Here is a 54,709-nt window from a genome sequence, read left to right on the forward strand (position 1 = left end):
ACACCTCGCCGCCGTCGCCGCCCAACTCAACCGCCGCCCACGCAAAACGCTCGACTGGGACACCCCAGCCGAGCGCCTCACTACACTCCTCACCACAACCAGATGACCACCCGTGTTGCAACGACCCCTCGAATCCGCCCCCTCGGCTGAGCCGAGGGAAGGGGGCCTTCACGCGCTCCACGATCCCTGGTCGACGGAGCTGCGGCGTTCGAGGAAAACGGTGTCGCACCAGACGCCGTCACGTTCGACGATGCGTTCGCGGATGCCGACCGTGCGATAGCCGGCGCTGCGATGCAACGCGATCCCGGCCCGGTCGTCGGTGAGGACCGACGTCTGCAAGGTCCGGATCCCGGCGGCGTCGGCCTCCGTGACCTGTTTGCGGATCAGGGCCTTGCCCACTCCTCGACCGCGGTGACCTTCGAAGACGTGGACGGAGGTTTCGGCGACGCCTCGCTGACCACCGCGGGCCGGGACCGGAGTCGCCGCGATCCAGCCGACGACCTCGCCGTCGACCTCGGCGACCCAGCAGTGACCCGGCAGCCAGTCCGGATCGAGCCTTTCGCCGCCGACCGCCCGGCGGACGACGACGTCGTCGGGCACGTCGTCCGGGCAGCAGGGCCGCGGGGCGAGCAGGCCCATGACAGCGTCGGCGGCGTGCGGCAGCCCGCTGCAGCAGGCCTGGTTGATCGTGACGACGGTGGCGGTGCCTTCTTTCCGCAGATGAAGGAACCCGACTTCGGCGAGTTTCCGGACGTGGTGCGAGCACGTGGATTGACTGGTGCCGAGGATTTCGGTCAGCGCGCCGACGGTCAGGCCGCCGGGCGACGTCGCGACCGCGTGCAGCAGTTTCACCCGCATCGGCTCGGCAAGGCAGGCGAACCAGCCGGCGTACGTCGCGGCTTCGCTTTCGGGCAGGACGCCAGAGGTCATGTCATCCAGTATCGACCAACATCGATGGTTGCGTCAATCGACGTCTGTCGATACAGTCCTCGACGTCGGTTCAATCGAGCCACATCGATGAAAGGTGCGGAGATGAACGAGCTGCCTGTGGTGGTCGTCGGAGCGGGTCCGGTCGGATTGGCGGCGGCCGCCGAACTCGCCGAACGGGGCCTCGAGCCGCTGGTGCTGGAACGCGGCACCCACGCGGGTGCCGCGGTGGCGGAGTGGAACCATGTCCGGCTTTTCTCGCCTTGGTCCGAACTCGTCGCTCCGGCGGCCGGGCGGCTCCTGGCGGCGGAGGGCTGGTCCGGCCCTGATGCCGGGACGTACCCGACGGGTTCGGACTGGGCGGATTCCTACCTGCGCCCGCTGGCGTCCGCGCTCGGCGACCGGGTCCGGTTCGGTGCCGAGGTGATCGGCGTGGCTCGCCGCGGCCGGGACCGCGTCGTGGACAGCGGCCGCGACGACGAACCGTTCACCGTGCACGTCCGTGCCTCCGACGGCACGGAGGAACGGATCACGGCACGGGCGGTGATCGACGCCTCCGGAACCTGGCCGACCCCGAATCCTCTTGGCGGGGAAGGACTTCCCGCCATCGGCGAACGAGCTGCGGACGACCGGATCGGCTACCGCGTCCCGGATCTGGGCGATCCGGCGGTGCGGGCACGGTACGCGGGCAAGCATGTGGTGGTCGCGGGAAGCGGGCATTCCGCGCTGACCGCGCTGGTCGCCTTGTCCGGTCTGGCGAAGGATTCCGCGGACACGCGGATCACCTGGGTGCTGCGCCGCGGCTCGGTCGGGAACACCTTCGGCGGCGGCGACGCGGACCAGCTCCCGGCACGGGGCGCTCTCGGCCTGCGTGCCCGGGCGGCGGTGGAATCCGGGCTGATCACCGTCCTGACCGGATTCCGCACCGAAGCGGTCGAACGCGACGGAGACGGGCGGCTGAGCCTGGTTTCCTCCGCCGGGCAACGCCTCGACCACGTCGACGAAGTGGTGACGCTGTCGGGATTTCGTCCGGACCTTGGCCTGCTCTCGGAGATCCGCCTCGACCTGGACCCGACCCTGCAGGCGCCGGTCGCGCTCGCTCCGCTGATCGATCCGAACGTGCATTCGTGCGGGACCGTGTATCCGCACGGCGCGAAGGAACTGGCCCACCCGGAGAAGAACTTCTTCCTGGCGGGCATGAAGAGCTACGGCCGGGCGCCGACGTTCCTCGCCATGACCGGATACGAGCAGGTGCGCAGCATCGCCGCGGAGCTCGCCGGGGACCGGGAGGCGGCTGCTCGCGTCGAACTCCGGATGGCCGAAACGGGTGTGTGCGGTGGCGCCGGCCTGTTCGACGAGCCCGGAGACACGGCATCGGCCGGCTGCTGCGCGACGCCGGAACCGGAACTCCTGACGCTGGCACCTCGTCGTGGAAGGAACTCATGACCGCGCACGACGCGATCATCGTGGGCGGCGGCCAGGCCGGTCTCGCCGCCGCCCACGCCCTGCGCACCCGCGGCTCGAAGCCGGTGACCCTCGAGGCCGGCACCGAACCGGTCGGCTCCTGGCCCCGCTACTACGACTCCCTGACCCTCTTCTCCCCCGCCCGCTACAGCGGCCTCCCCGGCTTGCCCTTCCCCGGCGATCCCGCGCACTACCCGCATCGCGACGAGGTCGTCGGCTATCTCCGCCGTTACGCCGAGCACCTCGGCACCGATATCCGCACCGGGCACCGCGTCTCCACCGTCACCCACGAGGGCGGCGAGTTCACCGTGCACACGGCCGGGGAAACCGTCCTGTCCGCACCGGTGGTGATCGCCGCGTCCGGCGGCTTCTCGCGGCCCCATCGCCCCGCTCTGCCGGGGCTGGACGGCTTCACCGGCCGAATCCTGCACAGCAGCGACTACCGCGATCCCGCCCCGTTCGCCGGGCAACGCGTCATCGTGGTCGGCGCGGGCAACTCCGCCGTCCAGATCGCCACCGAACTCGCCGGCCACGCCCGGGTCACCCTCGCGACCCGGGCACCGATCAAATTCGCGCCGCAGCGCCCCTTCGGAAAGGACGTGCACTTCTGGTCCGCCGCCGTCGGGTTCGACCATCTGCCGATCGGTCATCTGCTGAAGAAACCACCCACCTCGCCGGTCAACGACCCCGGCAGCTACAAAACCGCCATTCTCGGCGGAGAACCGGATCAGCGGCGCATGTTCACCGCCATCGACGGCGACAGTGTGCGCTGGCCGGACGGAACCCGCGAAGACGTCGACACCATCCTGCTCGCCACCGGATTCCGGCCCGGACTGTCCTATCTGGACGGTCTAGGCGCGCTGGCCTCCGATGGACGGCCGCTGCACGATCGCGGCCTGTCCACCACCCACCGCGGGTTGGCCTACGTCGGCCTGGAATGGCAGCGCAGCTTCGCCTCCGCCACCCTGCGCGGTGTCGGACGCGACGCGCGGTACGTGACCGGACGCCTTCTGGTCAGCCCGACGGGTCGCCGCCGTCGGGCTCCAGCAAGGCCTTGAGGTCGGCGACCGCGGCCCGGGCGGTCATCCCGACGCCGATCAGCGTGGCCGAGGCGGGGCCGGTCCAGTCCCCGTAGCCGAGAAGGTGCAGCCGGGGCTCAGCCAGCGCGCGGGTGCCTTCGGTGGGAATGCGGCCGCGGGTGGTACGCAGCCGCAGCGACGCGAGATGGCTCAGCGCGGGGCGGAAGCCGGTGCACCAGATGATCGCGTCGGCGTGCCGGCGGGTTCCGTCTGTCCACACAGGACCTTCGGGGTCGAGCCGCGCGAACATCGGGCTCGGTCGTAGAAGCCCCGCGTCACGGGCCTCGCGGACGGGTGGGACGGCGACGATGTCGCCCAGCCCGCCGACTCCGCCGGTGTCGGCCTGCCCGGTTTCGAGGGCTCGGCGGCGGCGGGTGGCGACGTCGAAGAGGGCCTTGCCGTCGATGTGGTCCGGCAGGTAGCGGGGCGGGCGGCGCGCGACCCAGGTCAGGTTCGCCACACCCGCGAGGTCGGCGGCGATCTGGGCGCCGGAGTTGCCGCCGCCGACCACCACGACGTCCTGGCCCGCGAACTCCTCCGGATTCCGGTAATCCACGGTGTGCAGCTGACGGCCGGTGAAACCGCCGGGCATCAGCGGCAGGAAGGGACGCCACCAGGTGCCGGTGGCGCTGACGACAGCCTCGGCGCTCCACTCCCCCGTATCGGTGCTCACCGTGAATCGACCGCCGTCACGGGACACGTCGGTCACCGGCTCGGAGCGGCGGACCGGGAGTTCGTAGCGCTTCTCGTATGCCGCGAGGTACTCGACGACATGCTCGGCGGTCGGATACCCGGGGCCAGGAAACGGTGGCATCGGCCACCCCGGTAGGGAACTGTGCCGCGCCGGGGAGAACAGCCGCAGGGAGTCCCAGCCGTGGATCCAGGCGCCGCCCGGCTGGGCCTGGGCGTCGAGGATGACAAAGTCCAAACCGGCGCGGCGCAGGTAGTAGCCCGCGGCGAGACCGGCCTGGCCGCCACCGATCACGACCACACTCGCGGCTCCGGTCACTCCGCGGTCCACCTTTTCCGCAGCCAGAGGCTCACGTAGACCAGGGCGACCAGTACCGGTACTTCGATCAGCGGCCCGACGACCCCGGCGAGCGCCTGCCCCGACGTCACGCCGAAGACTCCGATGGCGACGGCGATCGCGAGTTCGAAGTTGTTGCCCGCCGCGGTGAACGCCAGCGTCGTGGTGCGCTCGTAGGAGAGACCGGACGCCTTGCCCAGCAGATAGCCGCCGATCCACATGATCGCGAAGTACACCAGCAGCGGCAGCGCGATCCGGGCGACGTCGAGCGGGCGGGAGGTGATGTTGTCACCCTGCAAGGCGAACAGGATCACGATGGTGAACAGCAGACCGTAGAGCGCGATCGGGCCGATCTTGGGCAGGAACGTGCCCTCGTACCAGTCGCGGCCCTTGCTCCGCTCGCCGACGCGGCGCGAAAGGTAACCGGCGGCGAGCGGGATTCCGAGGAAGATGATCACACTGAGCGCGATCTCCCACGGCGAGAAGTCGATGCTCGTGGTGTCCAAGCCCAGCCAGCCGGGCAGGAGGTCGAGGTAGAACCAGCCGAGCACGCCGAACATGATCACCTGGAACACCGAGTTCAGCGCGACCAGCACCGCCGCGGCTTCGCGGTCACCGCAGGCGAGGTCGTTCCAGATGATCACCATCGCGATACAGCGGGCGAGACCGACGATGATCAGCCCGGTCCGGTACTCGGGAAGATCCGGCAGCATCAGCCAGGCGAGCGCGAACATCAGCGCCGGACCGAGAATCCAGTTGAGCACCAGGGAAAGCACCATCGTGCGCTTGTCCTTGGTCACGGTGTCGAGCTTGTCGTAGCGGACCTTCGCCAGCACCGGGTACATCATCAGCAGCAGACCCAGCGCGATCGGCAGCGACACCTGCCCGATCTTCACCGCGTCCAGCACCCCCTGCAGACCGGGGATCACACTGCCCAGCAGCAGACCGGCCCCCATCGCGACGATGATCCAGACGGGGAGGAACCGGTCCAGAAAGGACAGTTTGTGCAGGACGTCGGTGCCTGCCTCTTCGGCGGTTCGAGTCACGGGGCTGGTCTCCAGAAGTCGGAAGCGAGGTCAGGCGTCGAGGATTTCGGCGATCAGGCCACGGATGCGGCGGTCGATCTCGTCACGGATCGGGCGCACGGCGTCGACCCCCTGGCCCGCGGGATCCTCCAGTGGCCAATCGAGGTAACGCTTGCCGGGAAACACCGGACAGGTGTCACCACACCCCATCGTGATCACCACATCGGACGCCTCGACGTCCTCAGTGGACAGCTTGCTCGGCACCTCGGCGGTGATGTCCAAGCCCCACTCGGCCAACGCGGCGGCGGCAGCGGGATTCACCTTGTCCGCGGGTTCGGAACCCGCGGACCGGACGGCGATCCGGCCGAGCGAGTAGTGCTGCAGCAACGCGGCGGCCATCTGGGACCGGCCGGCGTTGTGCACGCAGACGAACAACACCTCGGGCTTGCGGGTCATGCCTGGTTACCTTTCTGCGGTGATCAGTCGATGAGTTCGTCGAGCAGGTGCCGGACGCGCCGGCCGATGTCGTCCCGGATCTGACGGACGACGGCCAGCGGACGGCCCATCGGATCCGGCACGTCCCAGTCCAGGTACCGCTTGCCCGGATAGACCGGGCAGGCATCCCCGCAGCCCATCGTGACCACGACGTCGGCCGCACGGACGACCTCGTCGGTCAACGGCTTGGGGTAGGCACCCGTGAGCTGGATGTCCAGCTCCGCCAGCGCCTCGGTGATCACCGGAGGAATCTCTCCGGTGGGCCGCGATCCGGCGGAGCGGACCATCACGTGCCCGAAGGCGTGATGGTCGAGCAGTGCCGCGGCCAGCTGGGAGCGGCCGACGTTGTGCACGCACACGAACAGCACCTGGGGCGCGGTCACCAAGGTGAGCCCGTCGACCTTGGCGAGGTCGACCAGCCGCTGCCGGGCGAAACGGGCGGTCAGCGCCGGCAGGTGGACCTTGACGGTCGCCGAACGATCCAGCAGCCGGTACGTCTCCTCGACGAAGCGTTCGACCGTCTCGCGGCCGAACGTTCCGTGGAACCGGTCGGCCAGCTCGTCGGTGATCCGGTCGAGCTGGTCCAGCGCCGCACGGCCGGGCAAGCCCTCGGTCGCAGGGGTCATGACGTCTCCTCGGGGCACGGGCCGGGCGAGCTGGATTGAAGTATCTCGATCCAAATTGAAAAGCCTGGATCGAGTTTTGTCAATTCAAGGGGTAGGCTGGGCCCGTGACGAGCGAGAACGGACGCACCCGGAAGCCGGTCGCGGTGACCCTGCTGATGGCCGAACCCGCGGCGGTCGTCGATCCCGGAGACGCCGAGACTGCCGCGAAGCTGTTCAAGGCGCTGTCGGATCCCGTCCGGATCCGCCTGCTCTCACTGGTGCGGCACTCCCCCGGCGGCGAGGCGTGTTTCTGCGACCTGGCCGAGGAGTTCGACATGCCCCAGCCCTCGCTCAGCCATCACCTGCGAGTCCTGGTCTCCGCCGGCATCCTCGAACGGGAACGGCGTGGCACCTGGAGCTGGTACACCGTCGTCCCCGAGAAGCTCGAAACGCTGGGGACCCTGTTCCGCCCGGGCGGGCCGCTCGCCGACCGTCCCGCCCGGCTCACCAAGACTAGGTGCTGAACAACCGGTCCAACGCCGAGCGGCTTTCCTCGGCCATGGCGCGATAGATCACCAGCCGCTGGTCCTGATCCTGAAGCGGCGTGAGCACCTCGTACTGCAGGTCGAGCACGCCGGCCTCGGGATGCCGCATCGCCTTGTGCCCACGGCCGTTGACCTTGACGACACGTTCGGCCCACAACCGCGCGAATTCCCCGTCGGCGGTGAATTCGGCGATGAGGTCGGCCAAGGCCTGATCGTCCGGATGCGCGGCCCAGGCGGCCCGCAGATGGGCGATCCCCTCCCGCACCACACGTTCACGGTCGGCGTAGAACTCGCGTACCTCGGGATGCTTGAGGCACAACCACATCGCATTGCGCTGCGACGGCGGCAACGTGGCGAAGTCCACCAGCAGCCTCGCCATTTCGTCGTTCCAGGCCAGGATGTCGTAGCGGTGGTTCAGCACCATGGCCGGCAACGGCGACAGATCGGCGACCAGCCCGGCCAGCGGCGGCGCCGCGGTGGTGGCGAGTTCGTCGGCGCTGCGGGGGCGCTGCCGGGCCAGGTCGAAGAGGTAGACACGTTCGTCGGGGGCCAGGCGCAATGCGCGCGCCAGCGCTTCCACCACGTCCGCCGAGGGACGCAGCCCGCGCGCCTGCTCCAGCCGCACGATGTAGTCGATGCTGATCCCGGCCAGTTCGGCGACCTCTTCGCGGCGCAGCCCCGGGGTCCGCCGGGACCGGCGGCGTGACGGCAGGCCGAATTCGTCCGGATCCAGGCGTTCACGCCGGGTCCGCAGGAACGCGGCCAGCTCCTGGGTCGTGTCCACGGTGGGGGTCGTCATGCCCGGTCCAACAGCCAGGGTGGGATCGGTGTTCCCAGGATGTCTTCTCCCTTATCCCCTGCTCGCCGCGGTCGCAGACTCGGCTTCGACAACGGATCACGAGCACGGGAGGACACGATGTCGCTCACCCTCGACACCTATCGGCTGCTGGGCCGGTCCGGGCTGCGGGTGTCCCCGCTGGCGCTGGGCGCGGCGACGTTCGGCACCGAATGGGGCTGGGGCGCGGGGAAGGACGACGCCCGCAAACTGTTCGACACCTACGTCGAACGCGGCGGCAACTTCATCGACACCGCCAACACCTACACCGACGGCAGCTCCGAACGGCTGCTGGGCGAATTCGCCCGCGACAACCGCGAAAGCCTCGTCCTGGCGACGAAATACACGACCCTGCGGCGTCCGGGCGACCCGAATTCCGGGGGCGGCCAGCGCAAAAGCCTGTTCGCGTCGGTGGAAGCCAGTCTGCGGCGGCTGAACACGGACTACATCGATCTGCTTTACCTGCACCTGTGGGATTTCACGACCCCGGTCGAGGAGATCCTGCGCGGGATGGACGATCTGGTCCGGCAGGGCAAACTCCTGTACGTGGCGATCTCGAACACGCCGGCCTGGGAGATTTCGCGGATGCAGGCGATCGCCGACCTGCGCGGCTGGTCGCCGTTGGTCGCGCTGCAGATCGAGTACAACCTGATCGAGCGCACCGGGGAACGCGACCTGATCCCCATGGCACGCGAGATGGGGCTGGGAGTGGTCCCCTGGTCACCGCTGGCGGGCGGGGTGCTCACCGGGAAGTACAGCCGGGACGACCTGACCGCGGTGCCGTCCGAGGACGGCACTCGCAAGAACTTCAACTTCGCCCTGGGCACGCTCACCGAACGCAACCTCGCCATCGTGGACGTGGTGAAGGAGGTCGCCGCGGAACTCGGCCGCACACCCGCCCAGATCGGGCTGGCCTGGACCCTGCGGAACCCGGGCGTGACGGCACCCATCATCGGCGCCCGCACACCCGCCCAGCTGGAGGACAACCTCGGCGCGCTGAAGGTCGAGTTCACCGGCTCGCAACTGACCCGCCTCGACGAGGCGAGCGCGATCGATCTCGGTTTCCCGCACGAAATGCTCTCCCGTGCCACGATGCTCGCGCTGACCCGCGGCGACATGACGATCGAACCGCGCCGCTGACTCGCCGGTTCCCGCGTCGATGGGTGTGATGTCGCGAAAGCCACTTTCCCAACATCGAACGTTGCGAAAGTGGCTTTCGCAACGCCAGCAGGAGCAGACCCAGCCCGGCCCTTCACATACACTCCGACGCCACCGGGACACGTCGCGAAAGCCACCTTCCCAACATCAAAGTTGCGAAAGTGGCTTTCGCAACGCCGGCCAGCCAGCGGCGCCTCGAAGGGCTTTACCCGGACGCCGTCATCGCCTCGGTCCGAACGCGGTTTCCGCGCGACTCCGGGAGCGAGCCCTTCGGAGCTACTCATGGCCGGCGGGCGCCAATGCTCCCTGGAACTCCCGTCCCGCGGCATGATGGGGTTTCGCCGTACGCACACCCGCCTGCTCGGAATCGAGGGCGGCTGAGAACCACATCGCCAGGACGCGCACCAGCGCACCGCTCTCAGTTGCGGATGATCCTCCGTTCCGTGGCGACGGCCACCGCACCGGCACGGCTGTCGACGCCGAGTTTGTCGTAGATGTGGACCAGGTGTGTCTTCACCGTGGCTTCGGAGATGAACAGCCGCGCGGCGATCTGCCGGTTGATCAACCCTTCCGCCACCAACTGCACGATCTCGGTCTCACGGGGGCTCAACGCGGGTGCGGGAGCCCGCATATGCCCGAAGAGCCGGGCCGCGACCTGAGGTGCCAGGACGGTTTCCCCACGCGCGGCCGCATGAATGCCCTTGAAGAGGTCCTCTGGCGGTCCCGCCTTGAGCAGGTAGCCGGTGGCGCCGGCGGCCACCGCCCTGGTGATGTCCAGCTCAGCGTCGTAGGTGGTGAGCACCAGCACCTTCGGCGGCTCCGGCAGAGCGGTCAGGCGTTCGGTGGCGTTCACGCCGTCCGGACCGTCGCCGAGTTGCAGGTCCATCAGTACGACGTCCGGCTTCTTCGCGGTGGCGAAGAGCACGGCCTCATCGGCGCCCGCGCATTCGCCGATCACCTCGAAGCCGGGCTCGCCTGCCAGCAGGGCGGCGATTCCCGCCCGCACCACCGGATGATCGTCGACGATCAGCACCCGGACGGTCATCGAACCTCCCTGGTGGGCACGGCGACGGCGAGCGCGGTGCCCTCTCCCGGCGCGCTCTCGACGACCATCTCACCACCGAGTTCGGCGAGTCGCTCGCTGATCATCCGCAAGCCGTTCCCCCGGTCGCCGCTCGTGCGAGCCGAAGCCGGATCGAAGCCGACCCCGTCGTCGCGGATGTCCAGGACGACCTTGTCCGCCAGGTAGGTCAGCGTGACCGCGGCCTTCGTCGCTCTGGCGTGCTCGCTGACGTTCGCCAGCGCGCCCTGTGCGACCCGGAGCAGGCCCGCCTCCACCTCGGGCGACAGCGGATAAGGGTCTCCGCTGGTTTCGAAGCGCACCGCGTGCATGGCGGCGAACATGACCTGCTCGGAGAGTTCCTTCAAGGTCTCCGCGAGATCCCCGGCGTCCAGCCGCGGTGACCCGAGGCCTTTGACGAACCGGCGCGCTTCGGCGAGGTTGTCCCCCGCCGCCTCGACGGCGCGGGACACGTGGTCTTTCGCCAGTTCCGGGTCCGTGTCCCACGACCGCTGTGCCGCCTGCAGCAGCATCCGCGTACTCGAGATCCCCTGGGCGAGGGCATCGTGGATCTCTCGCGCCAGCCGCTCCCGTTCCTGCATCATCCCGGCCAGCCGCTGGCTCTGCGCGAGATCGACCCTGGCGCCCAGGAGCTCCTTGACGGCTTCCCCCAGTTTCTTCCGGTCCCCGTCGAGTTGCAGGAAGGTCATCGTGGCCATCAGCGCGACCGCGACGGGCGCGAGCACGAGGCTCGGATCGAACCCGCTCGCGATCCTCAGCTGGGCGAGGATGGTCGCGGCGGTCAGCAGGACCACCACCGCGGCCATCACCCGCGGGCGCAGCATCTGGAGGCAGACGAAGAACAACGGCACGGCGCACCAGGCGAAACTGGGGGCGGCCACCACCAGCGCGAGCCAGACCGCGATCACCGCCGTCAACCACACCGGACGCCACCGGCCGAGCACGTCCCAGCTCAGCACACCCGCCACGTAGACCAGTGCGAGCGCGCCGGTGAGCACGAGGATCAACGGTGTGGCACCACTCAACCCGTGCCCCGCGACGAACCGGGCCACCGACGCGGCGAGCAGCAGGAAGAACCCGGCATGCATCGCGGCGTTCAGCTGGGTGGCCGCGCCGAGGTGCGATCTCATTCGGTCCTCCCTTCGTCGCCGATGATCGTAAGCAGGGAGGCGGGGTGTCCCGCATCAATCGTTCGGTTGATGCCCCCACCGATCACTCGACGTCCGATCGATGTCCACTCTCCCGATTCGCCGGGCCCCGCCAAGCGGGAAAGTCGTAGGGGAAAGCAACACCCCCTCACCGCAAAGGAAATCCGATGAACGCCAAGCTTCCCCGCACTCGTCTCATCCTCGGCATGACGGCCGGCCTCGCGACCGTCGCGCTGGCCACCGGTGTGGGCGCGGCGCAGGCACAGGACCGCAAGCCGCAGCCGCCCGCCCAGCAGACCGTGGTGCAGACGAGCGTGCTCGGCGTGGACGCCGCCACCCGCGCCGCGCAGGCCGCGCTGGACGCCGCCGAGAAGGAGGGCCAGCGGGTCACCGTGGCCGTGGTGGACCGCTCGGGTGACGTGCGTGTGCTGCTCAAGGGCGATGGCGCAGGGCCGCAGACGGAAGAGTCCGCCAAGCGCAAGGCCTTCACCGCGGTCTCCTTCGGACAGCCCACGTCCGCGCTGGCCAAGAACGCCCAGGGCGACGGCCCGACCATCCGCGACATCCCGGGCACGCTCTTCCTCGGCGGCGGTGTGCCGGTCGCCGTGAACGGCGGCCCGATCGCCGGGATCGGCGTCGGCGGGGCGCCCAGCGGCGACCTCGACGAGCGCTTCGCCACGGCCGGGCTGCGCGCCATCGGGGAACTTCGCTGATGATCGGTGAGCGGGCGATCGTGGCGCTGCTCGCCGCCCTTGTGCTCGGTGCCTGCTCCCCTCAGGCACCGAGCGCACCACCCCGGACGGCACCGAGCACGGCCCCACCGCCCGCCTCGTCCCAGCCACCACGTCAAGGAGTCCCCGTGAGCCAACTCTTCGAAGCCGACGTGAGCCGCGTCCGGCAGGCCGTCGACGCGGGCGCCGACCTGGAGACCCGTGACGATCACGGCCGGACCCCGTTGCTCGTCGCCGTCACCGAGGACCGCGTCGACGTCGCCGAGGTCCTGGTCCGGGCGGGCGCCGACCCGAACGCGCTCGACGGGCGGCACGACACACCGTGGCTGGTCACCGGAGTCACCGGCAGCGTCCCGATGGCGAAGCTGCTGCTCGAGGCCAAACCGGATCTGACCATCACCAACCGGTACGGCGGCGTCTCGCTGATCCCCGCCTCCGAACGCGGGCACGCCGAGTACGTGCGGTTGGTGGCCGGTAGCGGGATCGACGTCGACCACGTGAACGATCTCGGCTGGACCGCGTTGCTGGAAGCGGTCATCCTCGGCGACGGCGGGCCGCGTCACCAGGAAGTGGTCCGGGCGCTCGCCGCCGCCGGGGCCGACGTGAATCGCGCCGACAAACAGGGCGTCACTCCCCTCGCCCACGCCCGGTCCAAAGGCCAGGCGGCCGTCGTCCGGATCCTCACCGAAGCCGGGGCGCACTGACCTCGGACCGGCTTTCGTGAATGGTGGGAGCGGACAGGGTTCCTCCTTGAAGGATCGGGGATTCTCAACCTCCCCGATCCTTCAAGGACACGTGACAGTCCTGCTCCCCGCCTCGACTGCGAGACGTGGCAGGCGAGTGAGCAGATACCGGTCCACCAGAATCGTCCCCATCACTCCCGCTACCGCGCTTTCGCTTTCGCCGCTCATGCGCTTGCGTTGATCAAGTCGCCTGTGCGGCCTCCGGCGCTATGGCCGGTCCGCCGGCTGGTGGTGTGGATTCGGTCACCTCTCGATCCCCACCGGGAAGCCGGCGGCGGAGCCAGGTGGCGCGGGGAACGTCGTCCCGTGCTCGCCGGTCGCCGAACGAGTCGGATCATGCGGCTCACCTGCGCATTATTTTCTGTTATGCCAATTGACACAAGCACGCGCCGAAAGCTACGGTTCGACCGTGGAACAGGCACGAGGACGGGGCAGGCCACGCAAAGACCCTGCGGCGCCGGCCCGATGGACGCCTCCCGAAGGGTGGTCACGGTTGGTCGCCTGGATTTCCCCGGAGGAGAAGAAGGCGCTGAAGCACGTGGCCGTCGAAGCCGACGTTTCCGTGGCGGAGCTGATCCGGGCGCTCGCCGGCGGTCTGGCCCTCGGCGCAATCACTCCTGAGGAACTCATCGGGCACGTCGTGAAAGGGAAGACCGTCATGGAGAAGATCCCCACGCTTTTCGAGCGCGATGAGCGCTTCCACGTCGTCGACAAGCCCCGCGCCGAGTGCGCGTGGGTCTTCGACGGTGCCGGGGTGGGGACCGAGAAACTCGACGGCACCAACGTCCGGCTGACCGTGCGTGCGGGACAGCTGGTCCGGGTCGAGAAGCGCCGCAACCCGAGCAAGGCGCAGAAACAGCAGGGCATCGTCGACGGCTGGTACGTGGACACCGACAGCGGATCCACCGAGGACAAATGGATCCTCGCGGCGGCCGGGAACACCGACGTGTCCGGTTGGCCGGACGGGGAGCATCCGAGCGAAGCGCTCGGCCCTCGTATCCAGGGCAATCCCCTGGGACTGGAGGACCACCGATGCGTCCCGTTCGACTTCCAGGCGCCGCCCGTTCCCGAAGTACCGCGCAGCTACCACGAACTCCGGGATTTCCTCGCCACACTGGACAGCCGGTTCTCTCCCGGGCACGTGGCCGAGGGCATCGTCTTCCACCATCCGGACGGCCGCCGGGCCAAGATCAAGCGCAAGGACTTCCCCCGCGCCGCAACGGCATAGCCCGCTGCCGGCAGTGACCTCACAACCGGCGGGCGTGTCTCGTCGTACCCGGGACAACGCACGAGACCCAGGGGGCGACTTCCCATGAACGAACACACGCACGACCCGCTCGACCCGACGTTGAAGGCGATCGTGAGTGAGCGGCGCCAGCTGATCGGGCTCGCGTATCGCCTGGTCGGTTCGCTTTCCGAGGCCGAGGACGTGGTGCAGGAGACCTACACCCGCTGGTACGCCTTGTCTCCGGCACAGCGGGAAGCGATCGACTCCCCCGGTGCCTGGCTGACGACCGTGGCCGGCCGCATCTGCCTGGACCTTCTCGGTTCGGCCCGCGCGCGGCGGGAACGCTATGTCGGCGAATGGCTCCCCGAACCCTTGCCGGGCCACGTCGAGTGGACGACCCTGCGTCCACCCACCGACGATCCGGCCGACCGGGTCACCCTCGACGAGTCGATCAACATGGCGTTTCTCGTCGTACTCGAGTCGCTGACACCGGCCGAGCGGGTCGCGTTCGTCCTGCACGACGTTTTCCGCTATCCCTTCGCCGAGGTCGCGGAGATCGTCGGCCGCACCCCGGCCGCCTGCCGTCAGCTGGCCACCTCCGCCCGGCGCCGCATCCGCGCGACGCGGCTCGTGCCCGCCCCGATCGCCCGGCAGGCGGACCTCGTCAAGGAATTCAAGAAAGCTTGGGAAGCCAAGGACATCGAAGCCCTCATCGGTCTCCTCGATCAGGACGTCAAGGCGGCCAGTGACGGCGGAGGTGTCGTCAGGGCCGCGCTGCACCCGCTCGAAGGGCGCGAGGAGGTCGCGTCCTATCTCCTCGAGGTGGCGCATCTGACGTCCGGGCTCGATCTGGTGGAGCGGGAGGTCAACGGCCGGCCCGGCCTCGTGCTCCACCAGGCCGGGCAGACCGTCGCCGTCTTCGCGTTCCACGTCGCCGACGACCGCATCCAGCGCATCTGGGGGATGCGGAACCCGGAGAAACTCCGGCCGTGGACCGACGCCTGACCGCTACGCCGCGAGGGCGCCGAGTTGCCGCAGCTGGGTGAGGACGTCGACCACACCCCAGATCTCGGCGACCCGCCCTCCGGCGAAGCGGACGATGAAGATCTCGCTGTAGGAAACCGGCTTCCCGGTGGCAGGCATCCCCCTGTACTCGCCCCCATGGGTGCCGGTGACGGTGTTCCGGCAGACGATCTTGTCGCCGTCGGTGAGCACGTCCTCGGCCGTGACCCGCAGATCGGGGAACGCACGAAGCAGCACCGTCCACACCTGTTTCAGTGCCTGTGCCCCTGTCACCTCCATCGGCACCGGCGTGTGGAACACCACGTCCGGCGCGACGACCTCGTCGATCATCTTCTCGATGACGTCGTAGCTGCCGCTGTTCGTCGCGTCGTGAAAACGGTCGAACGTAGCCCGATTGCGTGCGGTCTCGGTGCTCGTCATGCGAACTGTCCGACCCGGTAGTCGCCGCCGGGGTTCTGGACGATGGCGTTCATCCGGTTGAAGGCGTTGATCAGCGAGATCACGCCCACCAGGGCGGCGAGCTGGTCCTCGTCGAAATGCTTGGCGACGTTCGCCCACGCCTCATCGGTGACGACGCCGCCGTCGGCCATCCGGCAGGCCTGCTCGGTCACCTCCAGCGCGGCACGCTCGGCCTCGGTGAAGACGTTCGCCTCCCGCCATACCGCGACCAGGTTGATCCGCACGTCCGTTTCGCCCGCGGCGGCGGCTTCCTTGGTGTGGATGTCCAGGCACACCGCGCAGCCGTTGATCTGACTCGCGCGCATCCGTACCAGCTCTTGGACCGCGAGCGGCAGAGGCGAGCCTGCCAGCGTCGTGTTCGCCGAGACGAGGGCCTTCAGGAACTTTCCGCCGACCGGGTTGCCGAAGTAGTCGAGCCGGGCGTTCATCGCGATCTCCTTTGCGTTGGTGGGTGTTCTGCCCAACCGACGACACGGCCCCGCGAAATGTGAGCCCGGCCCCGAAAACGCCGTGTGGAGGGCGGTCCTGGAACGGTCTCGCCCTCCACACGGGGATACAGCCGGTCATCGCAGCACCGCCGGTTCACCTCCGCCGACCGCGCTCGGCTCGGGTTTCGGGGTGCGCAGGGTGGCCATGGCCAGGAAGCCACCGGCGACCGCGATTCCCGCGGCCCCGAGGAACGCGGCCGAGTATCCGCCGGTCAGTGCGACCGGGTCCCCGATCCGGCCCGCGCCGAACGACACGCCGACCGCGGTCATCGCGGCGAGACCGAGCGCCGAGCCGATCTGGTACGAGGTGTTCACGATTCCCGACGCCAGTCCGCCTTCCTCCGGTTTCGCGCTGGAGATGGCGGTGCCGAGCGACGGGATGAAGGCGAGCGCCTGTCCGAGTGCGGCAACCAGCGACGCGGGCAGCACGTCGACGACGAAGTTGCCCGTCGGGCTGACGAACGACAGCCACACCAGTCCCGCGGCGAGCGCCCACAGCCCACCGATGATCATCTTCTTCGGTCCGAACCGGCCGATCAGCCGGGGCGCGACCGCGACCATCAGCACGACGATCAGCACGGTCATCGGCAGCAGCGCCGCGCCACTGGCGAAGGCACCGTAACCGAGGACCTGCTGCAGGTACAGGTTGAGGAAGTACCACATCGGGATCCACGCCGCGCCGAGCAGGAACTGGGCGAGATTCGCCCCGCCGAGGTTCGGCGTCCGGAAGATCCCCAGCCGCACCAACGGAACCGCACGCCTGCGCTGGATCAGCACGAACACCGCGAGCAGGGCGACGCCACCCACCAGCGCGCCCAACGTGCCCGCCGAGTCCCAGCCCGCTTCCGGTGCCCGGACGACGCCGAACACGGTCAGCCCGAGGCCCGCGGTCGCCGCGATGGCGCCGGCGATGTCGACCGAGCCACGCCGGGCGGGCGCGAACGGCATCAGCTTGCCGGTCGCCAGCACCGCGATGAGCGAAATCGGGACGTAGAGCCAGAAGATCCACGGCCACGACAGCCATTCGGTGATCACGCCGCCGAGGAACACCCCGGCGGTGCCACCGGCGGGCGCGGCCGCGCCGTAGAGCGCGAGTGCCTTGGTCAGCTCACGGGGACGCGCGCCGAACAGCATCATCAGCAGGGTCAGCGCGGACGGCGCGATCAGCGCCGCTCCCGCGCCTTGCAGCACCCGGCCGAGCAGTTCGACCCACGCGGTGCCCGCGACCGCGGCGACCACGGAACCGCCGAGGGTGACGACCCAGCCGGCGGTGAACATCTTCCGCGCGCCGAACAGGTCCGAGAGGCGTCCGCCGAGCAGGAGGAGCCCGGCGAGCGCGATGACGTAGGCGTTGAACACCCACGACAGGTCCCCTGGGGAGAACCCGAGGTCCTGCTGCATGGCGGGTAGTGCGACGCCGATGATCGAGGTGTCCATGATGACCATGAACTGGGCCAGCGCGATGAGTCCCAGCGCCCACCACCGTCGTGGGTCCGGGGTTGTCTCCGTCATGACGACCGTCCTTTCGAGAACTTGATACCCCTAGGGGGTATCTGACGGAGACGAAGTTATGCCCGGGGCCACGCTGGGCGCAAGTACCCCTAGGGGGTATCTATGTAGCGCTGGTCACAGCCGCTCCGCGACGCGCTCGACCTTGCCGACCAGGAGGACGTAGGACAGGATCCCGGCGATCGTGATCACGGTCATGTAGGCGAAACCGGGCGCGAAGCTGTCGTCGGTGACGATCAGGCCGATGACGATCGGGGTCGCGATCGACGACAGGTTCCCGATGAAGTTGAACATCCCGCCGGTCAGCCCGAGCAGCCGTCGCGGGGCCAGCGCCGAGACCAGCGACCAGGTGATCGACGCGAGCCCGTTGCCGAAGAAGGCGATCGACAGGATGACGATGACCAGTGTCGTCGAGTCGGTGAAGCCCGCGGTGACCATCACGGTGCTCAGCAGCAGACCCGCGATGATCGGCCCCTTCCTCGCCACCCCGAGCGAAGCACCACGGCGTACCAGGAAGTCCGACAGGACACCGGAAGCCAGCACACCGACCAGCGCCGCGATGAACGGCAGCGATGCCAGGAAGCCGGACTTGATGTAGTCCATTTCCCGGTATTCGACGAGATACGTGGGGAACCAGGTGAGGAAGAACCAGAGCGTCGAGGTCAGGCAGAACTGTCCGAAGTAGATTCCCCACAGCTTCCGGCTGCCCAGCACCGTCGCCAGGTCCGCTCGCGTGATCCGCGCCCGCTCCGGCCGTTCACGCGGTAGATCCACCAGACCACCGCCGGAGCGGATCAGCTCGACCTCGGCCTCGTTGGCCCGGGAGTCGCGCGGCTCCCGGTACTTCGCGTACCAGAGCACCGCCCAGAGGATGCCGACCAGGCCCGTGGCGATGAACACCCAGTGCCATGAAAGCACGGTTTGCAGCCAGGACAGCACGGGAGTCAGCAGCGCGAGGCCGATGAACTGGCCCGAGGTGTAGAAACCGATGGCCGTGGCGCGTTCGCGTTCCGGGAACCAGACGGTCGCGATCTTGCTGTTGATCGGATAGGCGGGCGCCTCGAAGACACCGACCATCAGCCGTAACGCGATCAGCGCCACGAATCCGCCGATGATCCCCATGAAGAACGTCGCCAGCGACCACAGGATCAGGCAGGCCGGATAGAGCAGCCGCGGCGGGATCTTGTCGACCAGCCAGCCGCCGGGCAGCTGCAACGCGGCGTAGGTCCAGCCGAAGGCCGAAAGGAGGATGCCTTGTTCCGCTTTGGAAAGGTCGAGTTCGCCGGCGATCGCGGGCATCGCGATCGACAGGTTCGAACGGTCGAGGTAGTTGATGACGACGGTGACGAACAGCATCACCGCGATGAGCACCCGGAACCGGGTCGGGCGCACCGTGGCTTGGACGGAAGTGGTCATCGCGCTCACCATTCCGCGAACGAGCCGTCGGTGTGCCGCCACACCGGATTCCGCCAGCGATGTCCCTCGGCCGCGCGTTCGGCGACGTACTCCTCGTTGATCTCGATGCCCAGCCCCGGCCCGCGGGGGATGACGACCCGTCCGTCGTCGTAGGCGAACACCGACGGATCCGCCAGATAGTCCAGAAGATCGTTGCTCGTGTTGTAGTGGATGCCGAGGCTCTGTTCCTGGATCGTCGCGTTGTAGCAGCCCGCGTCGATCTGGAGGCAGGCCGCCAGCGCGATCGGGCCGAGCGGGCAGTGCAGCGCCAGACCGACGTCGTAGGCCTCCGCCATGTGCGCGATCTTGCGCGCTTCGGTGATACCGCCGCAGTGCGAGGGGTCCGGCTGGATGATGTCGACGGCGCCCGAAGCCAGTACCGCCTTGAAATCCCACCGCGAGTACAGCCGCTCGCCGAGCGCGATCGGGATCGGCGAGTTGCGGAGGACGTCCGCGAACCCGTCGACGTGCTCGGACAGCACCGGCTCCTCGACGAACATCAGCCGGTACGGCTCCAGTTCACGCAGCAGGACCTTGGCCATCGGCTTGTGCACGCGGCCGTGGAAGTCCACCCCGATGCCGATGTCCGGGCCCACCGCCTGGCGCACCGCGTCCACATTGGCCACACAACGGTCGATCTTGTCCCAAGTGTCCAGATAGGACAGTTCCTCGGTGCCGTTCATCTTCACCGCGCTGAACCCGCGATCCACCACCTCACGCGCAGCGCGGGCAGTCTCGGCGGGCCGGTCTCCGCCGATCCACGAGTACACCTTGATCTCCTCGCGCACCCGGCCGCCGAGCAGCTCGTGCACCGGGACGCCGAGCGCCTTGCCCTTGATGTCCCACAGGGCCTGGTCGATCCCGGCCAGCGCGCTCATGTGGATACCGCCGCCCCGATAGAACCCGCCGCGGTAGAGCACCGTCCACAGATCCTCGATCTGTGAAGGATCCTTGCCGATCAGGTAGTCGGAAAGCTCCTCCACGGTCGCGGCCACCGACGCGGCCCGGCCCTCCAGGACCGGTTCGCCCCAGCCGGTGACGCCCTCGTCGGTCTCGATCTTCAGGAACGACCAGCGCGGCGGCACCTGATATGTCGTCATTGACACGATCTTCATGGGTTTCTTCCTTAGTCCTGGTGCCAGATCCTGGAAAATTCGCGAGCTCGGGCGCCGACCGCGCCCGCGCCGTCACCCGGCCGGTAGAGGCAGGAACCCAGCCCCGCCCCGGCCGCCCCGGCGGCGGCCCAGTCCGCCAGGTTCGTTTCGTCGACGCCGCCGACCGGCAGCAGCCCGACTTCGCGCGGCAGCACGGCGCGCCACGCCTTCATGCCCCCGATCCCGACCGCGTCGGCGGGGAACAGCTTGAGATGCCGGGCGCCCGCCGCCACCGCGGCGAAGGCTTCGGTGGGCGTGGCCACACCGGGATACGGCGTCATCCCCGCGGCCACGGCGGCGGAGATCACCGCGGGATCGGTATTGGGCGCCACGATCATCCGCGCCCCGGCCTCCCGCGCCCGGCCGACGTCTTCGGTGGTGAGCACCGTGCCCGCGCCGATCTCGCACTCGTCGCCGAACGCTTCCGCGAGCAGGCGCACGCTTTCGAACGGCTCCGGCGAGTTCAGTGGCACTTCGATGGCGGGGAATCCCGCGTCGACGAGCGCCCGGCCGATGCCGACAACCTCGGCAGGGGTCACTCCGCGCAGGATCGCGATCAAACCGGTCACGGCTTCAGTGTCCTTTCGAGACGGTTCTCGAGCAGTCCGGCGGCCGCGGCGATACGCCACAGCCCCCGGACGGTGATCTCCTCCGAGAGCGCGGTGGTCTCCACTCCCCTTTCGGCGAGGGCGGCGGCATACCGGCGGCAGAGCGCGCTCGCTCCACAAAGGACGACGTGGGTGTCCGACTCACGCAGCAGATGCGAGACCTCGTCGGCGATCAGGACGCCGGAAAGGTAGTCGGGCAACGACTCCGGTTCCAGTACGCCGTCGAGCACGAGCGGACGGGCGCCGAAGGCCTCGGTGGCGAGCCCTCGCGAACGCCGTCCGGCCGCCAGACCTCGTGAGAAGGCCGCGTCGTCGGCGACCGGATCGGCGGCCGTGCGGGCGAGGATGCCTTGTGCGATCAGCAATCCGTACAGTTCACCGGTCATCGCGGTGGTGAAGCCGGTGACGATCCCGTTCTCGACGCGGACCCATTTGCTGTGCGTCCCGGGGAGTACCACGGTGAGCGGTCCGTCAGGATGCCCGAGCGTCTCGAGCGCGCCGACGAGCTGCGTTTCTTCGCCGCGGATCACGTCACCCGGATTGTCGCCGGACGGGATCCGCAGCCCCGGCACGAGGTGGAGCACGCCGTCGCGATGGGAAACCGGGACGAGCGAAGGGAAGTCGAGCGCCGTCGGCACGGTGCGATAGCCGGAGTCCGTCCAGCCCTGCGCGCTGCCCACCATCCCGGAGGCGAGCGCGGGAAGCCCGGGGTACGCGGTCAGCCAGTCGCCGCAGGCCTGCCGGAAGGCCGACTCGTACGCGCCCGCCCTCGCTCGCGGGTCCCGGAGGTCCACGTCCTCGGTCGTGGTGAGCAGCCCGCGCCCGGCGTCGCGGGCGCCGAGGATCTCGCCGTCCCTGCCGAGCAGCCAGGCGCGCTGGCCGGAGGTCCCCCAGTCGAGCGCGATCAAGGCCGGTTCAGTATCCGTCACGAGCGACATCGTGCGGTCGCGTTCCCGATAATGCGATCGGCGTCCCTATATGTAGGATTCAGCCATGTCCGACACGCCACCGCCCGGCACCCAGACCCTCGCCCGCGGCCTCGCGGTGATCCGCGCGGTCGCGAACGGCGCGACCGATCTCCGCGCACTGGTCGACCACACGGGCCTTGGTCGCAGCACCGCGCACCGGCTGGTCCAGTTGCTGGTCAGCGAGGGTTACCTGCGCAGCGGACGAGACGGCTACACGCTCGGGCCGACCCTGATCGAGCTGGGTTTCCAGGCCCTGCACGGAAGTCCGCTGCCGGTGGTCGCCCGGCCGGTACTGGAGGAACTGGCCGAACAGTTGCGGGACACGGTGCATCTGGCGGTCCGCGACGGGGATTCCGTGCTGTACCTGGACAAGCTGCCGGGTTCACGAGGCGCGGAGATGCGCTCCCGCATCGGGCACCGGATGCCGTTGACCCGCACCGGTGTCGGCATGGCGCTGCTGCTGGACTCGGCGCCGGAGTGGCGGGAGCTGTACCTGGCCGAGACCCCGGTGGAACCCGGGCGGGTGCACCCGGAGGACGTCGACGCGTTCTTGGCGCGGATGCGCGAGTACGCGGAGTCCGGGGTGGCGATGGATCTGGAGGACAACGAACCGGGAATCCGTTGTGTCGCGGCGCCGATCCGGGACGCCACCGGCGCGATCGCCGGCGCCATCAGTGTTTCGGCGACCCGGCCGTACATGCCCGCCGCCCGGATGCGCGGCCTGAATCGCGTCGTCGGCCGCGCGGCGCGACAGGTCTCCGCGGGCCTCGGCCACCGCGAACCCTGAGGAACGGTTCGTCAAACGCCCAAGGCGCCCACGAGCAGAGCGCTCACCGCGTCGCGGTTGGCGGGGACGTCTTCCCAGCGCAACCTCCGGCCCGCTTCGACCACCACCCCGAAGCCCGCGTGCACGAGCACCCTCGCCTGACGCTGGTCGAGTTCCGGCCGCGCCGACCGCAATTCCCTTTCCCAGACCGCGATGTGCTCGCGCTGCGCGCTGACCAAGGGCCGCTGCAGCCCGGCGGGCAGGCCCGCCAGTTCGGCGTTGGCGACGCTCGTGAGCGCGGTGTGCTCGAAGCTGTACGCCACATACGTCCGCGCCAAGGCGAGCAGGGCTTGGCCCGGGTCGTCGACATCTTGAAGGTTCTGTTCCACCGCCTGGGCCAGAATCGCCGCGGCCTGGAGACAGGCGGCGGCGAGAATGTCGGCCTTACCGGGGAAGTACCGGTAGAGCGCGGACGGCACCAGTCCCACGGCTTCGGCGATCCGGCCGTTCGTGACGTTGGCGAACCCGTCCTGTTCGAACAACGGGATGGCGGCCGCGATGATCTCCGCACGCCTGGTGCGCGACACCGGGCCGGACGGCAGCTCGACGAGGTGCGTACTCCCGCCGCCCGTCACCGGGCCGGTCGCGGCCACCCGCAGTGCCGACTCCAGCAGCACCTCTTCGACCCGGCGCTGGGCGATCGACGTGCGGTGCATCGTGATGGACCCGATCACGCCGAGTGCCGCCACGGCCCGCAGGCCCGCGTCGGGGAGCGGATACTCCCGCCGCACCGCTTCGGTCACCCGGTCCACGACCTGCTCGAACTTCAGCGCGAGCGAGTGCCGGTCTTCGCGGTCGAGGTACCGGGATTCCCAGCGGTACAGGCCGCTCGACGCCCGATGGGTGACCGTGCCCCGGGTGACGGCGCCGAGCAGGTCCGCCAGCGGGGCGCCGGGCGCGACCTCGTCGAGGGTGGCGACGAGCCGGTCGGCCATGACGTTCGCGCAGGCGGCGAACAGCGCGTACTTGTTCGGGAAGTGCCGGTACAGGGCCGCCGCGGTGATGCCCACGTCGGCGGCGATCTCCTCCATCGACGCCGCGTGGTAGCCGTGTTCGCTGAAGATCCGCCCGGCCGCGTCGACGATCGTCTGCTTGCGGTTGCGGGGCCGGACGGCCGCGGTCGAATCGGCGCTCATCGCGGGTGCCGAGCGGCTGCGCACGGGAACAGGGCCATGCGGGGAAGTCAACCACGAACCGGATCACCGGCACGGGAACCGCCGGGCGAAGACCGGCGCCCGATGTGATTCTCGATTAACTTATGGCTTCTCAACCGGCGGCTTGGCATGCATACTGGCCTCGCGACCAGTCCCGTTCCGACACCTGAGGATGGCCATGTCGACCGCTTCGGCTCCCGCCTCGTCCTTCCGGCACCACTGGATGGCACACGCGGCGACGCACGCGATGATGCGTCCGGACAAGCCCGCCCTGCGGTACCTCGGGGAGACGACCACCTGGGCGGAGCTCTCCCGGCGGTCCTTGCGGTTGGCCGCCGGGCTCGCCGCACGAGGTGTCGCCGAAGGCGATCGAGTGGCCACGCTGACCCTGAACCACCCGTGGTTCGTGGAAACCGTGTTCGCGGCGAACAGCCTGGGCGCCATGGCCGTCCCGCTCAGCTTCCGGCTCGCGCCGGCGGAGCTCGACTACATCCTCGCCGACTGCACACCGTCCGCCATCGTCGTCGACGAGCGATTGCTGCCCCTGCTCGACGCGGCGCCGAACGCCGCCTCGATCGGCACGGTGCTCGTCCTCGGTGAGTCGTACGAGGAGTTCCTGACCGCGCACGAACCGCTGGAACTGCCCGACGTCAGCGAGGAGTCGACGGCGCTGATCATGTACACCTCGGGCACCACCGGCAGGCCGAAAGGGGTGATGCTGTCCCATCGCAACCTGCAGATGCAGGCGATCACCTGCGTCCAGGCGATGAAGATCTTCGACGACAGCGACGTCGCCTTCCTGACCGCGCCCTTCTTCCACATCGCGGGCCTGGGTTCGATCGTGGCGAACTTCCTGGTCGGCGGCGTGGTCGTGATCCATCCGCTGGGCGCCTTCGATCCGCGAGCGGTGCTCGACGCCTACGAACGCGAAGGCGCCACCGTGGTGTTCAACGTTCCCCAGCAATGGGACCTGATCTGCGCCCAGCCGGATATCGCCGAGCGTGACCTGAAACTGCGGATCATCAGCTGGGGTGCGGCTCCCGCGTCCAGGGCGACGCTCCTCGCCATGGCCGAAAAGTTCCCCGGTGCCCTCAACGTCGCCGTGTTCGGCCAGACCGAGACCTCCCCGATCACGTGCGTCCTCAGTGGCGAGGACTCGACGCGCAAGCTCGGCTCCGTCGGCAAACCGATCCCGACCCTCCAATACCGCGTCGTGGACGACGACATGAACGACGTCGCACCGGGCGAGGTGGGAGAGATCGTCTATCGCGGACCCACGGTGACCAAGGGGTACTGGCAGAAACCTCGGGAGACCGCGGAAGCCTTTTCCGGAGGCTGGTTCCACTCCGGCGATCTGGTCTCCCAGGACGAAGACGGTTTCATCCGGGTGGTCGACCGCAAGAAGGACATGATCATCAGCGGCGGCGAGAACATCTACTGCGCCGAACTGGAGAACGCGATCTCCGCGCATCCGTCGGTACTGGAGGTCGCCGTGATCGGCCGGCCCGACGAGCGCTGGGGCCAGGTGCCGGTCGCGTTCGTCACCACCCCGCCGGACGCCGCACCGTCCTTGGTGGAACTGAACGAATTCCTGGACGGCAGGCTCGCGTCCTTCAAGATGCCCAAGGATCTCGTCGTGGTCCCCGAACTCCCGCGCAACGCGGGCGGAAAGGTGGTCAAGGGTTCGCTCCGTGACCTGGACGGGAAACGCGCACATCACTCATCGGATACCTACCAAGGAAGTTAGGTCAGTAAATGAGCGATCTCAGCAGGAGGAATGTCCTGTCCCTCGGTGTCGCCCTGGGGCTGGTCGGCGCGGCGAGTGTGGCGCCTGCCTGGGGTGCGACACAGACCGGTTCGGCGGCCGACCCGTGGTGGGTCTGGGACGACGAAATCGACCGCATCATGGCGGGGATCCTCGAGTCGGGCCAGGTCCCGGCGGTCAACACCGCGATGAAATCCTGGGTGGACAACAACGATCCGCTGCCCGGCGGCCTGCCCGCCGATCTCGCCGGCTACCTCCAGCGCGTCCACAAGCTGCCGTCCTGGGCCGACCCCGCGAAGCTGCGCCGCGCGGCCGATTTCAACCGGCGCAAGGACACCTACCTGTTCATGCTGTACGGGCTCGGCAGCGGCATCATGAGCACCGTCATCCCGCGTGAGGCCAAATCGGTCTACTGGTCCGCGGGCGGGGCCGACATGCAGGACCGCGCGGCCAAGACGTTCACCTTCGGCTACGACCTGAGCGACCTGAACGCTTTCGAGCCCGACGGCCAGTTCGTGGTCACCGCCAACAAGACCCGGCTCGTGCACGCCGCGGTGCGGCATCTGCTGCCGCAGTCGGCGCACTGGAAGGCCGTCGCGGACGAGCGGATCCCGATCAGCAACGGCGACATCCTGGTCACCTTCCACAGCCTCGGCACCTACGTGCACCGGAAGCTGCGCGAGTGGAAGGTCCCGATGTCGGCCGCCGACGAGGAGGCCTTCCTCCACATGTGGCAGGTCGCCATCCACCTGCTCGGCGTGCGGGAAGAGTTCATCCCGAAGACGTGGGCCGCCGCGCACGCGCAATCGGCACAGGTGCTCACCCCGATCCTTTCCCCTTCGCACGAAGGAAAAGAGCTCGCCGAGGACCTGCTCGGGCTGACCGCGCAGATCGATCTGGGCGTCACTCGCGGATTCCTCAACGAATTCGTGCGCTATGTGCTGAGCGACGCGATCGGCGACTGGCTCGGCCTGCGCCGCGACTACGCGTCCGCCGCCCTTATCCGCACCGCGTGGCCCGCCTACATCGCCTTCCGCGAGGGACTGATCCCCGTCATGCCCGCCGGCTTCTACATGTTCGACCAGCTGGTGCGCGCGCTGGCGATGTTGTTCCTCAACAAGGGGACCTCGCCGACGACCACCGCCATCACGATCCCGACGGGGAACCGGCCGGGAGCCTGACCACTTCCCGCCTCGTGACCGACCGGACGACACGCGTGATCCGGCGGACGACACGCGTGACTGGATGGACGACACGACCGCGCGAATGGAGCTCCGCCGCGTGTCGTCCGTCTGATCACACGTGTCGTCCGTCCAATCACGTGTGTCGTCCGGTCAGTCACACGAAACCGCCGCCCGCACACCGACGGTAGGTATCTAAGCCACCTTCGGCTCTAACCGTTCTCACCATTCACGAGACCCGAATCCACCTCGACGTGACAACTTTCCGCGACTCAGTAGTTTCCACGACGCGCGTCTCCCCGGGATCCCGCTATATCTGGGAAACCGTTCCGGCCTCGGAACGGTTATTCCGAGAGGACATGCGCAATGAAGCGTGGATCTAAGTGGGGCGCCGCGGTTCTCAGTGCGGTGACCGCACTTCTCGTGGCGGCGGTACCGGCCGCAGCCGAGGAGAGTCCTTATGCCCGCGGCCCGGCGCCGACGAAAGCCAGTATCGAGGCGGATCGGGGCACGTTCCAGACCGCCACCGAGAAAGTCCCCGCCGGACAAGGGTTCGGAGGCGGGACGATCCACTACCCCACCGCCACCGGCCAGGGCACGTTCGGCGCGATCGCGATCGCACCCGGTTTCCTGGAGTCGGAGGCGGCGATCTCCTGGTACGGCCCACGGCTGGCGTCCCAGGGCTTCGTCGTCATCACGTTCTCGACCAACAGCGTCTGGGACACCCCGGACAGGCGCTCCGACCAACTGCTCGCGGCGCTGCGTTACGTCACCGATTCGAGTCAGGCCAAAAGCCGCGTCGACCGGAACCGGCTGGCCGTCATGGGGCATTCGATGGGCGGCGGCGGAGCGTTGATCGCGTCGCAGAAGGCGCCCACGTTGAAAGCGGCCATCCCGCTGACGGGCTGGAATCCGAACACGACGTTCTCCGACCTGAAGGTCCCCACCTTCGTCGTCAGCGCCCAGAACGACTTCATCGCCCCGGACGGCTCCCATTCCCGGCCGTTCTACCAAAGCCTTCCCCCGTCGCTGGACAAGGCGTACATGCTGCTGGCCGGGGCCGGCCACATGGCGCCCACGAACCCGAACGTGACCATCGCGAAGTACAGCCTTTCGTGGCTGAAACGCTTCGTGGACCAGGACACCAGGTACGACCAGTTCCTGTGCCCGCTTCCGGCGAACGACCCGAAGATCGCCGTGTACCAAGGAACCTGCCCGATCGACTGACGCCGGGCGTCCGCGGCCGCTGTGCTCCCCGAAGGTCACAGCGGCCGCTGCTCGACCCAGACGGCCAGCTGGGTCCGGTTGACGAAGTCGAGCTTGTGCGAGATGTGCTGCAGATGCGTCTCCACCGTGCGCCGGGCGATGACCAGCCTCGCCGCGATCTCCCGGTTGCTCAGCCCGGCCGCGACCAGCCGCGCGATCTCCGATTCGCGGGGCGTCAGCGGCGCGAGCACGGCCGGTTCGCCGGCGGGTTCGGACGGCGGACCGCTCAGGGCGTCGTGCGGGTTCCGCTTTCGTCCCTCGGCGAACGCGGCGTCGAACCGTTCCTCCCCCAAGGCGTCCCGTGTGGCAGCGTGGAACGTCCGGTGGGTCATGGTGACGGCCACGTCGGGCTCGGCGCTGCAGCGCTCCCAAAGCGTCGCGGCGGTGCCGAACAATTCCGCCGCCCGGCCCCAGTCCTCGCGGCGCGCGGCCACCCACGCCAGGCCGTCCACCCGGTAGGCCGCGGACAGCACGTCCGAGGCGCGGAGGTCGATCTCCAGCGCGGCACGGATGCACCGTTCCCCGTCGTCGAGATCTCCTCCGTAACAGACTTCGGCGACCCCCAGCCCGAACAGGGCCATGGAGCGATACCGGTACTCCCCCGCTTCTTCGCACAGCCGCCGCATCGAGCCCAGCAGCGCCCGCGCTCCCGGAAGATCGCCTCGGTAGGCCAGTGCGACCCCCTGGATGAACATCGGGTGCATCTGACGCCGCACGTCGCCTCGCTCGCCGAACATCCGCACGGCCTCCGCCGCACGGGTCATCGTGTTCGGCTCGATCGACAGCATCCGCAGGAAGGCACTCGCGTGCGCGACGTAGGGAGCCGCGTCTTCGTCCTCGATCGCCTCGGCGTCGGCCAGCCGCCGCCGGGCACGCGGCAGATCCGCGTGCAGCGCGGCGCACAAAGCCGCGATCGCCAGCCCCCTGGCCCGTCCCGGGGTCTCCGGCGGCGCGGCGTCGAGCGCGCGATCGATCCAGTCCCGCAGTTCCCAGGCCGCACCGCGGGCCACCCAGTATTCGATCGTGCCGGTGGCCATCTCCAATGCCACCGGGCTTTCTCCAGGGCTGCGAAGCGACCACGACAACGCTTCACGGATGTCGGCATGGGCGGCCGTCAGGCGCTCGTAGGCCTCGTCCTGCTCCGGGCCGAACCAGGTGTCGGCGGCCTGTGCGATGAGCCGGGCGTAGTGGTCACGGTGTTTCCTCGCCACGGTGAGCTCATCGCCGGAGGCGGCGAGCCGCCGTCCGCCGTATTCACGGAGGAGCCGGAGCATCCGGTAGTGGACCTTGTCCGTGCCGTCGATCCGGGCCAGCACCGATTTGTCGACCAGACCGTCCACCGCGTCCAGTACGGCCAAGGAGTCCAGTCCGTCCTCGGCACACACGGCTTCCACACCCGCCAGGTCGAACTGCCCGGCGAACACCGAACAGCGTGCCCAGAGGATCCGCTCGGTCTCGGTGCAGAGCGAGTGACTCCACTCGATGGTGGCGCGCAGCGTCCGATGCCGCTCGACGGGCATCCGGAGGCCGCTGGCCAGCATCCCGGAGTTCAGCTCGACCCGATCCGCGATCTGCGACGGCGAAAGGACACGGATCCTGGCCGCCGCCAGCTCGATCGCCAGCGGCAGGCCGTCGAGGCCACGACAGAGGCGGACGACATCCGCGACATTGGCTTCGGTGATCTCGAAGGCGGGCAGGACGTTCGCGGCACGCTCCGCGAACAGCCGTACGGCGCCGAACGTGAGCGCCGCCTCAGGTGTGCTGCTCTCGCCGTCGGGCACGGCCAAGGGCGGGATCGTCAGGACCTGCTCACCGGCGAGCCCCAGTGAGCGGCGGCTGGTGGCGAGCACCACGAGATCCCGGCATTCGCGCAGCAACGCCGTCACCAGATCCACGCTGCCGTCGAGGAGATGCTCGCAGTTGTCCAGCAACAGCAACGACCGGCGGGGGCGCAGATACGCGACGACGGCGTCGAGGTCGGTGTGCCCCGCCGTGTCGTGCAGGCCAAGGCTGTCGGCGACCGCACGCGGGACGAGCCGTTCGTCCCGCAGCTCCCCCAGCCCGGCGATCGCGACGCCGCCGGGGAACTCACGGGTGAGCGAACTGGCCACCTGGGCCGCCAGCCGGGTCTTGCCCACCCCGCCGGCGCCCGTCAAGGTCACCAAGCGCCCCACACCGAGCAGCCGCCGGACCTCGTTCTCGTCTTCCGCACGGCTGACGTAACTCGTCAGGGGCCGCCGCCGGACCTCGCTGTCACTCGTCATGTCTCATCACCCGCCGAACCGTCGATCTCCCATCGAAGCATGCCCTGCCGGGAGGCGTGGGCTGTTCACACCACATCCCGGACCCCGCCGCATAATGTCCCGGACCGGCTGACCGCGCGCGGAGCGACGGCCTGACAGACAGGTGGGGACAGGCCATGAACGACCGGCTGGCCATCGCCAGGGAGCAGGCCGAACGCACGCTCGGCCCGAAGGCCGCGAAACGACTCGGCGCGTTCGACGACGGGACCCTTTACGTCTCGGCGGGCGGGTGGGCCGAAGTGCTCGCCTGGTTCGTGGACTTCACCCTCTACCTGCTGGGCACGGGAGCCGGTTTCGTCGTGTTCGCGGTCGCCACCCAAAACAGTGCGATCCCCGACAACGCGGCACTGCTGACCCTGCTCGGCCTGGTGATCGGTGTCCCGGTGCTCTACGGCCTGTTCTTCGGTGACGGCCGCCTTCTCGGCGCCGCGCTCACCGGGACCCGGCTCGTCCGGGTCAAGGACGGCGGGCGGATCGGCGCGGCGGCCTGCTGGGTCATGGTCGTGCGCACCCTGCTGTTCCCCTGCCTGCTCGTCGCGATGGTGCTCACCGGATCGGGCGGCGTCGGTTCGGTCAGGAGGGTCAGCATCGACGTCGAGGCCACCCGGCGGCTCCGTACCGGTTAGCGGTCGCGCTCGTCCCACTCCGGCGCGTCGACGAAGTGGACGTCGTACCGCTCGTGCAGGCGCTCGACCTCCTCCGGCGCGACGTTCCCGCGCAGGATCTCGGGCAGGACGCGGAAATAGCCGAACCGGTCGACGCCCGGCGCCAGCGTGATGAGGACGTCCGCGGCCCGGTCCGGCGGCGCGGCGAACGCGTGCCGAAGCCCCGGCGGGATCACCACGTATCCACCGCGCTCGACCGTGACCGTCTCCTCGCCGATCAGCATGCGCAGCGCTCCGTCCAGCACGTAGAACGCCTCCGCGGATTTCTCGTGGTAGTGCGGTTTCGTGCCGGGTTCCCCGGCTCGGAGCGACAACCGGTTGGCGCCGAGAAACCCGCCCGTGTGCTCGCCGTCGGCCAGCAACCGCAACGCGGGCTTCTCGATGACCTCCGCGTCCTTCTCCTGCATCACCCAGGCTTCGTTCGTCATCGCGTTCCCCATCTAGTTGAAGTCTTCAATCAAATTTAGACCGAAGTGGTTGAAGCCGTCAACTGTTACGGTAGGTGCCGTGACCGACTGGCTCGACTCGGAACAGCAGCGCGACTGGCGGGCGTTCATCGAAGGCTCCGTGCGCTTCATCGACCTGCTCGACCGGCGACTGCGCGAGGAGCACGGCCTTTCCCTGGCCGAGTACGAACTCCTGGTGCGACTGTCCGAAGCCCCCGGCCGGTCGATGCGCATGGCGGACCTCGCGAAGTCGGCGTACTACTCGCGCAGCCGGCTGTCGCACCGCGTCGGCGGACTGGAGACCCGCGGGCTGGTCCGGCGGGAATCGACCGCCGACGACGGCCGTGGCGTGCGGGCCCGGCTCACCGACGAGGGACACGAGACCCTGCTGCGCGCGGCGCCGGACAATCTCCGCACCGTCCGCGAACACTTCGTGGACGTGATCGCGCCGGAGGACCTCCAGGCCGTCGGCCGCGCCATGCGCGCCGTCGCCACGCGACTCGATCAGTGACGCGTCCGGCGGAACTGGTCGGTCGCCGTACGAGACCCCGCCGGGCAGCGGGCCGACCCGCACCGTGAGGGCGAAGTCGCGGAGCGGGGCTCGACAACGCCGATCACTCCTTGTCGACGAGTCGATCATGTCACCGATCGCCACCGGAAGCGGACAGGACGGCTTGGAGGGACCATGGACGGCAAGGACGGCGGGTGGCGCGACCGGTGTGATGCCCGCCCTGGTGGCAACCGGTAATGTCCGGATCATGAGCGACGCGCCGCCGACCCCTTCCGAGGCCTTCGACCTTCTGCTCGCCGGTAACCGACGCTTCGTCGCCGGCACCCCGGAACACCCGAACCAGGACGCGGTACGCCGCGCCGAAACCGCCCCCGAACAGAGCCCGTTCGCCGTCCTCTTCGGCTGTTCCGACTCGCGGCTGGCCGCCGAGATCATCTTCGACCGCGGCCTGGGCGACCTGTTCGTCGTGCGGACCGCGGGCCACGTCGCCGGTTCGGAGGTGCTGGGCAGCATCGAGTACGCCGTCAGCATCCTCAATGCTCCCCTGGTCGTCGTCCTCGGCCACGACTCCTGTGGCGCCGTCGCGGCGACCCGCGCGGCGCTGACCGACGGGCTCGGCACCAACAGCTTCGTCCGCGACGTCATCGAGCGGGTCACCCCGAGCGTCCTCGCCGCCCAGGCCGCCGGGCTCACCGAGAACGACGACGTCATCGACGAGCACATCCGCCACACCGTCGACCTCCTCGTCGACCGCTCCAGGCTGCTCGCCGACAAGATCGAGACCGGCGAGACCGCGGTCGCCGGGCTGTCGTACCACCTGGCCGACGGCAACGCACGGGTCGTCACCACCCGGGGATTGCGCTAGGCGGGCAGGAGCGCTCCCGCCAGCGCGAGGACAGTTCCGGCACCGGCCGCGACGAGGATCGTGGTCACCACTCCACGCCTGAACACGAACAGCAGGACTCCGGCACCGGCGAGTACGGCGTACTGCCATGCCTGGGTCAGGCTGAGCGCGAGCGGGATCGCCGAGCCGAGGATGGCGCCGACGGCGGCCGGGCCGGCGCCGTCGAGGAACGCCCGCACGTCCGGGTTGCCGCGCAGCCGGTCGAAGTGCTTGGCACCGAAGAGAATGAACAGGAACGACGGGGTGAAGGCGACCAGCGAGGCGAGGATGCCGCCGGCGAGCCCTGCCGCCGCGTAGCCGACGACGGCGACGGTCTGCACCACCGGGCCCGGGGTGACCTGGCCGAGCGCGACCGCGTTCAGGAACTCGCCCGCGGTCATCCAGTGGTAGGTGTTCACCGCGTCGTCCTGCATGAGCGGGATGATCACGAAACCGCCGCCGTAGGACAGCATCCCGACCTTGAGCGACACCCACGCCACCGACGCGAACACGCCGGCGCCCGCGGCCGCGGCGGCCAAGGATTGGACGGGGACGGCGAACAGGGCGGCGGACTCGCCGCGGCGTGAGCGGTTCACGGTCAGCTCGATCAGGCCGCAGCCCAGCAGCACGAGCACCAGCCACGGACCGACCAAGGCGGCCGACGCGACACCCGCGACGACGTACAGTGCCCAGCGCACGCGCCCCGTGGTGGCCGCGCGCCGCCACCCCGCCGGGATCAGGCCGACGCCGGCGTGCACCGCGACGGCGGCGACGGCCGCTCCCGCCCCCGCACCGGCGCCACGGACCCACGCGGGCGGCGCCCCGGTGAGGAACAGCGCGGCCAGCGCCAGGATCACGATGAGACCGGGCACGATGAACGCCGCGCCGCCGACGAGCGCTCCCACGCGGCCGCGCACCCGCCACGCGGTGAAGATCGCCAGCTGGGTCGACGCCGGGCCGGGTAACAGGTTGCAGGCGGCGATGGCGTCCTCGAACTCCTGATCCGACAACCAGCCCCGGCGCTGCACGCACAACTTGCGGAGCAGGGCGATATGGGTGGGCGGGCCGCCGAAACCGATGCAGCCGATCCGGCCCCATTCCCGCAGGACGGTTCCCAGCCCCGGCGCGGCGATGGAGTCCTGAGTGGACTCTTCCGGCATCGCGGGCTCCTGCTCGTCGCGCGGGGTCACCGGGACGCGGGCTGGAACAGTTCGACCGGGTTGCCTGCCGGGTCGTCGAACACGATCTGACGGCCGCCCGGCCCGGTCACGACGTCACTGCGGAACCCGACGCCCGCCGCACGCAGCCTGGCGACTTCGGCGTCGATGTCGCCGACGACGAGGTGGATGCGGTTCCACCCGCCCGGCGCCGGTTTCGTGCCGTCCGGCATCGGACGGCCAGCCGAACTCGCCGGACCGCTGAGCAGCAACCGGAGATTCCCGCGCACCACGTCCGCGAACGCGGGCAGCACACTCGAGCGCACCGTGAAATCCAGGTGCCCGGTGTAGAACTCGACGGCCGCCTCGACGTCGTCGACCAGGTAACGCACACTCACCAGGTCCGAAGTCATGTCCTCTTCACCTCGTCGTTCGGGTTCTTCACACCGAGCCGGGCGGTCAGGAACCCGATCCGGCGGTCCAGTTCGGCGGCGAGACGACGGAACGCCGCATAGGTCTCGCCCGCGTCGTCGATTTCCTTCGCCGGGTCCGGCAGGCTCCAGTGGACGACGCGCGGATGTCCGGGGAACTCCGGGCAGACCTCGCGGACCCGGTCGCAAAGGCTGATCACCCAATGGAAACGCCTGTTCCGGAGACCGTCCACAGGGGACGGATCGTGGTCGAGCACGATGCCCAGCTCGGCCATGACGCGCACGGCGTCCGGATGCAGCGGTTTCGGCCTGCTGCCCGCGCTTGCCACCTCGACCAGCGGACCGGCCCGGTGCCGCAGCAGCGCCTCGGCCATCGGGGACCGTCCGCTGTTGCCGGTGCACACGAACAACACCTTGATCCGGGAACCGGTGGCTTTCGCGCCCGCCGGGTTCGGCACGAGAGCGGGATGCAGTGAACTCCCCGCCTCGGCGAGCGCGTCCGCGCACCGCCCCAGGTCCAGGTGGTAGTAGGTGTCCCGACCGTCGAAACTGCTTCTCCGCGCCCTGACCAGCTCCGCCGCTCGCAGCTTGCGCAGGTGGTAGGACACCAGGTTCTGCGGCTGCCCGACCAGTTCCACCAGCTCGCGCACCCGGCGGTCGCCGTGGGACAACTCGCGCAGCAGCCGCCAGCGCAGCGGATCGCTCGCCAGCCGCACGAACGGCGGCGGCATCTCGACGGTCTCCACCCGCCGAAGGTACATCAATGCAGGTTGATATATCTAGACCTCGGCGCCCGGGACCGTTATCGTCGTGCGGTGACCGCAGACCCGCCACACCTGCCGCCCAGCGACGAAAACCTCGGGAAACTGATCGACGCGCTGACCGAGCGCTTTCCCGCCGGTCGCGAGGAGGTCGAAGCGATCGCCCACCGGAACTTCACCGAACTCAGCTCCCACGCCCCGGTGGACGCGTACCTCCTCCAACTGACCGAAGGCAAGACCGCGGACGAACTTCGCGCCCGCTACCCGGCGCATCACTGAGCTTCCCGCTTGCCCAGTCCGTAGCCGGAAAGCAGTGTCCCTTGTGGACGGTCGACTCAGACGGCGCGGCGGGCGCGTGACAGGGCGAGCCAGCCGAGGATCGCGGCGAGCGACCCGATCACCAGTGCGATGAACCCGCCCACGATTCCGTAGCCGGTGCCGGGACCACCCTGGGCGGCGGCCACGACGTAACCACCGCCCGCCATGCCCAGCAGCCCCGCCGTCAACGCCACGACGGCACCGCGCCGGGCGGTGCGCGCGAGGGCAAGGCCTCCGGCGATCACCCCGATCACCCCCGCCAGCGCGGCCACCAGGGACCAGAGACGCCCTGAGGTCAGGTAGGCGGCGGCGAGCGGTTCGGACAGCAGATGGACCGACATGGGGCATTCCTTCGTTCGATGGCCGAATATCCCTTGATGGTGTCCGCCGGGACCGCCGAGGACGTCCGGTGAACGCAGGCAATCCGGGCTGCCGCCGACGCGGTAGGAACGCGGGGACTACTGCGTGCGCGGTAGTCCCGGGATCGTCCACGCGAAGGAGTCGCCGGCGCGGGCGGCTGGCTAGGGTGCACGCATGAGCAGAGTCTGGGACTGGGCGATCGCCGTGGGGGTGACGACGATCCTGCTGGTCACGGAGCTGTCCAGGGCGGACTCCACCACCGGCTTCGGCCCGCTGGGCCACGTGCTGCTGGTCGCCGGTGGCCTGGTGCTCGTCGTCCACCGCCGGGCGCCGATCACGGTGCTGGCCGTGACCGGGGTCTGCGCCTTGGGATACCAGGCCCTCGGCTTCGATGTCCCTGTCGTCGCCTACCTGGTCGCGGTCTACGCGGCCGTCCGGGCCGGTCACCGGATCGTCGCCGTCGTGGGATCGCTGCTCATGATCGCCGCGCTCCCGCTCGTGCTCCTGGCCACCGCCAACGCCGTCACCGTGAGCGATGCGCTCGCACAGAGCCGGGACGCGCTTCAGCTGGCCTGGCTGATCGCCGCCGGCGCGGCGGGCGAAGCGCTGCGACAGGCCGAACGCCGGGCCGACGAGGCCGAGCGCACCCGCGAGGAGACCGCGCGGCGGCGGGCCGACGAGGAGCGCCTGCACATCGCGCGGGAGCTCCACGATTCGCTCACCCACCAGATCTCCGTCATCAAGGTGCAGGCGGAAGTCGCCGTCCACCTGGCGACCAAACGGGGTGAACCGGTGCCGGAATCCTTGCTGGCGATCCGCGAAGCCGGTCGTGAGGCGACCCGGGAACTGCGGGCGACCCTGGAGGCCTTGCGTGACGACGGAACGAACCCGCCGCACGGGCTCGACCGGATACCCGATCTGGTGGAACGCGCGAAGGCGACCGGCCTGGACGCGACGCTCGTCGTCGAAGGGCGGCGGCAGGACCTGCCCGTGGCGGTGGACCGCACCGCGTACCGGATCGTCCAGGAATCGCTGACCAACATCGCCCGGCACGCCGCGGCCACGACCGCGTCCGTCCGGATCGACCACCGCCCCGGTGCGCTCACCATCCGGGTCGACGACGACGGCGGGGCCACGCCGGACACCGAACCGGTTCCCGGCGTCGGCCTGCTGGGGATGCGTGAACGGGTCACCGCCCTGGGCGGCAGTCTCCACGCCGGACCCCGAAACCCGGGCGGATTCTCCGTCCAGGCCGAACTGCCCGTGGAGCGAACGTCATGATCCGTGTCCTGCTCGTCGACGATCAGCCGCTTCTCCGCAGCGGCTTCCGCGCGCTGCTCGACGTCGAGGACGACATCGAGGTCGTCGCCGAAGCCTCCGACGGGAGCGACGGCGTGGCGCTCGCCAGAAAGCATCTGCCCGACATCGCGCTGATCGACATCCAGATGCCCGTGGTCGACGGTATCGAGGCGACCCGGCGCATCGCCGCCGATCCGGCCCTGGCCGGCGTGCACGTCGTCATCCTGACCAACTACGGCTTGGACGAGTACGTCTTCGACGCGCTGCGCGCGGGCGCGGCGGGATTCCTGGTCAAGGACATCGAACCCGAAGACTTCCTGCACGCCGTCCGCGTCGCCGCGCGGGGTGACGCCCTGCTCGCGCCGTCGATCACCCGCAAGCTGATCGACCGGTACGTCACCCTGCCGCCCGGCACCGGCACGAGCGGCGGACTGAAGGAACTGACCAACCGCGAACGCGAAGCCGTCGCCCTGGTCGCCCGGGGCCTGTCCAACGACGAGATCGCCGACCGCATGGTGATCAGCCCGCTGACCGCGAAGACCCACGTCAACCGCGCCATGACCAAACTCCACGCCCGCGACCGCGCGCAGCTCGTCGTGCTCGCCTACGAATCGGGCCTGGTCGTCCCGGGTGACCCGGCTCAGGGCTAGGGCCCTCAGGGCCAGCTGCCCGCGCCTCCCCGGGCGGACCGCACCGCTTTGCCGGTGCCGCGAGGGAAACCGTGTTTGCCGAGCCGGACCTCGGCCAGTTCGTCGGCGCTGGTCATCGTGAAGAACAGAGCGAGGAACAGGCTCAGCATGAGCGCGCCCAGCACCGGCGCCACCGGCAAGGGCGTCAGCGTCACCAGGAGCACGAACGCGGCCACGAGCCACGGCAGCGCCTCGAAACAGATACGGAGAGCGAAGCGCAGCAGCCACGTGCGCGACGTCGCGTCGTGCAGCACCCACTCCCGGTATCGCTCGGGCAACCGCCGCCCATAGACGTACTGCACCCAGCGGATCGGGCCTGGTCGCTCCATGCGAATCACCACCCGTTGATTACCCCTTTTCACCCCGTTTCATGTATGCGGCCGGGATTGCCAGGGCACCGGGCCGGGTAGCCCACCGATACGGCTGACCCGAATCCGAGGAGGATGCCCGATGACCGCCTGTGAAGTCTGCGGAAACGAGTACGAGAAGACGTTCGAGATCCACACCGTCGACGGTGCGAGGCACACCTTCGACTCCTTCGAATGCGCGATCCACCAGCTCGCGCCGATCTGCGACCACTGCGGATGCCGCGTGGTCGGGCACGGGATCCAGGTGGAGGACCGGTTCTTCTGCTGCGCCCACTGCGCACGGGAAAGCGCGGTCGCCGGCGGCGAGAAGGCGCGCGACGCCGTCGCCACGTCCTGAGCAGCGCACCATATGGGCTCGTCAGGGGGCGACGGCACCGCCGCGCGCTGAATCAGATCGGGAACCTCAGGACGGCGCCGACGCCCTCGGCCAGGCCCTCACCGCTGACGGGGACGAGTTCCGCGCCTTCGGCCAGCACGGCGGCCGGAAGCGCTTCGTCCGCGCGACACCGGGTGAGAGCTTCAGCGGCGGTCCCCGAAACGTCGAGGTCCTCCTTCGTGGTCGCGACCTGTGTCGGGTCGCTCGCGACCCAGACGAGCCGATCGGCCAGTGACTCACCGTCGATCACCAGCGTCTCGACGGCGGCCGACCGCAGGGCCGCCGTAGTTCGCTCGAGCCCGTCCACCGCCAGGCCACCGTCGCGACCCTGTTCGGCGCGGAAGCGGTCGATGACGTCCTGGCGACGGCGTTCCGCGTGCTCTGCCAGCACGCGCCGGACCTCGGCTTCGAGCGCCTCCGGCGCGCTCCCAGCCGCCCGGCCGCCTTCTTCGAGTTCGACCACCTTCTCCGTTCCTCGCGGCGGGAGTTCGGCCCGCACCAGCGCCCGCGCCTGCACCTCGCCCGCGAGCACGAGCACCTCGGCGCCGATGGAGCCGGCGAGCCTGACCGCCTCCCGCGCGACCTCCGCGGCGTTGCGTTCGGCGACGGCCTCCACGCGATGCTGGATGTTCCAGTAGGCCGAGCCGCCGCCGCGCACCTTGTGCACGGGGTGGTCCTCGCCCTCGACGGTCCGCTCTTCCGCACCGTCCTGGCCGACCGCGTAGAGATCGGCGCCCGTCTTGTCGACGACCACCACCACATGCGGCACGACAGCCGGTGCGAGCCGCAGAAGCGGAAGCAGATACGGCTGCGGCGCGACCCGGGCGACCTCACGCAGCGGCGGCTCCACGAGCTCCTCGTCGAGCACGACCTCACCTCCCGCCGCGACCAGGGCACGCCCGGCCCTGCCCGCCGAGGGCGGCGCGGCGGCCACCGCCGCGTCGAGCGCGGTGAGCGTCCGCTCTTCGGCACCCTCGCCGGCCAGCAGTTCGCGGATCGAACGCCAGCGCAGGTCCAGTCGGGCGGCGGCGTCCTCGGTGTCGTGCGAGTTGTCGAAGTAGACCGACGCGAACGGCCCTTCGCGCACGGTGACCTGGCGAAGCGTTGAAGTGTGCACGGTATCTCCTGTCTCGTCGGTTCCGCTTTCGATCTTCGGGTACCCGAGAGAAGGCCGGTGAATCATGGCCGCGGAGTCCGGCGGGAAGTCCACAAGGCTGACCGGTCAGGTTCCCGGCACAGTCGCTGGAGGGCAGAACTGCGGTTCGGCTTACTCAACGGGTGAAGGTCGTGAGTGAGAAAGAGGGTTCTAACCCTCCTGAACACTCACGACCCCTCCGCAAAACGCCCAAATCGGGCACTGTCGCCAAAGAACTGTCCCCAGTGGACAGTCGGCCGCGGAGTGCTGTCGGAGTTCCGTGAAGGCCTCCTTGAGGGACCCTGGGTCCCTCAAGGAGGCCTTCACGGACAGCTGAAGCTAGGCCGTCTTCGGCGTCGCGCGCACGCCGTAGTGCATGTACTGCTCACCGGTCGGCAGCGTGTAGAAGGTGACCGGCATCCACGTCCGCGTCCCTGGCTCACGGCAGACGAACAGCGAATCGGTCACCGGGACCAGATCGAACTCCTGCGTCTTCTCCGCCAGGAGTTCGGCTAGCGGCCCGGTGGCGGTCTGCCGCAACCGCAATCCTTCCCCGTCGGCCAGTACGTCCATCCGCGCACCCGCCCGTTCGTAGATGCCCACGTGCCGCGATCCGTCGACGGTGACCGGGGTCGACGGCGGTTCGAGCGGCCGGGGCATCGCCACGTCGGCGAGTTCGGCGACGATCTCCCGGTACAGCTCCACATAAAGGTCCCGGGTGTTGCCACCGTTGGTGAGCAGGGTGATCGCGAGCCCCTGATCGGGCAGGAGCCGGAGGAACGCCGACTGGCCGATCGTGTTGCCGTCGTGGCCGATGACGCGCTGCCCGCCCCAGTTGTCGCGGATCCAGCCGAGCCCCCAGGAGTCGCCGAGCGAGTGCTTGTCGGGGATCTCGGTCTGCTTCGCGGCCATCGCGGTGGCGGAGTCTGTCGTCAGGATCCGTTCCCCCGCCGGGGTCAGCCCGCCGGTGAGGTGCAGCCGTGCGAAGCCGAGCACGTCCTTCGCCGTGGCGGTGATCAGCCCGGCGGGCCCCATGCTCCGGGGCAGTCCCCAGACCGGTGCGGGCGCCGGGTCCTCGTCTCCATTGGCGACATGACCGACGGCCGCCCGGAAGAGCAAGGCCTCCTCGGGCAGGGTCACGGTGTGGGTGAGACCGAGCGGGGCGAACAGTTTCTCCCGCATCGCCGCGTCCCACGTCTGCCCGGTGAGCTTCTCGATCACCCGGCCCATGACCACGAAACCCGAGTTGCAGTAGGAGAACGTCTCGCCGAGAGGATGGTTCTGCGCGGCCTGGTCGAGGACTTCGACGTAGCGTTCGAGACAGTCGTCGCCGCGGCCGGTGTCGGTGAAGACGTCGCCGTCGATACCGCTGGTGTGCGTCAGCAGGTGCCGCATGGTGACCTTCCCGGCCACGCCCGGATCGGCCAGCCGCAGTTCCGGCAGGACGTCCGCGATCGGCGCGTCCAGTTCGAGGAGCCCTTCGTCGACCAGCCGCATCACGACGGTCGCGGTCCACACCTTGGAGATCGAACCGATCTGGAACACCGAGTCCTCGGTGACCTCGACCCCGGTCTTCGTGTTCAGCACGCCGTAGGAAGCGAGTACCTCGGCGTCTTCCCCGACCCGGGCGATGCCGAGAGCCGCGCCGGGAACGCGGTGCTTGCGGGCCAGTTCGGCCAGCCGTCGCCGCCAGTGCGCGGCCTCGATCGGCACCCGTGACGGTCCGTCGGCAGGCGCCGTGTACTGCTCGACCCACTCGAGAACGCGCCGGTTGAAGTCGAGCCGGTGCGACGGCGGACCGTCGAGGATGAACAGATGCGAGGCGTCCGGGTACAGCACCAGCCGGGACGGGACGCCCCGTGCGCGCAGGGCGCCGAACCACTGTTCGGCCTGCCCGACCGGGCACCGGTCGTCCTTCGCGCCCTGGATGACGAGCGTGGGCGTTTGCACCCGCTCGACCTGGGCGAACGGCGAGAACCGCTCGTTGGCCCTGTCCCACGCCGGACCGCCGAGTTCGCCGACGGCGAGGTAGTGCCCGGCGTCGGACGTGCCGCCCATGCTGGTCAGGTCGCTGACCACGCCACCGGCGACAGCGGCGGCGAACCGGCTGTCGCGGCTGGTGAGGTAGCAGGTCATGAAACCGCCGTAGCTGTAGCCCGCCACCGCGAGCCGGTCCGCGTCGGCGATCCCTTCGGCGACAAGGTGATCCAACGGCTCCAGGAAGTCCGCCGCGTCCGCGACGCCCCATCCGCCGACGGCGGCGATGTAGAAGTCCTCGCCGTAGCCGTCGCTGCCCCGCGGGTTGATCAGCAGCACCGCCCAGCCCCGCGCGACGAGCGCCTGGTGATAGAGATGGATCGAGTCGGCCGCGCCGTTCCAGGCGTTGTGCGGTCCGCCGTGGATGTCGAGCAGCAGCGGCGCGGCACCGGATCGCGCCGGGTCCCGCAGCAGCCAGCCGTGGACGACGGTGCCGTCGCCGATGGTGAATTCTCGTTCCTCATGGCGGAAGAGCTCGACCTCGGCCACGGAGGCGCCGTGCTTGGTGCGCACGTCGACGGCGCCGGTGGCCCGGTCGACGACGGTGACCTCGCCGAACGAATCGCCGGTGGCCAGGACGACCACGACCCGCCCGGCCGCGATGTCCATTCCGGACACCACGCGATCCGCGCCCGCCAGTACCGCGCGCGGGCTCCCACCGTCCACTTCGTACAGATGAGTGCAGCCGCGATCCCGGACGCCGAACAACACGGCGCCGTCCTCCGTCGGCTGCGGAAGGGCCCCCGGGTAGCCGGGGCCACCGGCCATCACGTTGCGGTCCAGGGACGCGGTCAGCTCGACCGGGTCCCCGCCGTCGAGCAGGACACGCCACAACCCGAGATGACCGACCTCGGTGTCGGCCCGGCCGACCACCAGCAACGCGGCGCCATCGGCGGTCCAGCCGACCGTGCCCGCCATGCCTTCGCCCGAGCCGACCAGCCGCGGCTCGGCGGTCTTCGCGGTCACGTCGAGGACGTAGGCACCGGAACGGAAGGTCAGGTCGGCGTCGCCGTCCTGACCGGACGAGAAGGCGAGGTGCGTCCCGTCGGGCGACCAGGCCGGGTCACTGGCGTGCCAATCGCCGAAGGTGACCTGCCGGACTTCGCGCGTGGCGACGTCGAGGACGTGCAGATGCTTGCGGACGGTCTTGATCAGCCCGGCGCCGTCGGCCTTGAAGTCCAGCCGGTCGGCCACCACCGGCGCGTTCGGCGCGGCTTCCCCGCCTGCCAGGTCGACCGCGGCCGAGAAGGCGATCTTGCCGCCGTCCGGGCTCCAGACCGGCGCGCCCGCCCCGAGCGGGAGTTCGGTGACCTGCTCGGCCTCCCCGCCCGACGACGGCAGGAACCACACCTGCGGCGGCCCGTCCTGGGCGCGGAGGAACGCGACCCGCGTGCCGTCCGGCGCCCATTTCGGGGCCATGTCGGCGGTTCCGCGGGTGAGCCGCCGGGCTTCGCCGGTGGTCGCGCCGACCTCCCAGAGCGTGTGCACGTTCCGGTCTTCGTCACGGTCCGCGGTGCGCAGGACGTAGACGATCCGCTCACCGTCCGGGGACAGCGAGGGCTGGCTGGGGACGGCGATGTCGTACAGGTCGTCGAGACCGAGACGTCGGGTCATGATGCGCTTGCTCCTCTGGAGGTCGTGAGCTCGTTTTCGCTGAAGTGGCAGGCCGCCGAGTGCCGCCGGGGCGCCGCGTCGGATACGGGATCCACCTGAAGGCAGAGTTCGCGATCGGCGCGCACGAGCGGGCCGATCGGGCAGCGTGGGTGGTAGCGGCACCCACTGGGCGGATGGTGCGGGTCGGCGGGTTCGGCGTCGGCGAGCACGTCGTCCGGCCCGGTGCCGAGCAGCGGGGTGGTCGCCGACGGCGCCGCGGCGAGCAGGTCACGCGTGTACGGATGCCGTGGATCGGTGAGGACCTGTTCGGCCGGGCCGATCTCGACGATCCGGCCGAGGTACATCACGGCGACGATGTCGCTGAGGTAGCGGATCACCGCGAGGTTGTGCGAGATGAACAGCATCGACAGGCCGAGCCGCCGTTGCACGGAGCGGACGAGGTTGAGCACCGCGCCCTGCACCGAGACGTCGAGCGCGGAGGTGATCTCGTCCGCGATCAGCACTTCGGGCCGTCCGGCCAGCGCGCGGGCGAGCGCCACCCGTTGCCGTTGGCCACCGGAGAGCCGCCCAGGCAGGTGGCCGGCGCGTTCGGGATCGAGATTGACCAGTTCCAGCAGGCGGGCGACCTCGTCGCGGCGTGCCGCGCGTCCGGGGAGGACGCCGCGCGGGATCGCCTCGGTGATCGATTCGCCGATGCTCATCCGGGGGTCCAAAGAGGAATACGGGTCCTGGAACACCATCTGCAGCGGCGGACGGCGGGGCAGCTCGCGGACGTCCACGCCACCCAGCAGGACCCGTCCGGAGCTGATCGGCGAGAGCCCGACGGCGGCGCGGGCCAGCGTCGACTTCCCCGATCCTGATTCACCGACCAGCCCGACGACCTGTCCGGAAGGGACGGTCAGCTCCGCTCCGTCGACGGCGGTGAGCCCGCGCCTGCCGCCGTAGCGCACGCTCACCGCGTCGAAGACGAGATCGCTCACTCCGCACCTCCGGCGGTCACGGTTTCCTTGACAGGCGGGGAAAGCGGCGCCGGATACCAGCAAGCGACGCGATGCCCGGGTTCCACGCGCTCCAGCGCGGGGTCTTCGAGACGGCACCGATCGGTCACCGCCGGGCACCGGTCGGCGAAAGCGCAGCCGGTGGGCACCCGATCGGGTTCCGGCGGACGGCCGGGGATCACCGCGAGCGGCGCGTCGCGATCGGTCTCCAGATCGAGTGTCGCGGCCAGCAAGGCCCGCGTGTACGGATGCCGCGGTGTCCCGGCGGTCGGCAGATCCTCCACCACCCGGCCCGCGTACATGACCAGCATCCGTTCGCACGTCTGAGAAACGACCGCGATGTCGTGACTGATCAGGATGATCGCGGTGTCCCGTTCGGCCCTGGTCCGCGCCAGCAGGCGCAGCAGCTGCCGCTGCACGGTGACGTCCAGCGCGGTGGTCGGCTCGTCGGCGATGATGAGCTTCGGGTCGCCCATCAGGCCCATGCCGATCATCGCACGCTGCCGCATCCCGCCGGAGAACTCGTGTGGATACTGCCGTGCCCGCCGTTCGGCGGCGGGGATCCGCACCGCGCGAAACCGGTCCACGGCCCGCGCGAAGGCATTGGCCCGCGGGAGTCCCTGATGTTGCTCGGCGACTTCGGCCAGTTGGCGGCCGATCCGCCTGGTGGGGTTGAACGAGGTCATCGGGTCCTGGAACACCATCGCCAGCGAAGTGCCGAGCAGACCGCGCGACTCCCGTTCCGGGGTCGTCAGCAACGGTTTCCCGGCGAATTCGAGCTTGTCCGCGGTGACCACGGCCGGCGCTTCGACCAGCCGCGACACCGCCAGCCCGGTCAGGCTCTTGCCCGAGCCCGACTCGCCGACGACACCGATCGCCTCACCGGCACGGACGGTGAAACCCACTCCGCGCACCGGAACGGTCCAGCCCGCCGGGTTCGGGAACGCGACCTGGAGGTTCTCCACGACCAGGACGGCGTCGTCCGGGGTCTCCGCGGCGTCGTCCCTGGCCGGAGCGACCGGCCGCGGCGCGAGTTTCCGCAGCCCCGTGCGCACACCGATCACCCCGGCGACGGTCTCCCCCACCAGGTTGAAGGCGAGCCCCGCGAGGACTACCGCGACACCGGGCGCCAGCGCGGCCGCCGGGTTGACGTAGATGCCGTTGAGTCCTTCGCCGAGAATCCGCCCCCAGTCGTATTCCGGGGCCTGCACGCCGATGCCGAGGAAGGACAACCCGGCGAAGGCGAGCAGTGCCCCGCCGGCGCCGATGGTCGCGTTGACCACCAGCGGTTCGCCGATGTTGGGCAGGATGTGCCGGAACAACAGCCGGATCCGGCCGACGCCGGAGATCCTGGCCGCCGCGACGAAATCCCGTCCGGCCACCGAAGCGGCCATCGTCTGTGCCAGCCGCGCGAACGCCGGGGCCAGCGCGAACCCGACCGCCAGCACCGCGCCCTGCGTTCCGACGCCGAAGATGACGGAGAAGAACAACACCAGCAGCAATCCTGGGAAGGCGACCGCGATGTTGACCGCCGCGATCACCAGCCGGGCGAGCGGACGAGGCAGCACGGAGGGCAGCGTGCCGAGCACGAGCCCGGTCACCACCCCGAGCGCGGTGGCGAGCAGCGCCAGCACGATCGACAGCCTGGTCGCCACCAGCACGCGGTAGAGGATGTCGCGGCCGAGGTCGTCGGTGCCGAGCCAGTGCGCGGCCGACGGTCCTTGGGCGATCGCGTTCGTGTCGATCTCGAAAGCCTTGTCCTGCCACAGGATCGGCGCCAGCACCGCGAGCACGATCACCAATGCCAGGAGGGCGGCCGAGGACGCGCCCAGCGGGGTGCGCAGCGCCCCGAGCCATTTCGCCCCGCGCGGATTCGCCATCTCAGTTCTCCCGGATCGTCGAACGCGGATCGAGGACGGCCAGCAGCACGTCCACCGTCAGGTTCACCAGCAGGACACCGATGCCGTAGACGAGCACGATTCCCTGGACCTGCGGATAGTCCTTCTGCAGGATCGACTGCGTGATGGTGGACCCGAGCCCCGGCCAGGCGAACACGTTCTCCACCAGCACCGTCCCGGCGACCATCCCGGTCAGCATCAGCCCGCCCATGGTCAGGGTCGCGGTCAGCGCGTTCGGCAGCGCGTGCCGAAGGTAGACCAGCCTCGCGGGCAGGCGTTTCGCCCGTGCCGTGCGGATGAAATCGTTGCCCAGTACGGAAAGCGTCTCCACGCGGACGATGCGGGAGAGGACCGACGCCGGACCGAGCGCCAGCGCGATCACCGGGAGCACGAGCGCGCCCGGCGCTTCGCTGCCCGCCACCGGGAACCAGCCGAGGCGGACCGCGAAGAACGCCACCAGGGCCACCGCGACCAGGAACTCCGGGATCGCGGCCAGGAGGACCGTCGTCGAGGTGAACGCCAGCTCCCCGCCGCGACGGCGGCCGCCCCTGGTCAGCACGGCGAACAGCAGGCCGAGCGGGATCGCGATCGCGATGACCACCGCGAAGGCGGGCAACGCCAGCTCCAGGGTCGCGGGGAGCCGGTCGCCGATGACGTCCGCGACCGGCACCCCGGTGGTCATCGACGTTCCCCAGTCGCCGGAGAAGAGACCGGCGAGATAGTCGGCATACTGCTTCCACAGCGGGTCGTCGAGGCCGAGCGCGGCCCGCCGGGCGTTCACCAGCTCGGCGGGCGCGGTCAGCCCGAGCGCCGCGCGGACGGGGTCGCCGGGGATCAGCTGGATCATCAGGAACGCCGTGGTGACCAGCACCCACAGCGAGACCGCGAACCGGCCGAGCCGGCGGATCCCGAACGACAGCCAAGGACTGCTTCCCGGACCCGCCGTCGCGACGGCGCTCGTCATCAGGAGTACATCCGGATCGACGACGGCAGGATCTGACCCTGGTTCATCTCGAACCGCGCACCGTTCGCGAAGGTCGGGACGGTCGAGTTCACGAACGGCACCACGTCGAGCCGTTCGAACAGCGCGGATTCGGCGGCCAGCCAGTCACCGCAACCGGATTCGCCCGCCTGCGCCGACGCCTTGCCCGTGAGCTCGGTGTACCGGGGGTTGTCGATATGCCCGAAATTCGTGCCCTCCAGCGGTTTCGCGCCGGAGACGAACGGGACGGCCTGGCTGGGCAGGACCAAGCTCAGCGGCGCCAGCGACACCTCCCACTCACCGGTGCCGAACAGCACCTGGCTGGTACCGGGACCGTCGACGGCCTTGATCGTGGCGTCCACCCCGATGTTCTTCCACGACTGCAGGATCAGCTCCGCGGCCGAGACCATCGTCGGCCCGACCTGGGTGCCGTAGACGACGGTGAGCGCGAGCCGTTTCCCGTTCTTGGCCCGCACTCCGTCCGCGCCGGGCGTCCACCCCGCGGCGTCGAGCCCGGCCTTCGCGGCGGCGACGTCGAAGGCGGGCAGCTTGCCGTTGACCGAATCGCCCGGGCACGCCAGGGGTTCTCCGGTGACGAGTCCCTTGGCGGGCTGCCCGGTGCCGGTGGTGAGCACCTTGCCGATCTGGCCGAGATCGAGCGCCTGGGTCAGCGCCCGGCGCACCGCCTCGTCCTGACCGGGCCTGCCGGGCGCCTGGTTGAAGAAGATCTCGCCCATCGGCACGACGATGTCGGCGTGGAACAACTTCTGCGACCGCAGCCGCTGCTGGTCCTGTCCGGTCACCTGCGCCGCGCTGAGTTCCCCGGACAGCAGCAGGTTCGCCGTCGTCGTCATGTTCGGCACGACCCGGAAGACCACTTTTTCGGGCAGTCCCGGCTGTTCGCTCTTCCAGTCCCCGGGGCCCCAGGTGTAGTCCTTGCGCCGGGTGAGGGTGTAGTGGTCGTTCGGCACGATCTCGGTCATGGTGAACATGCCGGTGCCGTGCTCGCCCTTCGCGACGGACGCCCGGTCCGCCAGTCCCTTGGCGCAGACGATCGGCACCCCCGCCACGTTGCGCAGCAGGAACGAATCCGGTGCTCCGCTGGTGACCGTGACGGTCCTGGCGGCGTCGTCGGCGACCGCTTTCGTACCCACCTTGACACTGACGCCGGTCAGCGGGGACTTGGTCGCCGGATCACCGACGTGGTTGATGTTCGCGGCCACGTCCCGCACGGTCAGCGGCGACCCGTCCGCACATTTCACCCCGTCGCGCAGGGTGAAGTTCGCCGTGGTCGTCGTGGCGTCCCACTTCTCCGCCAGCCCCGCGACCGGTTTGCCCGCCGAGTCGAGGTGGATCAGGCCGTCGTAGAGGAACCGCCCGATCTGCCTGGCGATCGACAGCACGGTGACGGCCGGGTCGAGCGTCCCCGGATCGGTCGCCAGGCCCATCGTGAAGGTCTTGCCGTCGGTCAGTTTCTGATTCGCGGTCCGGTCCTGTCCGGATTGCGACGTCCCCCCGCACGCGCTCACGGTCAAGGCCACCACGCCCGCCATGGCGGCGGTGAGCCGAGCTGTCTTCATGCGGTTCTCCTACGATTCGACGGAAAGTGCGCGAAGGTGGTCCACGGCAAGGCGCGCCGCCGTGCCGATCGAGGCGTCGACCGCGGGCAAACGGTCGGCGAGGGATTCGGCGCGGGTGAACACCGCGACGGCGTACCGGCGACCGTCCACATCGGACACGACACCCGCTTCGTTGCGAACGGCGGGAAGCGTCCCGGTCTTGGCCGCGATCGCCACCCCCGCGGGGAAACCGGACGACATCCGGTGCGGCCAGATCTGCTGCGCCATGGTCTTCCGCACGCGTTCGCAGGCGGCCGGGTCGCCCGCGCGGTCGGTCCAGATCGCGTCCAGCAGCGCGGTGATCTCCCGCGGCGTCGACGACGTCGTGCGCTCCGGATCGAGCACCGAGAGCTTCCACAGCTGTTCCGGCGTGGCGGCGGCGAAGACGGCTTCCAGGTCGTCGTCCGGTTTCGCGCCGAGATCGGCGATCACCGAGGCGAAGAGGTCCTCACAGCAGCCGATCAACCGCGTCCTCGCGAGCCCGAGATCGGCGAGCACCCGGTCGACGGCCTCCTGCCCGACGCGGTGGTAGACGACGTCGGTCGCGGCGTTGTCGCTCATCGTCAGCATGAAATGCGCCAGGTCGCGCCAGCTCATCTCGACGTCGTCCGCACAGCCCGCGGTACCGATCCCGCCGATCCGGTACCGGGCGGTGACCCGGGTCCGCTCGGTCTCGTCCAGCCGTCCGGCCACCACTTCCCCGGCGTAGGCGAGGGCGACCGGGATCTTGAACACCGACGCGAGCACGACCGGATCGTCCGCGCCCACCGCGACTTCGGGGCCGTCGGAGACGCCGACCTCCCGCGCGTGCACGAATCCGCGTGCCCCGGCGGCCGCGAAGACCGCCTCGATCTCGTCGGCGATCCGGGTCACCGGCTCACCCGCCGGTCGGCGCGCCCGGTGTGGAGGTACAGCGCCCGGCCGTTCCCGTCGTCGCCGACGAACGCGTGCGGCATGTGCAGACCGGGCTGCGCCTGGTAGGCCGCGACGAGCGTGTCACCCTTGTACGCCAGCAACTCCGTCTTCTCGGCTTCGCCGCCTGTGTCGGCCATGACCCCCTTCGGCACCCGCTCGATCCACAGCTTGCCGTCGTCGTCCTGGGTGACGACGGTGTCGGCCACCCGCGACGAGTACTCACCGACGTACCGGGACGGGTCGGCCGGGGCCGCCGCGGCGTTCGGCTCCGGCAGGGCGGGAAACTCGACGTCGGCGAGGTCGCCCAGCACCTTGCGGAAGATGTCCGCGTACAGGTGGAGCGTCTGGCCTCCGTTGGTCAGGAGGGCGACCGCGACGTTGCGGCCCGGGACCACCCGCAGGAACGCCGACTGGCCGATGGTGCCGCCGTCGTGACCGATCACCGGGCCGCCCGGCCAGTCGAAGAGCATCCAGCCCAGACCCCACGCCCCGCCCAGCAGGCCGAGGTCGGGCAGCTCGACCTGGCGTTCCCACATCGATCGCACGGTTTCCGGCCGGAGCACCTGGGTGCCGTCGTCCGCCCTGCCCTCGGACAGGTGCATCCGCGCGAAGGTGAGCAGATCGCGCGGGCGCATCGAGAGCATCGATCCGGCGGGGGCGTTCGACCGGGTCAGTGCCCAGATCCCGGCCGGGCGCGGGTCGCCGTCCGGCTCCGGCGCGAGGTGCCCGATCGCGGCGCGGTACCGGATCGCGTCGTACGGCCCGGCGGCCGCGTGCGTCAGGCCCAGCGGGGCGAACAGATGGTCACGCAGGCAGTCGTCGTAGGACTTGCCCCGCAGCACCTCGACGACGCGGCCGAGCACGCAGTATGCGGCGTTGTTGTAGGAGAACATCTCCCCCGGCGGGAACAGCTGGGGCACGTCCGACAGCGTCGCGACCAGCTTTTCCACGCAGTCGTCGCCCACACCGGTGTCGGTGAAGATGTCGCCTTCGAAACCGGACGTGTGGCAGGTCAGCTGCCGGACGGTGATCCGCGAGGCCGCGTCGTCGTCGGCGAGGACGAACTCCGGCAGGTAGCTCCGCACCGGCTTGTCGAGATCGAGGAGGCCCTCGTCGACGAGCTGCATCGCCAGCGTCGTCGTCCACACCTTGGTGATCGAGCCGATCTGGAACACCGAATCCACTGTGGACTCGACACCGGTGTCCTTGTTCAGCACGCCCGCCGCGTGCTCGATCACCTCGCCGCCGGCGAGGACCGCGACGGCCGCACCGGGAACCCGGTGTTCGGCCAGCAGGGCGGAAAGGTTCTCGTCCAACCAGGCGTCGATTTCGGAAAGTTTCGCCATGTTCCACCTCGTGTCCGGGAAGCGTCGGCCGCAGTTCCCGGGATGCTATGCCGGGGACCGGCGCCACCGATTCGTGCGGAACGACGAGAGCGACGGGAAAGTTCATCCGGGCTGACGAATCAATCGCTTCCGCCCTCCTGGAGTCTGAGCCGCTCGCTCCTCGCTGCGGTACATGAAGGACCCCTTCCTTGCGCCTAGGTACGAGAAGGGGTCCTTCACGTACTCGACAAAGGGTGAAACTTGCGGGCAGCGTGTGGGGATCATCGAGTCCGTGAAGGCCTCCTTGAGGGACCCAGAGTCCCTCGAGGAGGCCTTCACGGACCGGGTTGCGACCAGCCCGCGGCCGGAAGCCACGTAGGTACCTGCGACATCCTTGGCCGCATCAGGCGCCGCGGTGCCGCGAAAGTGGCTTTCGCGACGCGTCCCCGGCAGCACGGCAAGCTCGCCTGCCCGCGCTAGGGTGCGATTGATAAATACGGTTTATCAATAGACCGGAACCAAGTCTTTGTCTTCGATGATTCCGCTTCGTACCGTGGACGGATCGGCGGCAGAGGCAACGGAGGGAGGCGTCTCATGGAACTTCGTCACCTGCGCTACTTCGTCACCGTCGCCGAGACCTGTCACTTCGGCCGGGCGGCCGAGCGGCTCCACGTCGCGCAGCCGGCGCTCTCGCACACCATCCGCCAGCTGGAGGAGGAACTCGGCGTCGTCCTGCTGGCCAGGACGACCCGCCAGGTCCGCGTGACACCGGCGGGTGAGTTCTTCCTGGCCGAAGCCCGGCGAGTGCTGGCGGGGCTGGACGTGGGAGTCCGCGGGGTCCGCCGGATCGGCGAGGGGAAACGAGGCCTGCTCCGGGTCGGCTTCACCGGCACCGCGGCCTTCTCCCATCTGCCGCTGCTGGCCAGGGCGCTCGCCCAGCGGGTGCCGGACGTGGAGCTGGAGATCCGCGCCGATCTCCTGACCGCCGAGCAGTGCGAGCGCCTGCGCGCGGGGACGCTGGGCATCGGGGTGCTCCGCCCGCCGGTCACCGGGGACGACATCGGATTCCGGGTGATCGAGAGCGAGCCGCTGGTCCTCGCCGTCCCCGCCGACCACCGGCTGGCCGCCGAACCCGCCGTCGCGATGACGGATCTGCGGACCGAACCGCTCGTGACCTACGACCGGCGCAACTCCGTCGTGTACGACGCCGTCGCCCGCAGCTGCCGGGAGGCGGGGCTCACGCCCCATCAGCTGCACGAGGCATCCGGGACCGCGGTCCTGCTGGCGCTGGTCGCCGGCGGCCTGGGGGTCGGCGTGGTGCCCGCCTCGGCGAGGGCGCTGCCCCTGGCCGGTGTCGTGTTCCGCGACCTCACCGGAGCGGCGACCGTGGAGCTGGCGCTGGCGTGGCACCGCGAGACCCCGTCCCCGCTCGTCACGACCGTCCTCGACGCGCTCGAGGACGTCTTCCCCACCACAGAGGGCACCTGATGAAGATCACGCGAGTCGAGGCGATCCCGTTCGCCATCCCGTACCGGAAACCGCTGAAGTTCGCGTCCGGCGAGGTGCACGTCGCCGAGCACGTCCTCGTACGGGTGCACGCCGACAACGGTGTCGTCGGCGTGGCCGAGGCGCCCCCGCGGCCGTTCACCTACGGCGAGACGCAGGCGGGGATCATCGCGGTGATCGACTCCCTGTTCGCCCCGCAGGTGGCCGGCCTCAGCCTGCTCGACCGCGAAACGGTGCACACCAGGCTCGCCCGCACGGTCGGCAACCCGACCGCGAAATCCGCGATCGACATGGCCATCTGGGACGCGCTCGGGCGCAGTCTCGACGTGTCGGTCACCGAACTGCTCGGCGGCTACACCGACCGTATGCGCGTGTCCCACATGCTCGGTTTCGACGAGCCGTCGGCGATGGTCGCCGAGGCCGAGCGGATGCGCGACACCCACGGCATCACCACCTTCAAGGTCAAGGTCGGCCGTCGCCCGGCGTCGCTCGACACCGCCGTCGTGCGCGCGCTGCGGGAGCATTTCGGCGACGCCGTCGATCTCTACGTCGACGGGAACCGCGGCTGGACCGCCGCCGAATCGGCGCGGGCGATGCGGGAGATGGCCGACCTGGGCCTGCTCTTCGCCGAGGAACTGTGCCCCGCCGACGACGTCCTCGGCAGGCGCTGGCTCGTGCGGCAGCTCGACGTGCCGTTCATCGCCGACGAATCCGCGGTGACCCCGGCCGACGTCACCCGCGAGATCCTCGGCGGCTCCGCCACCGCGATCAGCATCAAGACCGCCCGCACCGGCTTCACGCGTTCGCAGCGCACCCATCACCTCGCCGAAGGACTCGGCCTGGAAGTCGTGATGGGCAACCAGATCGACGGCCAGCTCGGCTCGCTGTGCACGGTCGCATTCGGCTCGGCCTACGAACTGACGTCCCGCCGTCCCGGCGAGCTCTCGAACTTCCTCGACATGAGCGACGACCTGCTCACCGAGCCGTTGCGGGTCGTCGACGGCGAACTCACCGTCCGCCCCGGTGCCGGTCTCGGCGCCGAAATCGATCCCGGGAAGCTCCGGCGCTACCGCCAGGACCACTGACGCCCACCACGAATCAAGGAGGATTCATGACCGCCATCCACGAGTCGGCCACCGCGGCCGCGTCCGGCGCCAACGCGACCGAACGGTTCAAGAGCGACAAGTTCGCCGGCGTCGCCGGAACACCCAAGGAGCGGGTCAGCCTGCTGGCCCGCGAGGTGCTGGAAGCCGTGCACGACACGATCCGGAAGCACAAGGTCACCTACGACGAGTACAACGCGCTCAAGTCGTGGCTGATCGGCGTCGGCGAGGACGGGGAGTGGCCGCTGTTCCTCGACGTCTGGGTGGAGCACGTCGTGGAGGAGGTCGCCACCGAGCACCGCGAGGGCAACAAGGGCACCATCGAGGGGCCGTACTACGTGCCCGGCGCGCCCGAGCAGGGAGCCCGCGGTCCGGTCCCGATGCGGGAGGACGAGCCCGGCACACCGCTCGTCTGGACCGGCCGGGTCACCTCCACCGACGGCACGGCGCTGAGCGGCGCGAAGGTCGAGCTGTGGCACGCCGACGCGGACGGCTTCTACTCCCAGTTCGCCCCGGGCATCCCGGAGTGGAACCTGCGCGCGAGCTTCACCGCCGACGCCGATGGCCGCTTCGAGATCCACACCGTGCGCCCGGCGCCGTACCAGATCCCGACCGACGGCTCCTGCGGCAAGCTCATCGCCGCGGCGGGCTGGCACGCGTGGCGTCCGGCGCATCTGCACGTCAAGGTCTCGGCCCCGGGCCACGAGCTGCTCACCGCCCAGCTGTACTTCCCCGGCGACGAGCACAACGAAGACGACATCGCTTCGGCGGTCAAACCGGAACTGGTGCTCGACCCGCATCCCTCGGGTGATGGCGAGACCGTCGAGTACGGCTTCGTCCTCGACCCCGAACGTCCCTGACCGGTATCCACTTCGGAGTGATCGATGCTCTATCACGTGCGCATGGACGTCCGCCTGCCGACGGATCTCGATCCGGCGGAACGGACCGACCTCATCACCCGCGAAAAGGCGTACAGCCAAAAGCTTCAGCGCGAAGGCAAGTGGCCGCATCTCTGGCGGATCGCGGGCGAGTACGCGAACTTCTCGATCCTCGACGTCGCGGA

54 protein-coding genes (1 of these 54 cut by a window edge) are annotated in these 54,709 nt (G+C 69.6%); 23 read left to right on the forward strand and 31 right to left on the reverse strand.

Features of this window, described 5'->3' with window-relative positions:
- Nucleotides 1-168 precede the first annotated feature (168 nt).
- Complete coding sequence (locus tag ACZ3HL_RS22000) at nt 169-930, reverse strand: helix-turn-helix domain-containing GNAT family N-acetyltransferase (RefSeq protein WP_465533194.1); 762 nt, start codon at nt 928-930, stop codon at nt 169-171.
- Nucleotides 931-1,032: 102 nt separating this feature from the next.
- On the opposite strand from ACZ3HL_RS22000, the gene ACZ3HL_RS22005 reads away from it, so the two are divergent.
- Both ACZ3HL_RS22005 and ACZ3HL_RS22010 read left to right on the forward strand, forming a co-directional pair.
- Nucleotides 1,033-2,373, forward strand: coding sequence for an FAD-dependent oxidoreductase (locus ACZ3HL_RS22005; protein ID WP_465533196.1), 1,341 nt, complete (start codon nt 1,033-1,035; stop codon nt 2,371-2,373).
- Complete coding sequence (locus tag ACZ3HL_RS22010) at nt 2,370-3,449, forward strand: flavin-containing monooxygenase (RefSeq protein ID WP_465533198.1); 1,080 nt, start codon at nt 2,370-2,372, stop codon at nt 3,447-3,449. The genes ACZ3HL_RS22005 and ACZ3HL_RS22010 overlap by 4 nt, the downstream gene beginning before the upstream one ends.
- Here the strand turns inward: ACZ3HL_RS22010 and ACZ3HL_RS22015 are convergent.
- Genes ACZ3HL_RS22015 through ACZ3HL_RS22030 form a run of 4 tightly spaced genes read right to left on the reverse strand, consistent with a single transcriptional unit; the run spans nt 3,406 to nt 6,643 of the window.
- Complete coding sequence (locus ACZ3HL_RS22015) at nt 3,406-4,479, reverse strand: ArsO family NAD(P)H-dependent flavin-containing monooxygenase (protein ID WP_465533200.1); 1,074 nt, start codon at nt 4,477-4,479, stop codon at nt 3,406-3,408. The two genes, ACZ3HL_RS22010 and ACZ3HL_RS22015, sit on opposite strands and share 44 nt — an antisense overlap.
- Entirely contained in the window at nt 4,476-5,543 is a 1,068-nt protein-coding gene (gene arsB / locus ACZ3HL_RS22020; protein ID WP_465412794.1) for an ACR3 family arsenite efflux transporter, read from the reverse strand. Before arsB ends, ACZ3HL_RS22015 begins: the two co-directional genes overlap by 4 nt.
- A 30-nt stretch (nt 5,544-5,573) precedes the next feature.
- Nucleotides 5,574-5,978: an arsenate reductase ArsC gene (locus ACZ3HL_RS22025; protein ID WP_465412793.1), complete on the reverse strand. Its 405-nt coding sequence runs from the start codon at nt 5,976-5,978 to the stop codon at nt 5,574-5,576.
- A gap of 23 nt (nt 5,979-6,001) precedes the next feature.
- Nucleotides 6,002-6,643, reverse strand: coding sequence for an arsenate-mycothiol transferase ArsC (locus ACZ3HL_RS22030; RefSeq protein ID WP_465533202.1), 642 nt, complete (start codon nt 6,641-6,643; stop codon nt 6,002-6,004).
- A gap of 104 nt (nt 6,644-6,747) precedes the next feature.
- Here ACZ3HL_RS22030 and ACZ3HL_RS22035 point away from each other — a divergent pair, with 104 nt between their 5' ends.
- Nucleotides 6,748-7,146 carry an ArsR/SmtB family transcription factor gene (locus ACZ3HL_RS22035; RefSeq protein WP_465412791.1) on the forward strand — a complete coding sequence of 133 codons (399 nt, stop codon included), beginning with the start codon at nt 6,748-6,750 and terminating at the stop codon, nt 7,144-7,146.
- On the opposite strand, the gene ACZ3HL_RS22040 is transcribed toward ACZ3HL_RS22035, so the two are convergent.
- Nucleotides 7,136-7,966, reverse strand: coding sequence for a helix-turn-helix transcriptional regulator (locus ACZ3HL_RS22040; protein WP_465533204.1), 831 nt, complete (start codon nt 7,964-7,966; stop codon nt 7,136-7,138). The two genes, ACZ3HL_RS22035 and ACZ3HL_RS22040, sit on opposite strands and share 11 nt — an antisense overlap.
- A gap of 117 nt (nt 7,967-8,083) precedes the next feature.
- On the opposite strand from ACZ3HL_RS22040, the gene ACZ3HL_RS22045 reads away from it, so the two are divergent.
- Entirely contained in the window at nt 8,084-9,142 is a 1,059-nt protein-coding gene (locus ACZ3HL_RS22045) for an aldo/keto reductase (protein WP_465533206.1), read from the forward strand.
- A gap of 436 nt (nt 9,143-9,578) precedes the next feature.
- Here ACZ3HL_RS22045 and ACZ3HL_RS22050 read toward each other — a convergent pair whose 3' ends face one another.
- Nucleotides 9,579-10,205, reverse strand: a complete 627-nt coding sequence (locus tag ACZ3HL_RS22050; RefSeq protein ID WP_465412788.1) for a response regulator — start codon at nt 10,203-10,205, stop codon at nt 9,579-9,581.
- Nucleotides 10,202-11,371, reverse strand: coding sequence for a sensor histidine kinase (locus ACZ3HL_RS22055; RefSeq protein WP_465533208.1), 1,170 nt, complete (start codon nt 11,369-11,371; stop codon nt 10,202-10,204). The genes ACZ3HL_RS22050 and ACZ3HL_RS22055 overlap by 4 nt, the downstream gene beginning before the upstream one ends.
- 185 nt (nt 11,372-11,556) lie before the next feature.
- On the opposite strand from ACZ3HL_RS22055, the gene ACZ3HL_RS22060 reads away from it, so the two are divergent.
- The 4 genes from ACZ3HL_RS22060 to sigJ all read left to right on the forward strand — a co-directional run bounded on the left by ACZ3HL_RS22060 (nt 11,557) and on the right by sigJ (nt 15,096).
- Entirely contained in the window at nt 11,557-12,102 is a 546-nt protein-coding gene (locus ACZ3HL_RS22060; RefSeq protein WP_465533210.1) for a GlcG/HbpS family heme-binding protein, read from the forward strand.
- Nucleotides 12,103-12,248: 146 nt separating this feature from the next.
- Nucleotides 12,249-12,824: an ankyrin repeat domain-containing protein gene (locus ACZ3HL_RS22065; protein WP_465533212.1), complete on the forward strand. Its 576-nt coding sequence runs from the start codon at nt 12,249-12,251 to the stop codon at nt 12,822-12,824.
- A gap of 532 nt (nt 12,825-13,356) precedes the next feature.
- A complete protein-coding gene (locus ACZ3HL_RS22070) occupies nt 13,357-14,091 on the forward strand; it encodes a DNA ligase-like domain-containing protein (protein ID WP_465412784.1) in 735 nt (244 codons plus the stop codon).
- Between the two features lie 84 nt (nt 14,092-14,175).
- Nucleotides 14,176-15,096, forward strand: coding sequence for an RNA polymerase sigma factor SigJ (gene sigJ / locus ACZ3HL_RS22075; RefSeq protein WP_465533214.1), 921 nt, complete (start codon nt 14,176-14,178; stop codon nt 15,094-15,096).
- 3 nt (nt 15,097-15,099) lie between these two features.
- Here the strand turns inward: sigJ and ACZ3HL_RS22080 are convergent, their stop codons facing one another.
- The 7 genes from ACZ3HL_RS22080 to ACZ3HL_RS22110 form a co-directional block, all read right to left on the reverse strand.
- Nucleotides 15,100-15,534 (reverse strand): ester cyclase, encoded by a 435-nt coding sequence (locus ACZ3HL_RS22080; protein ID WP_465533216.1) that lies wholly within the window; start codon nt 15,532-15,534, stop codon nt 15,100-15,102.
- Nucleotides 15,531-16,001 carry a carboxymuconolactone decarboxylase family protein gene (locus ACZ3HL_RS22085; protein ID WP_465412781.1) on the reverse strand — a complete coding sequence of 157 codons (471 nt, stop codon included), beginning with the start codon at nt 15,999-16,001 and terminating at the stop codon, nt 15,531-15,533. The genes ACZ3HL_RS22080 and ACZ3HL_RS22085 overlap by 4 nt, the downstream gene beginning before the upstream one ends.
- A gap of 135 nt (nt 16,002-16,136) precedes the next feature.
- Nucleotides 16,137-17,573, reverse strand: a complete 1,437-nt coding sequence (locus tag ACZ3HL_RS22090) for an MFS transporter (RefSeq protein ID WP_465533218.1) — start codon at nt 17,571-17,573, stop codon at nt 16,137-16,139.
- A 114-nt stretch (nt 17,574-17,687) separates the two neighbouring features.
- Nucleotides 17,688-18,986 (reverse strand): MFS transporter, encoded by a 1,299-nt coding sequence (locus tag ACZ3HL_RS22095; RefSeq protein WP_465533220.1) that lies wholly within the window; start codon nt 18,984-18,986, stop codon nt 17,688-17,690.
- Between the two features lie 5 nt (nt 18,987-18,991).
- Nucleotides 18,992-20,140 carry a galactonate dehydratase gene (gene dgoD, locus ACZ3HL_RS22100; RefSeq protein WP_465412778.1) on the reverse strand — a complete coding sequence of 383 codons (1,149 nt, stop codon included), beginning with the start codon at nt 20,138-20,140 and terminating at the stop codon, nt 18,992-18,994.
- Nucleotides 20,141-20,151: 11 nt separating this feature from the next.
- Entirely contained in the window at nt 20,152-20,748 is a 597-nt protein-coding gene (locus tag ACZ3HL_RS22105) for a 2-dehydro-3-deoxy-6-phosphogalactonate aldolase (RefSeq protein ID WP_465533222.1), read from the reverse strand.
- The gene (locus ACZ3HL_RS22110; protein WP_465533224.1) at nt 20,745-21,725 is read right to left on the reverse strand and encodes a 2-dehydro-3-deoxygalactonokinase; all 981 of its coding nucleotides are present in this window, start codon (nt 21,723-21,725) and stop codon (nt 20,745-20,747) included. Before ACZ3HL_RS22110 ends, ACZ3HL_RS22105 begins: the two co-directional genes overlap by 4 nt.
- A gap of 55 nt (nt 21,726-21,780) precedes the next feature.
- Between ACZ3HL_RS22110 and ACZ3HL_RS22115 the strand changes: the two genes are divergently transcribed.
- Nucleotides 21,781-22,542, forward strand: coding sequence for an IclR family transcriptional regulator (locus ACZ3HL_RS22115; RefSeq protein WP_465412775.1), 762 nt, complete (start codon nt 21,781-21,783; stop codon nt 22,540-22,542).
- Between the two features lie 11 nt (nt 22,543-22,553).
- Here ACZ3HL_RS22115 and ACZ3HL_RS22120 read toward each other — a convergent pair whose 3' ends face one another.
- Complete coding sequence (locus ACZ3HL_RS22120) at nt 22,554-23,717, reverse strand: TetR/AcrR family transcriptional regulator (protein ID WP_465533226.1); 1,164 nt, start codon at nt 23,715-23,717, stop codon at nt 22,554-22,556.
- Between the two features lie 196 nt (nt 23,718-23,913).
- On the opposite strand from ACZ3HL_RS22120, the gene ACZ3HL_RS22125 reads away from it, so the two are divergent.
- The 3 genes from ACZ3HL_RS22125 to ACZ3HL_RS22135 all read left to right on the forward strand — a co-directional run bounded on the left by ACZ3HL_RS22125 (nt 23,914) and on the right by ACZ3HL_RS22135 (nt 27,908).
- Nucleotides 23,914-25,482 (forward strand): AMP-binding protein, encoded by a 1,569-nt coding sequence (locus tag ACZ3HL_RS22125; protein WP_465533228.1) that lies wholly within the window; start codon nt 23,914-23,916, stop codon nt 25,480-25,482.
- 8 nt (nt 25,483-25,490) lie between these two features.
- On the forward strand, nt 25,491-26,681 hold the full coding sequence (locus tag ACZ3HL_RS22130; RefSeq protein ID WP_465533230.1) for an oxygenase MpaB family protein: 1,191 nt from the start codon (nt 25,491-25,493) through the stop codon (nt 26,679-26,681).
- Between the two features lie 366 nt (nt 26,682-27,047).
- The gene (locus tag ACZ3HL_RS22135) at nt 27,048-27,908 is read left to right on the forward strand and encodes a poly(ethylene terephthalate) hydrolase family protein (protein ID WP_465412771.1); all 861 of its coding nucleotides are present in this window, start codon (nt 27,048-27,050) and stop codon (nt 27,906-27,908) included.
- 35 nt (nt 27,909-27,943) lie between these two features.
- Here the strand turns inward: ACZ3HL_RS22135 and ACZ3HL_RS22140 are convergent, their stop codons facing one another.
- A complete protein-coding gene (locus ACZ3HL_RS22140) occupies nt 27,944-30,211 on the reverse strand; it encodes an ATP-binding protein (RefSeq protein WP_465533232.1) in 2,268 nt (755 codons plus the stop codon).
- A gap of 155 nt (nt 30,212-30,366) precedes the next feature.
- Between ACZ3HL_RS22140 and ACZ3HL_RS22145 the strand changes: the two genes are divergently transcribed.
- Nucleotides 30,367-30,876: a hypothetical protein gene (locus tag ACZ3HL_RS22145; protein ID WP_465533234.1), complete on the forward strand. Its 510-nt coding sequence runs from the start codon at nt 30,367-30,369 to the stop codon at nt 30,874-30,876.
- Here ACZ3HL_RS22145 and ACZ3HL_RS22150 read toward each other — a convergent pair.
- Nucleotides 30,873-31,343 (reverse strand): cupin domain-containing protein, encoded by a 471-nt coding sequence (locus ACZ3HL_RS22150; protein ID WP_465412767.1) that lies wholly within the window; start codon nt 31,341-31,343, stop codon nt 30,873-30,875. The two genes, ACZ3HL_RS22145 and ACZ3HL_RS22150, sit on opposite strands and share 4 nt — an antisense overlap.
- 79 nt (nt 31,344-31,422) lie before the next feature.
- Between ACZ3HL_RS22150 and ACZ3HL_RS22155 the strand changes: the two genes are divergently transcribed.
- Both ACZ3HL_RS22155 and ACZ3HL_RS22160 read left to right on the forward strand, forming a co-directional pair.
- Nucleotides 31,423-31,872 (forward strand): MarR family winged helix-turn-helix transcriptional regulator, encoded by a 450-nt coding sequence (locus ACZ3HL_RS22155; RefSeq protein ID WP_465533236.1) that lies wholly within the window; start codon nt 31,423-31,425, stop codon nt 31,870-31,872.
- 247 nt (nt 31,873-32,119) lie between these two features.
- The gene (locus tag ACZ3HL_RS22160) at nt 32,120-32,737 is read left to right on the forward strand and encodes a carbonic anhydrase (RefSeq protein WP_465533238.1); all 618 of its coding nucleotides are present in this window, start codon (nt 32,120-32,122) and stop codon (nt 32,735-32,737) included.
- Here the strand turns inward: ACZ3HL_RS22160 and chrA are convergent.
- Genes chrA through ACZ3HL_RS22175 form a run of 3 tightly spaced genes read right to left on the reverse strand, consistent with a single transcriptional unit; the run spans nt 32,734 to nt 35,104 of the window.
- Nucleotides 32,734-33,915: a chromate efflux transporter gene (gene chrA / locus ACZ3HL_RS22165; protein ID WP_465533240.1), complete on the reverse strand. Its 1,182-nt coding sequence runs from the start codon at nt 33,913-33,915 to the stop codon at nt 32,734-32,736. The two genes, ACZ3HL_RS22160 and chrA, sit on opposite strands and share 4 nt — an antisense overlap.
- Before the next feature lie 26 nt (nt 33,916-33,941).
- Complete coding sequence (locus ACZ3HL_RS22170; protein ID WP_465533242.1) at nt 33,942-34,325, reverse strand: VOC family protein; 384 nt, start codon at nt 34,323-34,325, stop codon at nt 33,942-33,944.
- A complete protein-coding gene (locus ACZ3HL_RS22175) occupies nt 34,322-35,104 on the reverse strand; it encodes an arsenate reductase/protein-tyrosine-phosphatase family protein (protein ID WP_465533244.1) in 783 nt (260 codons plus the stop codon). The genes ACZ3HL_RS22170 and ACZ3HL_RS22175 overlap by 4 nt, the downstream gene beginning before the upstream one ends.
- 54 nt (nt 35,105-35,158) lie before the next feature.
- On the opposite strand from ACZ3HL_RS22175, the gene ACZ3HL_RS22180 reads away from it, so the two are divergent.
- Nucleotides 35,159-35,383 (forward strand): hypothetical protein, encoded by a 225-nt coding sequence (locus ACZ3HL_RS22180; RefSeq protein WP_465533246.1) that lies wholly within the window; start codon nt 35,159-35,161, stop codon nt 35,381-35,383.
- A 56-nt stretch (nt 35,384-35,439) separates the two neighbouring features.
- Here ACZ3HL_RS22180 and ACZ3HL_RS22185 read toward each other — a convergent pair whose 3' ends face one another.
- Nucleotides 35,440-35,763 carry a DUF6223 family protein gene (locus tag ACZ3HL_RS22185; protein ID WP_465533248.1) on the reverse strand — a complete coding sequence of 108 codons (324 nt, stop codon included), beginning with the start codon at nt 35,761-35,763 and terminating at the stop codon, nt 35,440-35,442.
- A 193-nt stretch (nt 35,764-35,956) separates the two neighbouring features.
- Between ACZ3HL_RS22185 and ACZ3HL_RS22190 the strand changes: the two genes are divergently transcribed.
- Together ACZ3HL_RS22190 and ACZ3HL_RS22195 are read left to right on the forward strand one after the other, a co-directional pair.
- Nucleotides 35,957-37,063: a sensor histidine kinase gene (locus ACZ3HL_RS22190; RefSeq protein ID WP_465533250.1), complete on the forward strand. Its 1,107-nt coding sequence runs from the start codon at nt 35,957-35,959 to the stop codon at nt 37,061-37,063.
- Entirely contained in the window at nt 37,060-37,731 is a 672-nt protein-coding gene (locus ACZ3HL_RS22195; RefSeq protein ID WP_465533252.1) for a response regulator, read from the forward strand. The genes ACZ3HL_RS22190 and ACZ3HL_RS22195 overlap by 4 nt, the downstream gene beginning before the upstream one ends.
- Before the next feature lie 5 nt (nt 37,732-37,736).
- On the opposite strand, the gene ACZ3HL_RS22200 is transcribed toward ACZ3HL_RS22195, so the two are convergent.
- Entirely contained in the window at nt 37,737-38,099 is a 363-nt protein-coding gene (locus tag ACZ3HL_RS22200; protein ID WP_465533254.1) for a DUF5313 family protein, read from the reverse strand.
- 121 nt (nt 38,100-38,220) lie between these two features.
- Here ACZ3HL_RS22200 and ACZ3HL_RS22205 point away from each other — a divergent pair, with 121 nt between their 5' ends.
- Entirely contained in the window at nt 38,221-38,475 is a 255-nt protein-coding gene (locus ACZ3HL_RS22205; RefSeq protein ID WP_465412757.1) for a Prokaryotic metallothionein, read from the forward strand.
- Between the two features lie 52 nt (nt 38,476-38,527).
- On the opposite strand, the gene ACZ3HL_RS22210 is transcribed toward ACZ3HL_RS22205, so the two are convergent.
- From ACZ3HL_RS22210 to ACZ3HL_RS22245, 8 genes are all read right to left on the reverse strand, one after another.
- A complete protein-coding gene (locus ACZ3HL_RS22210) occupies nt 38,528-39,631 on the reverse strand; it encodes an Rv2629 family ribosome hibernation factor (protein ID WP_465533256.1) in 1,104 nt (367 codons plus the stop codon).
- A 357-nt stretch (nt 39,632-39,988) separates the two neighbouring features.
- A complete protein-coding gene (locus ACZ3HL_RS22215; RefSeq protein ID WP_465533258.1) occupies nt 39,989-43,300 on the reverse strand; it encodes a serine hydrolase in 3,312 nt (1,103 codons plus the stop codon).
- On the reverse strand, nt 43,297-44,280 hold the full coding sequence (locus ACZ3HL_RS22220; protein WP_465533260.1) for an ABC transporter ATP-binding protein: 984 nt from the start codon (nt 44,278-44,280) through the stop codon (nt 43,297-43,299). Before ACZ3HL_RS22220 ends, ACZ3HL_RS22215 begins: the two co-directional genes overlap by 4 nt.
- Nucleotides 44,277-46,178: a dipeptide/oligopeptide/nickel ABC transporter permease/ATP-binding protein gene (locus ACZ3HL_RS22225; RefSeq protein ID WP_465533262.1), complete on the reverse strand. Its 1,902-nt coding sequence runs from the start codon at nt 46,176-46,178 to the stop codon at nt 44,277-44,279. The genes ACZ3HL_RS22220 and ACZ3HL_RS22225 overlap by 4 nt, the downstream gene beginning before the upstream one ends.
- A gap of 1 nt (nt 46,179) precedes the next feature.
- Nucleotides 46,180-47,160 (reverse strand): ABC transporter permease, encoded by a 981-nt coding sequence (locus tag ACZ3HL_RS22230; protein ID WP_465412752.1) that lies wholly within the window; start codon nt 47,158-47,160, stop codon nt 46,180-46,182.
- Complete coding sequence (locus ACZ3HL_RS22235; protein WP_465533264.1) at nt 47,160-48,758, reverse strand: ABC transporter substrate-binding protein; 1,599 nt, start codon at nt 48,756-48,758, stop codon at nt 47,160-47,162. Before ACZ3HL_RS22235 ends, ACZ3HL_RS22230 begins: the two co-directional genes overlap by 1 nt.
- Nucleotides 48,759-48,767: 9 nt before the next feature.
- Nucleotides 48,768-49,670 carry a serine hydrolase gene (locus ACZ3HL_RS22240; RefSeq protein WP_465533266.1) on the reverse strand — a complete coding sequence of 301 codons (903 nt, stop codon included), beginning with the start codon at nt 49,668-49,670 and terminating at the stop codon, nt 48,768-48,770.
- Nucleotides 49,667-51,058 carry a serine hydrolase domain-containing protein gene (locus tag ACZ3HL_RS22245; protein WP_465412749.1) on the reverse strand — a complete coding sequence of 464 codons (1,392 nt, stop codon included), beginning with the start codon at nt 51,056-51,058 and terminating at the stop codon, nt 49,667-49,669. The genes ACZ3HL_RS22240 and ACZ3HL_RS22245 overlap by 4 nt, the downstream gene beginning before the upstream one ends.
- 573 nt (nt 51,059-51,631) lie before the next feature.
- Between ACZ3HL_RS22245 and ACZ3HL_RS22250 the strand changes: the two genes are divergently transcribed.
- The 4 genes in view from ACZ3HL_RS22250 to catC are tightly spaced (at most 26 nt apart) and all read left to right on the forward strand, a layout consistent with a single transcriptional unit that may run on beyond the window.
- On the forward strand, nt 51,632-52,525 hold the full coding sequence (locus ACZ3HL_RS22250; protein WP_465533268.1) for a LysR substrate-binding domain-containing protein: 894 nt from the start codon (nt 51,632-51,634) through the stop codon (nt 52,523-52,525).
- Nucleotides 52,525-53,628 carry a mandelate racemase/muconate lactonizing enzyme family protein gene (locus ACZ3HL_RS22255; protein ID WP_465533270.1) on the forward strand — a complete coding sequence of 368 codons (1,104 nt, stop codon included), beginning with the start codon at nt 52,525-52,527 and terminating at the stop codon, nt 53,626-53,628. Before ACZ3HL_RS22250 ends, ACZ3HL_RS22255 begins: the two co-directional genes overlap by 1 nt.
- Nucleotides 53,629-53,654: 26 nt before the next feature.
- Nucleotides 53,655-54,506, forward strand: a complete 852-nt coding sequence (gene catA / locus ACZ3HL_RS22260; protein ID WP_465412746.1) for a catechol 1,2-dioxygenase — start codon at nt 53,655-53,657, stop codon at nt 54,504-54,506.
- A gap of 24 nt (nt 54,507-54,530) precedes the next feature.
- Nucleotides 54,531-54,709: the 5' portion of a muconolactone Delta-isomerase gene (gene catC / locus ACZ3HL_RS22265; RefSeq protein ID WP_465533272.1), read on the forward strand. The gene runs 103 nt beyond the window's last position; only the first 179 of its 282 coding nucleotides appear in the window; it begins with the start codon at nt 54,531-54,533; its stop codon lies off the right edge, out of view.

This window comes from Amycolatopsis sp. NPDC000009 (assembly GCF_055563465.1).

What these genes read in the sequence shown, in the direction of transcription:
- ACZ3HL_RS22010 (WP_465533198.1), top strand. Translation starts at nt 2,370, where the DNA reads ATGACCGCGCACGACGCGATCATCGTGGGCGGCGGCCAGGCCGGTCTC.
- ACZ3HL_RS22115 (WP_465412775.1), top strand. Translation starts at nt 21,781, where the DNA reads ATGTCCGACACGCCACCGCCCGGCACCCAGACCCTCGCCCGCGGCCTC.
- ACZ3HL_RS22205 (WP_465412757.1), top strand. Translation starts at nt 38,221, where the DNA reads ATGACCGCCTGTGAAGTCTGCGGAAACGAGTACGAGAAGACGTTCGAG.
- chrA (WP_465533240.1), bottom strand. Translation starts at nt 33,915, where the DNA reads ATGCCGGAAGAGTCCACTCAGGACTCCATCGCCGCGCCGGGGCTGGGA.
- ACZ3HL_RS22000 (WP_465533194.1), bottom strand. Translation starts at nt 930, where the DNA reads ATGACCTCTGGCGTCCTGCCCGAAAGCGAAGCCGCGACGTACGCCGGC.
- ACZ3HL_RS22185 (WP_465533248.1), bottom strand. Translation starts at nt 35,763, where the DNA reads ATGTCGGTCCATCTGCTGTCCGAACCGCTCGCCGCCGCCTACCTGACC.
- ACZ3HL_RS22110 (WP_465533224.1), bottom strand. Translation starts at nt 21,725, where the DNA reads ATGTCGCTCGTGACGGATACTGAACCGGCCTTGATCGCGCTCGACTGG.
- sigJ (WP_465533214.1), top strand. Translation starts at nt 14,176, where the DNA reads ATGAACGAACACACGCACGACCCGCTCGACCCGACGTTGAAGGCGATC.
- ACZ3HL_RS22160 (WP_465533238.1), top strand. Translation starts at nt 32,120, where the DNA reads ATGAGCGACGCGCCGCCGACCCCTTCCGAGGCCTTCGACCTTCTGCTC.
- ACZ3HL_RS22090 (WP_465533218.1), bottom strand. Translation starts at nt 17,573, where the DNA reads ATGACGGAGACAACCCCGGACCCACGACGGTGGTGGGCGCTGGGACTC.
- ACZ3HL_RS22195 (WP_465533252.1), top strand. Translation starts at nt 37,060, where the DNA reads ATGATCCGTGTCCTGCTCGTCGACGATCAGCCGCTTCTCCGCAGCGGC.
- ACZ3HL_RS22255 (WP_465533270.1), top strand. Translation starts at nt 52,525, where the DNA reads ATGAAGATCACGCGAGTCGAGGCGATCCCGTTCGCCATCCCGTACCGG.
- ACZ3HL_RS22030 (WP_465533202.1), bottom strand. Translation starts at nt 6,643, where the DNA reads ATGACCCCTGCGACCGAGGGCTTGCCCGGCCGTGCGGCGCTGGACCAG.
- ACZ3HL_RS22145 (WP_465533234.1), top strand. Translation starts at nt 30,367, where the DNA reads ATGAACGACCGGCTGGCCATCGCCAGGGAGCAGGCCGAACGCACGCTC.
- ACZ3HL_RS22140 (WP_465533232.1), bottom strand. Translation starts at nt 30,211, where the DNA reads ATGACGAGTGACAGCGAGGTCCGGCGGCGGCCCCTGACGAGTTACGTC.
- ACZ3HL_RS22050 (WP_465412788.1), bottom strand. Translation starts at nt 10,205, where the DNA reads ATGACCGTCCGGGTGCTGATCGTCGACGATCATCCGGTGGTGCGGGCG.
- ACZ3HL_RS22125 (WP_465533228.1), top strand. Translation starts at nt 23,914, where the DNA reads ATGTCGACCGCTTCGGCTCCCGCCTCGTCCTTCCGGCACCACTGGATG.
- ACZ3HL_RS22215 (WP_465533258.1), bottom strand. Translation starts at nt 43,300, where the DNA reads ATGACCCGACGTCTCGGTCTCGACGACCTGTACGACATCGCCGTCCCC.
- ACZ3HL_RS22080 (WP_465533216.1), bottom strand. Translation starts at nt 15,534, where the DNA reads ATGACGAGCACCGAGACCGCACGCAATCGGGCTACGTTCGACCGTTTT.
- ACZ3HL_RS22190 (WP_465533250.1), top strand. Translation starts at nt 35,957, where the DNA reads ATGAGCAGAGTCTGGGACTGGGCGATCGCCGTGGGGGTGACGACGATC.
- ACZ3HL_RS22045 (WP_465533206.1), top strand. Translation starts at nt 8,084, where the DNA reads ATGTCGCTCACCCTCGACACCTATCGGCTGCTGGGCCGGTCCGGGCTG.
- ACZ3HL_RS22150 (WP_465412767.1), bottom strand. Translation starts at nt 31,343, where the DNA reads ATGACGAACGAAGCCTGGGTGATGCAGGAGAAGGACGCGGAGGTCATC.
- ACZ3HL_RS22060 (WP_465533210.1), top strand. Translation starts at nt 11,557, where the DNA reads ATGAACGCCAAGCTTCCCCGCACTCGTCTCATCCTCGGCATGACGGCC.
- ACZ3HL_RS22130 (WP_465533230.1), top strand. Translation starts at nt 25,491, where the DNA reads ATGAGCGATCTCAGCAGGAGGAATGTCCTGTCCCTCGGTGTCGCCCTG.
- ACZ3HL_RS22170 (WP_465533242.1), bottom strand. Translation starts at nt 34,325, where the DNA reads ATGACTTCGGACCTGGTGAGTGTGCGTTACCTGGTCGACGACGTCGAG.
- ACZ3HL_RS22175 (WP_465533244.1), bottom strand. Translation starts at nt 35,104, where the DNA reads ATGTACCTTCGGCGGGTGGAGACCGTCGAGATGCCGCCGCCGTTCGTG.
- ACZ3HL_RS22040 (WP_465533204.1), bottom strand. Translation starts at nt 7,966, where the DNA reads ATGACGACCCCCACCGTGGACACGACCCAGGAGCTGGCCGCGTTCCTG.
- ACZ3HL_RS22005 (WP_465533196.1), top strand. Translation starts at nt 1,033, where the DNA reads ATGAACGAGCTGCCTGTGGTGGTCGTCGGAGCGGGTCCGGTCGGATTG.
- ACZ3HL_RS22245 (WP_465412749.1), bottom strand. Translation starts at nt 51,058, where the DNA reads ATGGCGAAACTTTCCGAAATCGACGCCTGGTTGGACGAGAACCTTTCC.
- ACZ3HL_RS22025 (WP_465412793.1), bottom strand. Translation starts at nt 5,978, where the DNA reads ATGACCCGCAAGCCCGAGGTGTTGTTCGTCTGCGTGCACAACGCCGGC.
- ACZ3HL_RS22225 (WP_465533262.1), bottom strand. Translation starts at nt 46,178, where the DNA reads ATGGCGAATCCGCGCGGGGCGAAATGGCTCGGGGCGCTGCGCACCCCG.
- catA (WP_465412746.1), top strand. Translation starts at nt 53,655, where the DNA reads ATGACCGCCATCCACGAGTCGGCCACCGCGGCCGCGTCCGGCGCCAAC.
- ACZ3HL_RS22085 (WP_465412781.1), bottom strand. Translation starts at nt 16,001, where the DNA reads ATGAACGCCCGGCTCGACTACTTCGGCAACCCGGTCGGCGGAAAGTTC.
- ACZ3HL_RS22055 (WP_465533208.1), bottom strand. Translation starts at nt 11,371, where the DNA reads ATGAGATCGCACCTCGGCGCGGCCACCCAGCTGAACGCCGCGATGCAT.
- ACZ3HL_RS22200 (WP_465533254.1), bottom strand. Translation starts at nt 38,099, where the DNA reads ATGGAGCGACCAGGCCCGATCCGCTGGGTGCAGTACGTCTATGGGCGG.
- ACZ3HL_RS22230 (WP_465412752.1), bottom strand. Translation starts at nt 47,160, where the DNA reads ATGACGAGCGCCGTCGCGACGGCGGGTCCGGGAAGCAGTCCTTGGCTG.
- ACZ3HL_RS22235 (WP_465533264.1), bottom strand. Translation starts at nt 48,758, where the DNA reads ATGAAGACAGCTCGGCTCACCGCCGCCATGGCGGGCGTGGTGGCCTTG.
- dgoD (WP_465412778.1), bottom strand. Translation starts at nt 20,140, where the DNA reads ATGAAGATCGTGTCAATGACGACATATCAGGTGCCGCCGCGCTGGTCG.
- ACZ3HL_RS22095 (WP_465533220.1), bottom strand. Translation starts at nt 18,986, where the DNA reads ATGACCACTTCCGTCCAAGCCACGGTGCGCCCGACCCGGTTCCGGGTG.
- ACZ3HL_RS22250 (WP_465533268.1), top strand. Translation starts at nt 51,632, where the DNA reads ATGGAACTTCGTCACCTGCGCTACTTCGTCACCGTCGCCGAGACCTGT.
- ACZ3HL_RS22135 (WP_465412771.1), top strand. Translation starts at nt 27,048, where the DNA reads ATGAAGCGTGGATCTAAGTGGGGCGCCGCGGTTCTCAGTGCGGTGACC.
- ACZ3HL_RS22120 (WP_465533226.1), bottom strand. Translation starts at nt 23,717, where the DNA reads ATGAGCGCCGATTCGACCGCGGCCGTCCGGCCCCGCAACCGCAAGCAG.